The sequence below is a fragment of the Paraburkholderia diazotrophica genome, from assembly GCF_900108945.1.
Classification (GTDB): domain Bacteria; phylum Pseudomonadota; class Gammaproteobacteria; order Burkholderiales; family Burkholderiaceae; genus Paraburkholderia; species Paraburkholderia diazotrophica.
Genome location: NZ_FNYE01000013.1, coordinates 1 through 57,671 on the forward strand (window position 1 = coordinate 1; position 57,671 = coordinate 57,671).

A 57,671-nucleotide genomic window follows, 5' to 3' on the forward strand; every position below is an offset into this window, starting at 1 on the left:
CACCCTCGCCACGCGATGCGGCGCCAAGTGCGGGCGGCGTCCTGTACCGTATAGCAACCTCATTCACTACCGACATACTGCGCTAGAACACTCGATGCCCTTGGCCGTGCCACGGGTGTATGAAGCGGGTGAGGCATTAACCAGTGCGTTGGCAACGCGCATTGGCCAGCATGCCGTCGCTCGAAACACGGGGACGTTGAGAGCCCGTGGATAATCGTCAAGCACTGGCGGTGTGAGCGGCTTTCTTCTGCCTACTCTTCTTTGCCGCGGCAAAGAAGAGTAGGTGCCGCCCCGCACAGGGGCAACACCCGCGCCGCGAGGCGCATCGCGGATGCCAGCGCAAAGGCAAAAAACAAAGCGCGTCGCAGACACAAACCGCATTCGCGGATGCCCGCGAAAAAGGCAAAAACCCAACAGCGTCGCAGACAAAAACTACCCCTTCCGTTGCAAAGCAAACAACGTCCCCGCGATCAGAATGAACGCGCCGATGATCACCTTCTGCCACGTGCTCGGCACGCCGACGAGAATCAGCACGCTATTGATCAGTGTCACCAGCACGACGCCGAGCAGCGTGCCCGCCACCGTGCCCGTGCCGCCCGTGATGCGCGCGCCGCCGAGTATTACGGCCGCGATCACATCGAGCTCCGTGCCGACGAGATCGAACGGATTCGCGAGCCGGTTGTTCGACACATGCAGAATGCCTGCAATACCCGCGAGCATCCCCGTATAGCCGAACACGAACAGATGGATCGCGCGCAGGTTGTAGCCGAGACGCTCCGCAATCGCGAGACTGCCGCCCATCGCATAGACGCCGCGTCCCATCATCGTGCGGTTCAGCAGCCACCACGTGACGACGGCCGCGAGCACGAGCGCAAGCACCGACGCGGGCAGCACCGCGCGCAAGCCGTCCGTCGTGTGATAGAAGAAGAGCGGAATGCGGCCGAAGTGGTCCATGCTGTGCGGAATGTTCATGAAGAACGTCGTGCCGATGAACGTCAGCAGGATGCCGCGATACAGGTACTGCGTGCCGATCGTCACGATCAGCGAAGGCGCCTTCAGCCGATGCACGAGCACGCCGTTGATCACGCCGAGCACGATGCCGCCCACTGCGCCCGCCACCAGGATCAGCGCGAACGGCGCATCCGGCCACCACGCGAAGACGGCCTTTGTGATCGCGTACATCGTCAGCGCGCCGATCGCCGTGAACGACACGTCGATCCCGCCCGACGCAAGCACGACCAGCGTGCCGAGCCCGAACAGCGACATCGTCGTCGCCGAATGCAGCAGATCGAACAGCGTCGCGAACTGGAAGAAGCGCGGATTGATCGCGCCGACGATCACGCACATCGCGGCGATCAGCGCCACGGTGAACCACTCCGGGTTGCGCGAGAGCTTCGCGCGCCATGTCGGCGGCTTGATCTCGGGCGCGATTTCGACGACGTTGGGGGTAGTCATGGTCCGGTTCATGATAGACGACATCTCATGCAGCCTCTGACAACAGAGCGTGATACAGCTCGGCTTCGTTTAACTGGTCCGCGCGATACTGGCTCGCCACGCGGCCTTTCTTCATCATCAGGATGCGATCGCAATTCTGCAGCAACTCGGGCAGATCATCGCTGATCAGAATGATGCCAATGCCGCGCTGCGACAGCTTCTGCATGATCCGGTAGATGATGTCCTTCGAGCCAACGTCCACACCGACAGTCGGCCCATGCAGGATCAGCACGCGCGGATCGATGGCGAGCCACCGGCCGATCAGCACGCGCTGCTGATTGCCGCCCGACAGCGACTGCACCGGCTTGTCGACGCCAGGCGTCGCGATCTGCAACTCCCTCACCGTGTGTTCCGCAAGCTGTTGCGCGCGCATACGGTCGATCTGGCCGAAGCGGTCGCGCAGGCTCGCGATCATCGCGGTGATCACGTTGTCGCGAATCGGCTTGTCGAGAAAGAGCCCTTCGTTCAGGCGGTCTTCGGGCACATAGCCGATCCGATGGTTCTTCGCATCCGACGGCGTGCGCAACACGACGGGCTTGCCATCAAGCGCGACCTTGCCGCTCTCAGCGGGCGCGACGCCCGCGAGCGCGCGCGCAAGTTCGTTGCGGCCCGAATCGAGCAGACCCGTCACGCCAAGAATCTCGCCGCGATGCAGCTTGAACGACACATCGCGGAACTGCGTGCCGCGCGTGAAGCTCTGCACGTCGAGCACGACTTCGTTGCCGACCGCGCCATCGCGATAGCGCTCGCTCGACAGCTGCCGCCCCGTCATCAGCTCGCTGATCTGCGCTTTCGTGTAATCGCCGATGGGGCCTTGCGCCATCTTCTGACCGTCGCGCAGCACGATCACTTCGCCGCCGATCGCATAGCATTCGTCGAGCTTGTGGCTCACGAACAGCACCGTCACGCCCTGCGCGCGCAGATTGCCGAGCACGGCGATCAGGTTATCGACTTCTTTCTGCGTGAGCGACGTGGTCGGCTCGTCCATGATGACGAACTTCGCTTCGCTCGCAATCGCGCGCGCAATCGCCACGAGTTGACGCGTCGCGAGCGGCAACAGCTCGATCAGTGTCGACTGGAATTCCGCATCGCCGGGCAGGCCGACGGCTTCGAGCGCTTTCGCCGCCGTGCGCGCGAGCGCCTTGCGGTCGAACGTGCGCGTGAGACGGCCGTTGTGCTCGGCAAGCTCGGACGTCAGCGCGACGTTCTCCGCGACGCTCATGTTCGGCAGCAGCGACAGGTCCTGATAGACGGTCTCGATCCCCGCCGCCAGCGATTCGAGCGCCGACAGCCGCGCATGATGCACGCCTTCGATGATCAGTTCGCCTTCATCGGGCGGCTGCGCGCCGGAGATGATCTTGATGAGCGTGCTCTTGCCGCAGCCGTTTTCACCAAGCAGGTGATAGATCTGTCCGCGCTCGAACGAAAGGCTCACGCCGCGCAGAGCATGCACGCCCGTGAACCGCTTGTGAACGCCGACCACCTGCAAAAACGGCGTGGAGGAAACGTTTTGATTCATGCCGAAAGCCGTGCTCCAGATGAATATCGCCGCGTGCGGGCCTTAGCCTCGTAAAGCCCGCACGCCGTCATGCGACGATCAGAAGTTGTACTGCTTGTAGTTCGACTTGTCGACGTTCACCCAACCCTGGCCGCGCACGATGATGCCCTTGCCCGGCCCCTTCTCGACCGTCACCTTCGTATAGCCGGGAATGCCGAGATCGGCGCCGTTCGCCACCGTCTTGCCGTCGACCAGCATCTGCGCAACCTTGTTCATCGCGATGCCCGCGAGCTTCGGGTCCCAGAACGCGATGCCGTTCACAGCGCCGCTTTCGAGGAACTTGCCCGCTTCCGTCGGCAGGCCCGTGCCGTACACGCAGATCTTGCCCTGCATGCCCGCTTCTTCGACGGCGCGCCCAATGCCGATCACATCCAGCGACGACGAGCCCTGGAAGCCCTTCAGATCAGGATGCTTCCGCAGCACTTCCTTCGCGACTTCATAGGCCTTCTCGCCGTCGTTGTTCGTTTCGAGCTTCGGCTCGACGAGGTTCATCTTCGGGTATTTGGCCTTCGCGTTGTTGATGCCGCCGTCGGCCCACTGCACCTGCGAGCGGCTGCCGAGCGAGCCGACCAGTACGGCCCACTTGCCGTCGTCGTGCATGCACGATGCAAGGCGCTCGTTCAGGCCCGCGCCATACGCGCTGTTGTCGAACGCCTCGATGTCGACCATCGTGTTCTTCGCGTTGTCCGCTTCATGCGTGACGACCTTGATGCCGCGATCCATCGCTTTCTTCAGCGCCGGTTCGAGCGTCGGCGGATCGTACGGCACGACCGCGATCGCCGTCACTTTCTTCGCGATCAGGTCTTCGATGATCTTCAGTTGCTGCGCGGCGTCGGCGCGGCCAGGGCCCGTCTGATACGCCTGCACGCCGGGGTTGTCCTTCGCAAACTGCTTGACGCCCTCGTCCATCCGGTTGAACCAGTTGATGCCCGTCACCTTGACGACGGTGACGATCGTTTCGTTGGTCGCGGCCTGCGCGGCAGCGATGACGCCCACCGCGAGTGCGCCGGCAGCGAGGGCAGTGCTCAGTCGAGTCAGTTTCATGCGATTGTCTCCTTTGTCTTTGGTCGTTCGATGTCCGTGTCGCCCCTTCATGTGCGTGTGCACGCCGGCGGATATCCAGGGCTCCGATGTCCGCGTGAACCGGTGATGCCGCGCTAACGCCTCTGATTCGGCTGCGCGAAGCCGAAGATCGCGCGTACCCGCTCGCCGCCCGCGAACGCGAGCGACAGCAGCAGCAGAAAACCCCACGCGCAATCGCCGAAAAACTGCGAAACGCCGAGCAGATTGAAGAGGCTCGACAGGAACTGCAAAACCGTGGCCGCGAAGAACACGCAGATGATGCGGCCATAGCCGCCCGCGGGATTCACGCCGCCCATCACGGCAATCAGGATTGCGATCAGCAGATACGAATTGCCGTAGTCCCACTTCGCGCTCGACGTATGCGTGACGCTGATCAGCCCCGCGAGCGACGCGAGCACGCCGCACATCGTGTACGTGAGAATGAGCATCCGCGCGCGCGGAATGCCCGTGTAGAACGCGGCCTTCGGGTTCGTGCCCATCAGATAGAGACGCAAGCCGAAAGGGCTGCGCCGCAGCAGCCAGCCGAGCACGACGACGGCGGCGATGAAGATCACGAACGACACGGGTACCTGAAACCACGTGCCGTTGCCGATATCCGACAGCGGCTCGACATAATCGACGTGCACCGACGCGCCGTTGCTCAGCACGACGGCACAGCCCGTGAACAGCAGTTGCGTGCCGAGCGTGCAGAGAATGGGCGTCAGGCGCAGCCGCGCGATCACGACGCCGTTCAGAAAGCCGCCGATCAGCCCCATGCACACGACGATCGCGCAGAACGCGCCCGTGTAGAGCATCGGCGAGTCGTCGCCGCTGATGAACTTCGGCACGATCAGTGCCGCGACCATGCCCGACAGGTTCGCGAGCCCGACACCCGACAGGTCGATGCCGCCGTTGCCGGACACCATCGACAGCATGATGCCGAGCGCGAGCAGGCCGAGTTCGGGCAGCTGCCCGCCCATCGACTGAAGGTTGTCGAGCGAGACGAACTGGCCTTGCGATACCCACGTCGCGACGAGCACGACGAGCACGTTGACGGCGAGCAGAAAGTTCAGTTGCCGGTCGCGAAAGAGGCCAGCGAAAAGCGAGGACTTCATGTCGAAACGAACTCCTTCAGACTGCGCACCGCGCAAAGCGGCGCGCTCGCTCAATGCGTTGAAAGCGGATCGCGCGACTGCGCGAGCACGGCGTTGACTTCCGCGAGCATCGGCATCGACGGCGCGGTGCCGGCGCGCGTCACCGAAATGCCCGCGAGTGCGCAGCCGAAGCGCGTCGCCTCGACGGCATCCGCGCCGCGCGCGAGCGCCGCTGCGAAGCCGCCCGTAAAGCCGTCGCCTGCGCCCGCCGTTTCCACCACGCGTCCGCATTGGAACGCCGGCACGAACACCGACTGTTCAGCCGAATGCAGCAAGGCGCCCGCTTCGCCGAGCGTCACGATCACGTTGCGCACGCCCTTATCCAGCAGCACGTCGGCGGCGCGGCGCGCGTCGTCGACGTTGTTGACCTCGATGCCCGTCAGCGCGGCCGTCTCCGTTTCGTTCGGCGTGATGTAGTCGCACAGCGGAAAAATGTTGTCGTCGAGCGGCCGCGCGGGCGCGGGATTGAACACGGTCGTCACACCGTGCCTGCGCGCGAGTTCGAGTCCGCGCCGCGCGGCGGCGACGGGCTGCTCCAGCTGCGTGACGAACACGCGCGCCGACGCAATGTCTTTTTCGATCGCGTCGACGTCGCTCGCGTTCATCGTTCCCGCCGCACCGGACGCGACGATGATCGCGTTCTTGCCGGTGATGTCGTCGACGAAGATATGGGCCGCGCCTGTCGATGCGCCTTCGATCACCGATGCGCGCGCCGTGATGCCTTCAGCGTCCCACGTCGAGCGGGCAATCGCCCCGAACGCGTCGTTGCCGATGCGCGTGCAGAACACGACGTCGGCGCCCGCACGTGCCGCCGCGACGGCCTGATTCGAGCCCTTGCCGCCCGGCCCCATCTTGAACGCGGAGCCCGCAATCGTTTCGCCGATCAGCGGCATGCGGTCCGCGCGGAACGTGAGATCGGTCACGTAGATGCCGAGAATGACGACGCGGCCTTCTTTCTGTTGCGTAGCCATCGACGTTATTCCTTTGGAGCGTCGGGCGCGAGCAGCACGCCCTTCTTGAACACAAAGCAGCCGTAGCCGCGCTGCTCGCCCGTCGCGATTACGCAGTACGCTTTCTTCGCGCGCGCATAGAACGCAAAGCGCTCGATGCCGACGAACGGCACATTGCGTCCTTCCGCGTTGTTCACTTCGGCTTGCGCTTCGCGTTGCACGGCGGGAATCGTGTCGGGCTCGCCGACCACTTCCATGCGCAAGGCCGGATCGTCGACGAACATATCGAGCGGCAGCACGGAAAGAACCGCGCGAATCGCGCGCGGCGCATCGACGCCGTCGAGCCGCAACAGCTTGCCCGTAATGGTTTCGCGCGCAACGGAGTCGCCCGGAAAATTCGCGTCGCAGATCACGACTTCATCGCCGTGGCCCATCGCGCGCAGCGCGTGCAGCACATCGGCGTTCAACAGCGGGTCCAGATTCTTCAGCACGTTGTCTCCTCCGTTTTCGGTTGGCGCGCTGTCGCTTTGCCTGGCGATCAGGAAACGATTGGCAAGCGATCAGTCGCCGTACGGTATCCAGATATTTTTCACTTGTGTTGCCTGCCGCAGGAACGCCGGGCCTTCGCTCGATGCGTCGAACCAGTCGAACGCGCGGCCATGATCGACGAACGTGCGCTTCAGGTTGCCAACCGACTCGCGTTCGGCCAGCGCCGAATCTTTCGCGGAGCCGAAGCACCACAGCGCATCGACGTCGTCGTGTTTCGCAAGCGCCGACAGCAGCGGGCCGCGTTCGCCCGTCACGATGTTGAGCACGCCCGCGGGTACGTCCGACGTCTCGACGACCTGATAGAAGTCGGTCACTGTAAGCGGACTCGACGAACTCGGCAAGACGACGATGCGATTGCCCATCGCGAGCGCGGGCGCCGCCAGCGAGATGAACGACAGCAGCGGCGCCTCGTCCGGGCATGCGATGCCCATCACGCCGAGCGGCTCGTTCATCGCGAGCGCGACGCCGCGCAACGGCGGCGCATGCACTGCGCCGTCGAATTTGTCGGCCCACGCAGCATACGTGAAGAGGCGCGTCACCGAGGCGTCCACTTCGCGGCGCGCCGCCGTTTCGCCGGCGCCTGTGCGAACGGCGAGCTGATGCGCGAATTCATGCGCGCGTACGGCAAGATTTTCGGCGAGATAGTAGAGCACTTGCGCGCGGTTGTGCGCGGTCGCCTGGGACCACTTCTGCGCGCCGCGCGCCGCCGCGACGGCGTTGCGAATGTCCTTGCGATTGCCGTCGCCCACTTCGCCGACGACGGCGCCATCGGGTCCGTAGACGGCCAGCGAGTAGCCGCTGTCGGGCCGCGCCTGCTTGCCGCCGATGAAGTGCTTCGCGGTGCGGTCGATCGCGAACGCGTCCCCTTGATTCGACTCGCGATGCGGCGCTTCATCCGCCGGCGACATATCACGCACGCGCTGCACGGGCCGCCGTTCTTCGAGCGCGAGCCACGCCTTCGGCTTCACATATTCGTAGATCCCTTCGCGGCCGCCTTCGCGCCCATAGCCCGACTCGCGATAGCCGCCGAAGCCGACCGCCGCGTCGAACAGGTTCGTCGCGTTGACCCACACGACGCCGCACGCCAGACGCGGCGCGATATCGAGCGCGCGGCCGATCGTCTCGCTCCATATGCTCGCCGCAAGCCCGTAGCGCGTGTTGTTCGCGAGCGCGACGGCTTCATCGGGCGTGCGGAACGTCATCGCCACGAGCACGGGGCCGAAGACTTCTTCCTGCGCGAGCGTCGATGCGGGCGCGACGCCCGTGACGAGTGTCGGCGGATAGAAGCAGCCGTCGTCGGGCATGCCGCTGCCGTCAGCCGACGACGACTGGTAGATCGTGCAACCTTCTTGGCGGCCCGCTTCCACCAGCGCTTCGATGCGCTGGAGCTGAACCTTGTCGACGATCGCGCCGACATCGATGCACTTGTCGAGCGAGGGCCCGACCCGCAGCGTCGCCATGCGGCGCTTGAGCTTGTCGATGAAACGCGCCTCGATGCCCTCCTGCACCAGCAGACGCGAGCCCGCGCAGCACACCTGCCCCTGGTTGAACCAGATCGCGTCGACGACGCCTTCGACGGCGCCATCGAGGTCCGCGTCGTCGAACACGATGAACGGCGACTTGCCGCCCAGTTCGAGCGTCAGCGACTTGCCCGAGCCCGCCGTGGCCGCGCGGATCAGCCGGCCCACTTCCGTCGAGCCCGTGAACGCGATCTTGTCGATGCCGGGATGATCGACGAGCGCCGCGCCCGTGCGCCCGTCACCCGTCACGACGTTGAGCACGCCCTTCGGCAGGCCCGCGCGATGCGCGAGCTCGGCGAACAGCAGTGCAGTGAGCGGCGTGTATTCGGCGGGCTTCAGCACGACGCAGTTGCCCGTCGCGATCGCCGGCGCGATCTTCCACGCGAGCATCAACAGCGGGAAATTCCATGGCACGATCTGGCCGATCACGCCGAGCGGCGCGAAGTTCGCAAACTCGCTGTCCTGCAGTTGCGCCCAGCCGGCATGATGCAGAAAGTGCCTTGCTACAAGAGGAATGTCGATATCGCGCGTCTCGCGGATCGGCTTGCCGTTGTCGAGCGCTTCGAGCACGGCAAAGAGACGGCTGTGACGCTGCACCATCCGCGACAGTGCATACAGATGACGCGCGCGTCCCGCGCCGCCGAGCGCGGACCACGCGGGCTGCGCGGCGCGCGCGGCGGCGACTGCGGCGTCGATGTCGATCGCGTCGCCTTGCGAGACGTGCGCGAGCAGTTCGCCCGTCGCCGGCTCATGCGTCGGGAAGCGCTCGCTCGCAGCGGGCGCGCGCCATCCGCCGTCGATGAAATGACCGAACGTCGCGTCGTGCTGCGCGAGCCACGCGCGGGCTGGCTGATCGTCCTCGAGTGCGGGACCGTACTCCATCGAAGAAAAATACTCGGCTACGCTCATGGGATCGGTCTGCTCAGGCGACAGGGTGACGGTTGAAGGCGGAGTAACGGCCAGTCGCGTGATGCTCGAGCTGGCGTTCGATATCAGCGAGAAGGCTCGATGCGCCGATGCGGAACAGTTCGGGTTCGAGCCACGGACGGCCCAGTTCTTCTTTCATCAGGATCTGATACGACAGAGCCGTCTTCGCGTTCGATACGCCGCCCGCGGGCTTGAAGCCGATCAGGACGCCCGTGCGCGCGTGGTATTCGCGGATCATGCGCACCATCACGAGCGACACGTCGAGCGTGGCGTTCACGCCTTCCTTGCCCGTCGACGTCTTGATGAAATCGGCGCCCGCCATCATGCAGATCATCGATGCACGCGCAACGTTCGACAGCGTCTGGATATCGCCCGTCGCGAGAATCGCCTTCAGATGCGCTTCGCCGCACGCGGCGCGAAAGTCGCGCACTTCGTCGTAGAGCGCCTGCCAGTTACCCGTCAGCACATGCTCGCGCGTAACGACGATATCGATTTCCTGCGCGCCATCGGCCGCCGATGCCTCGATCTCCTTCAGCTTCAAAGGATGCGGAATGAGGCCGGCGGGAAAGCCCGTCGACACGGCGGCCACAGGAATGCCGCTGCCCGCGAGTGCATCGACGGCGGCGGCGACATAGCGGTGATACACGCACACAGCGCCCGTTGTGATAGTGCGCGGCGGCACGCCGAGCGCCGCGAGAATATCGTCGCGCACCGGCTGCTTCGCTTTCGCGCACAGACGACGCACGCGGCCTTCCGTGTCGTCGCCGCTGAGCGTCGTCAGGTCGATGCAGGTGATGGCCTTCAGCAGCCACGCGGCCTGTGCATCCTTTTTCACGGTGCGGCGCGCGCCGAGCGTCGCCGTGCGGCGTTCGACGGCCGACTGGTTCACGCGCAGCCCGTCGAGCCACGCGAGATCGAAAGGCACGCCGGGATTGCGCACGGGATGAACGTGGGCTGCGCGCCGCAACGCGACCACCGACGAGGGCATGGAAAGTTCAGGCATGAGACGTCCGCAGGTTTGTGCAACGCACAGCAACGGCTGATGATTTATTCGCAGCCATCGTACATCGGTTGATAGGATTCTAACAAGGGTCGTTATGATCGTTTCCATGCGTGACGGAACGGGTGAAATGTCGCGCGAAGCAGCGAAAGCGCCGCCCAGCGGCGCTTCGGTGGTCGTCGAAGGAAAGGAGTTGGTGTTTTCACCAGGGCGAGCGGCTCGCCTGGATAGTGAGAAATTCGCGCCGCGCGCGGGCTGCGTAACAGACGCAGTAACAGCGCAGATGGCAGCGAAGGCAACCGACCAGGCCGCGCTCACGCTGCGACATTTTCGATCGCGGCAATCATGGCGATACAGCGAACAGGCTGCGTACGTGCCGCGCATCACATCCAAACGCGGCGACGAAATGCGGCGACATGGGAATCGTCAGCTCGATGGTGCTCTCGCCCGTGTGCATCCAGATCGCTTTCGGGCTGCTAGCAGCCACGGCGTCGCGATATAAGGCCGCCCGCCGCGCTTTTCAAGGGCCCGATTTTTGCAGAAAATCGCGCTTGAAAATTAGCAGAGGCTTCCTATTTATCGATCACCAGGCAGACGCCGCGTCGACATGACGGGCGCTGCACGTATCCACTTCGTTCGTCGCGGCACGACAGGCACACCAGGCACATTCAGCCCGGAATGTCTTGCCGCTCATAGGAGAGAGCGACCATGAGTGACTATTACTTCGGAACCGACCTGTTCGCCGAACTCGACCGCTTGCAGCGGCACATGTCGAGCCGCTTCGGCGCGTTTCCGTCCAGCATCCGTTCGAGCCGTCTGGGTGCGTTTCCGAGCCTCAACATCGGCGTGACCGATGACGCGATCGAAATCGTTGCGTTCGCACCCGGCATCGATCCGTCGAAGCTGGAACTGTCGATCGACAAGGGCCTGCTGACGATCGCAGGCGAGCGTCCGTCGGCGCGCGCCGCGTCGGACGAAGGCGCCCGCGCGTATGCACAGGAGCGCTTCAACGGCACGTTCCGCCGTGTCGTCGAGTTGCCGCAGCATGCGGACCCCGACAACGTGCAGGCGCGCTACATCGACGGCTGTCTGCTGATCACCGTCGGCAAGCGCGAAGCGTCGAAGCCGCGCGCGATCACGGTTCAATAAGCGAGGTGAAATCATGAGCGACAACACTCAAGTGACCCAACGCGACGATAGCGCAGTGACCCGCAACGGCGCCCGCGAGCATGAACGCCGCGCGACGCTCACGCCGCCCGTCGATATCGTCGAGGACAGCAAGGCCGTGACGCTATGGGCCGATCTGCCCGGCGTGTCGAAGGACAAGCTCGACGTGCGCGTGCATGACGGCAGTCTGACGATCGAAGGTGAATCGGCGGTGCCCGCGCCCGCGAACGTGCGGCTCTCGCATGCTGAAGTGCGCGCGCCGTTCTTTGCGCGGCGCTTCACGATCAGCGACGACTTCGACACGTCGAAGATCGAAGCGAATCTGAAGGACGGCGTGCTCAAGCTCGTCATTCCGCGACGCGAGCAGGCGCAACCCCGGCGCATCGACGTGAAGCTCAGCTAACGCGTTTGCCTGAGCGCATCGACGAATGCAAATGAAAACGGAGCACTCGCGAAGTGCTCCGTTTTCTTATGCGCGCACCGCGCGATGGCGCTTCATTCAAATCCGCGCTTCCAACGCCGCTTGCAGATCGCGCACGACATCGCTCCAGTCGTTGCGCTTCGACTGGCGGAAGAGGCGCATGTGCGGATACCACGGACTGTCGTCGCGATTCAGTTGCCAGCGCCAGTCGGGCGTAAACGGCAACGCGAGCCATACGGGCTTGCCGAGCGCACCGGCAAGATGCGCGACAGCCGTATCGACGGAGATCACGAGATCAAGTTGCGTGACGAGCGCGGCCGTATCGGCGAACGTTATCAGGCGATCGGACACGTCGCGCAGCACGCCGCGCTGCACGAGCGCATCGATGCCCGCGCGATCGATGTCGCGCACGTCCTTCACCAGCGAGACGAACTGCCCGTTCGCATCGAACAGCGGCGACAGTTGTTCGAGCGGAATCGAGCGGTTGCGGTCGTTCAGATGCGTGCGGCTGCCCGACCACACGACACCAACGCGCAGTCGGGTGCCGCCTTGCCTGAACACGTCGTCCCATTGCTCGACCCACTGCTGATCCGCGTGAACGTACGGACTCTCGCCGAAGAAATGGGCCTCGCGAATCTTCAGCGCAAACGCGAGACTCAGCATCGGAATGTGATAGTCGAACGCGGGCAGCGGCGCCGTTTCACCGATCACGTCCGCCGCGCCCGGATAGCCGTGCAGCAGCGGCAACAACGCGTCCTGAACGCGCACGATGACCCGCGCCCCTTTCGCGCTCAAGCGATCCACGAAGCGGATGAACTGCAACGTATCGCCGTAGCCCTGCTCGCAATGCACGAGCACGGTCTTGTGTTCGAGCGGCTGCTTGCCCGTCCACAGCGTCGCGTCGGGCAGGCCGTGGCTCATCGTGCCGTCGAGCCAGCGCCATTCGTACTCGCGCCAGCCGTGCTCGAATTCGCCGAGCAGCAGATTGGTCTGCGCGCGATTGGTGCGCGCGCCGGCATCGTGGGTGTCGATCGACACGGCTTTCTTGAACTGCTGCAACGCTTCGTCGAAGCGATGCAGATCGCGCAACGCGACGCCGAGGTTCACATGGGCGCGCACGAAATTCGGCTTGAGCGCGATCGCCTGACGATACGCCGCGAGTTCTTCTTCGTGGCGCTCCATCTGGCCGAGCAGCGTGCCGCGGTTGTAGTGCGCCTCGGCGGATCGCGGATAGCGTTGCGTGAGCCGCGCGAGATTTTGCAGCGCGCGCTCGTGATCGCCCGTTTGCACGAGCGACATCGCCGCGCCATGCAGCGCTTCGGCGTGATCGGGATAAGCCGCGAGAACGCGGTCGAACAGCGCGACGGCATCCGCGTGACGCCTGGCCATCTGGCAAAGATGCGCAGCGAAATGCAGTTGCTGCGCATTCGTCGATGCGGGCTGCGCGGCGCGCATCGCGTAGTCCGCGGCGCGCGCGTAATCGCCCTGTTTCGCGGCGACGTACCCGAGCGCTTCGAGCGCCTCGTTGTGGTCCGGCTCGATCGACAGGATGTCGTGCAGCAGCGCAGCGGCTCCGTCGAACTGGCCGGCCGTGAACTTCTGCTGCGCGTCTGCGAGCCGTTGGGCGATATCGTGATTCATGATGCAGCGCTTGCGCGCAGCACGTTGCTGCGCGAGGGGACGGAGGGGTCGATTGTACGCGACGCCCTACGCCGGCCGCACGTTGCCGCGCCAGCACCATCTGATCCAGCCGACGAGCGCGAGCAGCATGAGCCCCGCGCCGCCGAGCACGGGCTCGCGCCACGCGACGAGCGCGATGAACGTGAACGCGCGGGTGCCCGCGAGCAGCGCGAATCCGGCGACGACGCCCGATGCCGTATCGATTGCGTCCTGCACGCGTTCATACGCGGCGGGGTTCGACGTGACGGCAGGCTCATGCATGATCTTTCTCCTCATGTATGCGGACAGACGGTAACGCCTCGGGTGTCAACGTCTCAGGCGGCGCCGGGCGCTTCGTCGAGAAAGCCCGTGACGGCCTGCAGCCGCCCGGCCGCATCGACGACGCCGAAGTCCGAGCCCTTGACGATGGAAGCACCCGACGGCGTCAGCAGTTCCCACGAGAAACGCAGACGGTTCGCGAAGCCGTCGACCTGCGTCGTGCGTCGGAACGTGTGATGAGGGAAGCGCTCATGGACGGCGCGAATCATCGCGTCGATGCCGTCGTGTCCGTCGCCCGTCAGCAGGGGATCGGCGTAAGCGGCGTCCTTCGCCCACGTCGCCGCGATCAGTTCGCGGCGGCGGCCGGCGTCGGTTTCGTTCCAGGTGTCGAAGTAACGGTCGATCAGTGCGGTATGCGCGTTCATCAAAGACTCCTTCAGTCGGTAGAGGATCGAGACGTGCGCCGCTTGCATCATGTCGGCGGCGGCCTCGGACTGAAGATTCGTCGATGAACGTACGGGAGTCGATTACCCGGAAGGTAATGATCGTTCGGCACCAGCGTCGTGGAGTAACGCTGGTGCGGTGGAAAAGATGTGAAGCGTCGCGGACGGCGCGCTAGCTTTTCGCGCCGGAAAGTCCGTCAGCAAGCCGTCTGCCCTCGTCATACCCGGCTTCGCGGGCCTCTTCCTCGCTGCGGAACGTCGTGACGAGTTCCTGAAAGCGCTGGCTTTGCCCTTCGAGATGCGCATCCGCGCCATGCCGGCAAACGTAGCCGATGTAGTGCCACACGGTTTCCGGCACGGGCGGCCCATAGGCCGTGACAGGGAGGACCCAGACTTCACGTCCGTTGTGCTCGATCTTGTCCCACATGTTCGCCTCCGCAACGGTAGCAAGGGTCTCCAGTATGACTGCGTTTGCGCGCGTCAGCGACCGGGAGCGCGCCATCTCGATCCACAGGCCGGACCCGAAGGCGCACTCATGCGCGGCGGCTCATTACCTCACGGGTAATGGAATCGGCGCGCGGTTTGGCTATCATCGTCGGCATGGACACGATCACCGCCCCCCTCCGCGCGCCGTCCGGCGCTCTCCCGATGAGCCGCACAGTCGGCGACATGCTGCGCGAATGGCGTCAGCGCCGCCGGATGAGCCAGTTGCTGCTCGCCTCCGAAGCCGACATTTCGACGCGCCATCTGAGCTTCGTCGAATCGGGCCGCGCGCTGCCGAGCCGCGAGATGGTCATGCATCTCGCCGAGCGGCTCGACGTGCCGCTGCGCTCGCGCAATGCGCTGCTCGTCGCGGCCGGTTACGCGCCGCTCTACCGCGAGCGTCAGTTGAGCGATCCGCAACTGGGCGCGGCGCGCGAAGCCGTCGATCTCGTGCTGAAGGGTCACGAGCCCTACCCGGCCGCGGCCGTCGACCGCCACTGGACCATCGTCGCCGCGAACAGTGCGCTCGCGCCGTTGCTCACGAGCGCAAAGCCCGCGCTGCTCGAAGCGCCCGTCAACGCGCTGCGCCTGTCGATGCATCCGGACGGCATCGCGTCGCAGATCGCCAACTGGCATGCATGGCGCGCGCATCTGCTGTCGCGCCTGCAGCGGCAGATCGACGTGAGCGCCGACTCGACGCTCGCCGCGCTCTACGACGAACTCGCCGCCTACCCGACGCCGCCGAACGCCGAGCCCGCCGACGAGACCCACGCCTGCACGCTCGAGCAGATCGCCGTGCCGCTGCGCCTGCGCACGAAGCTCGGCGTGCTGTCGTTTTTCAGCACGACGACCGTGTTCGGCACGCCCGTCGACGTGACGCTGTCGGAACTCGCGATCGAGGCGTTCTTCCCCGCCGATCCGCAAACGGGCGAAGCGCTGCGCAAGTTCGCGGATGCGCGCGCGTCGTCCGCGGCCGCGACTCCCTAGTGTCGCGCATGGCTTCGGAGGTGACGATTCGCCAGCTCGACCCCGCCGATCGCGACGCGTTTTTCGCGCTGCGTCTGCGCGGGCTGAAAGCGCATCCCGCCGCGTTCGGGCAAAGCTACGACGAAGCCGTCGAGCGCGGCCCGTCGCAGCACGACGCGATGCTCGCCGGCACGCATGCGGCGCTCGGCAACTTCCTGCTGGGCGCGTTTTCGTCGACGGATGGCGCGCTCGTCGGCACGGTCGGACTGCTGCGCGAGACGCGGCAGAAGGAACGGCACAAGGGCTTCGTGATCGGCATGTACGTCGCGGACGAAGCAGCGGGACAGGGCATCGGACGCGCGCTGTTGACGGAGCTGCTCGCGCGCGCCGCGCAGATCGACGGGTTGCGGCAGATCGCGCTGCTCGTCACGAGCGCGAACGCGTCTGCCCGCGCGCTGTACATATCGCTCGGCTTTCGCGTGTATGGACGCGAACCTGATTCGCTATGCGTCGACGGCACGTATCACGACGCCGATCTGATGGTGCGTTTCATCGATCCGCCAGCGCTGCCGACAGGCGAATGACGCTGGCAAATAGCGCTGGCGAATAACCTTGGCGAATAACAGAGCAAGACGCGGAGTGTTCGCGGACGCCCGTCTGCGTAAACTGGGCGGCATGGACACGGCAAAAGCCGTCACGGAGCCGCTCATGCAGGAAGCCCCATTCGACACACAAGCCGCGCTGTTCGACCTCGACACGCCACCAGGCAACGACGCGCGCAAGCCCGCACACAAGCACACGCGCAACGACGCACCCGCGATCGCGACGGCACAGTCGATCGGGCCGCGCATCGACGCAGTCGACTGGACGCGCGCCGCAGGCGAGCTCGATGCGCACGGCTGCGCGATGCTGCAAGGCTTGCTGCACGCCGACGAGTGCGACGCGCTCAGCGCGCTCTACACACGCGACGACCTGTACCGCAGCCGCGTCGTGATGGCGCGGCACGGCTTCGGGCGCGGCGAATACAAGTACTACGGCTATCCGTTGCCCGATGTCGTCGGCGCGTTGCGCACGGCGATCTATCCGCGTCTTGCGCCCATCGCGAACGGATGGAACCAGGCGCTAGGCATCGACGTGCGCTATCCGCCGACGCACGCCGCCTACCTGCGCCGATGCCACGAAGCGGGCCAGTTGCGCCCGACGCCGTTGATCCTCCAGTACGCAGCGGGCGACTTCAACTGCCTGCATCAGGACCTGTACGGCGAGCACGTCTTCCCGATCCAGCTCGCGATCCTGCTGTCCGAGCCGGGCAAGGACTTCACGGGTGGTGAGTTCGTGCTGACGGAGCAGCGTCCGCGGATGCAGTCGCGCGTCGAAGTCGTGCCGCTGCGCAAGGGCGATGCTGTGCTGTTCGCCGTGCATCACCGGCCCGTGCAGGGCGCGCGCGGCGCGTATCGCGTGAACATGCGGCATGGCGTCAGCCGGCTGCACGCTGGCCATCGGCACACGCTGGGCGTCATTTTTCACGACGCAACTTAAGGGCGCCGGCGTGCATCCGCGCCGCTGCGAGTGCTCGCGTTCGTGCATCAGAGCCGTTATCGGACGGGCGAGGCGCGCTCAGCATCATCTGGCATAACGTGATATGTTTTTCCACTGGCCTTCCGTTGCGATTCCGTTGCGATTCCGTTGCGCTTCGCTTCATTTGCATTTCGGTTGCAAGCACGCAGACAAGGCCGCACTTCCACCAACATAGGTCGCGGCGCCATGCCGCCCCACACGGCGCCCGTGCACTTCGGCGCACCGTACGACTCACACGCTCGTCCAACGTTTGTCATGTCCGATCTCGCTACATCCCTTCCGCGCCGCTTCGACATCAATCCGAAGCCGCTCGCCTTCTCCCTGGTCCTGATCGCGCTCGGCGCGGTCTATCTCGCGCATACCGTCAGCGGCCGACAGGCGGCCCTCTATGTGGTCGGCGCGCTGCTCGGCATGTCGCTATATCACGCGGCGTTCGGCTTCACGTCGGCGTGGCGCGTGTTCATCGCCGACGGCCGCGGCGCGGGCCTGCGCGCGCAGATGCTGATGCTCGCCATCGGCGTGCTGCTGTTCTTCCCGACGCTGTCGGCGGGGTCGCTGTTCGGCCATCCCGTTGCGGGCCTGGTGTCGCCTGCGGGCACATCCGTCGTGGTCGGCGCGTTCATGTTCGGCGTCGGCATGCAGCTCGGCGGCGGCTGCGCGTCGGGCACGCTATACACGGTCGGCGGCGGCAGCACGCGCATGCTCGTGACGCTGGCCGCGTTCGTCGTCGGCTCCGTCGTTGCGACCGCGCATATGCCGTTCTGGACCGCGCTGCCGTCGCTCAAGCCGACGTCCCTCGTGACGGCGCTCGGCGCGGGCTGGGCCATCGCGATCAACCTGGCGATCTTCGCTGCGATCGCCGCGGTGACCGTCGCGATCGAGCTGCGCCGCCACGGGCGACTCGTCGACGAGCCGCTGCGTGCCGCCAGCGCATCGCCATGGCTGCACGGACCGTGGCCGTTGTTCGCGGGCGCGATCGCGCTCGCGCTGCTCAACTTCGCGACGCTCGCGCTGTCGGGCCGTCCGTGGGGCGTGACGTCGGCATTCGCGCTGTGGGGCGCGAAGCTGTTTTCGGTGGCGGGTATCGATGTCGCCAACTGGCCTTACTGGAACGCCCATGCGAATGCGGCGGCGCTCGCGGCGCCCGTTACACGCGACGTGACGAGCGTGATGGACGCGGGAATCATCCTCGGCGCGATGGCCGCGGCGGCTCTGGCGGGCCGCTACGCGCCCGTCTGGCGGCTGCCCGCACGTTCGCTCGTCGCGGCTGTGGTTGGCGGCTTGTTGCTCGGCTACGGGGCCCGGCTCGCCTATGGTTGTAACATCGGCGCCTACTTCAGCGGCATTGTGTCAGGCAGCTTGCACGGCTGGCTGTGGCTCGCCGCCGCGTTCGCGGGCAACGTGATCGGCACGCGCCTGCGCCCTGCTTTCGGACTCGAAGTCGAGCGCGTCCGCCCGACCGGCTGCTGACCTGCCGCAAACTCTTATCGAATTCTGTAACAGGGTTCGTCCAAACCAGTTACAAACTCCTCCGGATTTGTAACTACCTTCTGCCCGTTTTTGTTACATCTCGGGTTATCCCTGAACCGCCAACCGGCAGCGTATTTCTTACCTGCCGCTTTGCAGTTTTCTTTCTCTTTCCTTTCCGAAATTCATATCGGTTTCGCATAATCGCGGATAACGGGCGGCACGCAGTCAAATCGGAAGAAATTGCGCTATCCCTTGCCTCATAAGGGTTTGCGAGCGGTCCACGACAAACGTTTTCGCGCTATCAGCCGATTATGACGGCGACATGAAAGAGTTACCGAAATCACCGTTGTTTTGTCGTATCTTTTTTTTGAGACAGGGATTGATTTTTGTAAAACCTGTTCATACAATTCCGCCCAAGCTGTTACGAAATGTAACGGCTTGTATCAAAGGTTGGCTGCTGTATCTGCACTCAACTGACGCCGGAGATCTTCAGTGTCCGGCGGGGGCATAAGACCAAAACGGCTAAAAGCCGGCATAAGTAATTCGGGGCTTCGGAAACAGAGAAAATGGACCGTAGCAGCGAGACGCTGGAATCTATCCGCGAGATCAATTTGTCTTACATCATGCTCGCACAACGCATGTTGCGCGAGGACAAGGCAGTCGGGATGTTCCGTCTGGGCTTGTCGTCGGAGCTGGCCGATATTCTTGCCGGGCTGTCGCTCGCGCAGATCGTCAAGCTGGCCAGTTCCGATCAGCTTTTGTGCTTCTTCCGCTTCAACGACCACACGATGCTGTCGGCGTTGACGCACACGTCCCGCAACGCAGAAGTGGCATCGACGCATGCCGCGATCCTGCTGGCGGGGCAGCCCGCAGAGCAGTTCGCTTAACCCGCAGAGGACTGCCATGCAGAAAAAGAGCCTCACCGAAGACGCGCAGGAAGTATTCCGCGCGATCGCGCTGATCGAACTGGGCGCGCGCATGCAGGTGCTCGAAAGCGAGCTGACGCTGTCGCGCGACCGGATGATCCGCCTGTACCGCGAAGTCAAGGGCGTATCGCCGCCGAAGGGCATGCTGCCGTTCTCGGCCGACTGGTACATGACGTGGCTCGCGAACATTCATGCTTCGCTCTTCTACAACACGTATTTGTTCCTGAAGAACGAAGCGCGCTGCACGCATCTGGACGCGCTGACCAAGGGTTATCGTCTGTATCTGGAACACTGCCGTCATAGCGAGACGGAGCCCGTCCTCGATCTGACGCGCGCATGGACACTCGTGCGTTTCTTCGACGCCGACATGCTGCAACTCACGCGCTGCTGCCGTTGCACCGGCAAGTTCGTCGCGCACAAGCACGACTTGCAGCACAACGTCGTGTGCGGCGCGTGCCAGCCGCCGTCGCGCGCGGGCAAGACGAAGAAGGCCGCAGCCGCGAAGCGCGAGGCGCTGCGCGAAGCCGCACCCGTGCCGCAGATCGTGGAGATCGCGCCGGCCGAGGAACAGGTCGTCGAGGAAGCCGCATTGGCGGCCTAGCGACGCGCATCGCACAGTCCATCCGAAGCTACGCATCACGTTGAAGCCGGTCTCTCGAGACCGGCTTTTTTTGCGCCTTTGGCTATTGCGTCCTCTGCTATTGCGTCCTCTGCTATTGCGTCCTCTGCTATTGCGTCCTCTGCTATTGCGTCATCGGCTTGTACATCGTCAGCTATCGCATCGTCGGCCTTTGCGTCGTCATCCAGCGAGGCCGAACGTCTGCACCACGAGCCACAGGTTCGCCGCGCTGATCACGACAAAGAGCGCCCATGCGACGATGCGCGTCGGCAGCCGGTTCGCGAATTCGCCCATCAGCGCGCGATCGTCGGTCATGCGGATCAGCGGATACAGCGCGAACGGCAACTGCAGGCTCAACACGACCTGGCTTGCAACGAGCAGCTGACCGACCGCACCGTTGCCGAGCATCTGCACGCCGACGAGCGCGGGAATCAGTGCCAGCGCGCGCGTGATGAAGCGCCGCTGATAGCAGGGAATCTTTAGTTGCAGAAAGCCTTCCATGATCACCTGCCCCGCGACCGTGCCCGTGAACGTCGAGCTTTGCCCCGACGCAAGCAGCGTGATCGCGAACAGCACGGCCGCGAAACCCGTGCCGACGATGGGCGCGAGGAGCCGGTACGCATCCTCGATTTCGGTGACGGCCGTATGCCCCGTCGAATGAAACGCAGCGCCCGCGAGGATCAGAATCGCCGCGTTGATCAGCAGCGCGAGAAAGAGCGCGACGATCGTATCGAGCCGCGACAGCGAGATCGCCCCGGCAAGCCCTTCGCGATCGCGTTTGACGGCGCGCGTCTGCACGACGGACGAATGCAGATACAGGTTATGCGGCATCACCGTCGCGCCGAGAATGCCGATCGCGAGATAAAGCGGCTCGCGCTCGCTGAGCGCCTGCCACGATGGTGCAAGCCCCGCTACCACAGACGGCCAGTGCGGCTGTACGAGCGCCAGCTGGATGACATAGCCGATGCCGATGGTCGCGATCAGCGCAAGCATGATCGCTTCGAGATCGCGGAAATTCTTGCCCTTGAGACCGAGCACGATCAGCGTATCGAATGCCGTGAGGATCACGCCGACCGTCAGCGAGCATTTGAACAGCAGATGAAACGCGAGCGCGCCGCCGAGCACTTCGGCGAGATCGCAGGCAACGATCGACAGCTCGGCAAGCAGCCATTGAATGCGCGCGACGCCGGGCGAGTAACGCGTGCGCGACAGCTCCGCGAGATTGCGGCCCGTCACGATACCGAGGCGCATGCTCAGGCATTGCAGCACCATCGCCGAGAGGCTCGACAGAACGACCACGAACAGCAGGCTGTAGCCGTAGCGCGAACCGGCTTCGATATCGGTGGCCCAGTTGCCCGGGTCCATGTAGCCGATCGACACCAGCAGGCCCGGGCCGGCGAACTGGAAGAGCTTTTTCCACAGCGGCGCGGACTGCGAGACGGCGACGGTGCCCTGCACTTCGGACGGGCAGAACGGTGCGGTAGCTGTAGTAGGAAGTTTGAACTGCAAAGCCGATAACCTCGCGGTGAATGATCTGCGGCATGAAGCGCGAGCTGTCAGCTGGCCATGCCGCGAAACGGCTCCAAGTGTACAAAGAAACGTACGGCGGTGTCCCATCAGGGCGGGCGCGCCGCTCATCCGCGAGCAGACGAAAAAAAGCGGACCGCAAAAGGGTCCGCTTCTGGGTCGCTTTCAGGTCCGCTGCTTCGAACGATACATCGGCACCGCTTACTGCTTCGCGACTTGCTCCTTCGCATCCGCGCTGCCGACATCCGTCTTCACGTCGCCCCACCCGCCGCCGAGCGCGCGTATGAGGTTCACCGTCGCGGCCGCTTGCGTGCCCGACAGATGGCTCAATTGCAACTGCGATTGCAGCACTTGCCGCTGCGCGTCGATCACGTCGAGATAGCTGACCTGCCCTTCCTGGTACTGCGTCTGCGAAAGATGCTCGGCGCGCTGCGACGCGTTGACGGCATCCGTCTGCTCGCGCGTCTGATCGCCGAGCAGACGCAGATCCGACAGATTGTCCTCGACCTCGCGGAACGCAACGAGCACTTGCTGACGATACGACGCGACGTCCTCGTCATACTTCGCGCGCGCGTTCGCGAGATTCGCCTTGCGTCGCCCACCGTCGAAGATCGGCACGGTCAGCGCCGTGCCCGCGAACGGCCCGAGCAGGAATGCGCGGCTCGACCACTGGAACAGATCGCCGAGCGTCGCCGACTCGAAGCCGAACGCGCCCGTGATATCCAGCTTCGGGAAGAACGCCGATTTCGCGAGACCGACACGCGCATTCGCCGCAGCCATCGCGCGCTCGGCCGCCGCGATGTCGGGACGGCGCTCCAGCAGCGCGGACGGTAAGCCCGCCGGCACGCGCGCCAATACGGGCGCAAGCGGCGTCTCGGGGAACGAGAAGTCCGCAGGCGGCCTGCCGAGCAGGATCGCGAGGCTATGCTCGGACGCCGCGCGCTGACGCGCGACACCGACGGCATCGGCGCGCGCCGTCGCCAGTTCATTGCGTGCACGCGAGACGTCCAGCTCGTTGATGTCGCCTTCCTTGAAGCGGCGCTCGACGAGCTTCAGCGCGTTCTCGCGCAGCGTCACTGTCTGACGATACAGGCTCAGCTGCGTATCGAACTCGCGCAGCTGGAAGTAGTTCTGCGCGACATCCGCCTGCAACGCGAGCTGCACCGAGCGGAACAGCGCTTCGCTTTGCGCCTGGTCGGCGCGCGCCGCGTTCACGTTCGAGCTGACGCGGCCGAACAGATCGACCTCATACGATGCCGTCGCCTGCGCGCGCCAGAGCGTTTGCGTCGGCACGTGCGCGTCGTTCGGCAGATTCTGCGAAGCGGGCGACAGACGTTCGCGCGTCGGCCCGAAGCCCGCATCGATCGACGGGAACCAGTCGGCGCGCGCCGCCTGCGTCAGCGCTCTCGATTGCTGGACGCGCGCGGCGGCCGCCTTCAGGTCCTGGTTCGCATCGGCCGCCTGCTTCTCCAGATCGTTCAGCGTCGTATCGCCGAAGATAGCCCACCATTCGCCGCGCTGCGCTTCTTCATTCGGCTCCGCGGGCTTCCACGTGCCGGCTTCGCTGGCGGGCAACGCCGCTGCGGGAGCCGATGCACCATCCGTCGTCGCTGCCGATACGGGCGCTTCCTTGAATGCAGCGGGAGTCGGCGCGTCGGGCCGGTGATACGTCGGCTCGACCGAGCACGCCGCCAACAGCAGCATCAGCAACGCGCTCGCCGCCGCGCGGCCCGCGCCGCGCATCTGTTCAAACCTTATCATTGTCATTTTCTCCATCATGCATCCGTCGTATGCGCGACGAGATGCGGCGAGTCCTTTTGCGCGACGTGAATCTTGCCGCCCGCCAACGTCCGCAGCACCACGTAGAACACGGGCGTCAGCATCAGGCCGAAGAGTGTCACGCCGAGCATCCCGAAGAACACGGCCACGCCCATCGCGTGACGCATTTCGGAACCGGCCCCGCTCGACAAGACCAGCGGCACCACGCCCATGATGAACGCGATCGACGTCATCAGAATCGGACGCAGACGCATGCGGCTCGCTTCGATGGCGGCCGCCGTCGGCGTGCGCCCGTCGTGCTCCAGTTCACGCGCAAACTCGACGATCAGAATCGCGTTCTTCGACGCAAGTCCCACCAGCACCATCAAGCCGATCTGCGTGAAGATGTTGTTGTCGCCCTGCGTGAGCCACACGCCGGCGAGCGCCGACAGCACACTCATCGGCACGATCAGGATCACCGCGAGCGGCAGCGTCAGGCTCTCGTACAGCGCGGCGAGCACGAGGAACACGAGCAGCACGCTGATCGGGAACACCCACAGCCCCGCATTGCCCGCGAGAATCTGCTGATACGTGAGGTCGGTCCATTCGAACTTCACGCCCTTCGGCAGCACTTGCGCCGCGATGCGCTCGGCGGCCGCCTGTGCTTCGCCCGACGAGAAGCCCGGCGCCGGACCGCCGTTGATATCGGCGGCCGTATAGCCGTTGTAGCGCACGACCATTTCGGGCCCATACGTCGGCGTCACCGTCACGAGCGACGACAACGGCACCATCTCGCCATTCACGTTGCGCGTCTTCAGTTGCAGGATGTCGTCGGCGCGTTGACGGAACGGCGCATCCGCCTGCACGCGCACCTGGTACACGCGGCCGAAGCGGTTGAAGTCGTTCACATACAGCGAGCCGAGATACACCTGCATCGTGTTGAACACATCCGTCACGGGCACGCCCAGCTGCTTCGCCTTCACGCGGTCGAGATCGACGTTCAGCTGCGGCACGTTGATCTGATAGCTGGAAAACGTCGGGCCGAGTTCAGGCGTCGCCGATGCTTTCTTGATGAACGCTTCCGTCGCCTTGTTGAGCTCCGCATAGCCGAGCGCGCCGTGGTCCTCCAGCTGCATCTTGAAGCCGCCCAGCGTACCGAGACCGAGCACGGGCGGCGGCGGGAACACGGCAACGAACGAGTCCTTGATCGCCCCATATTGCTGGTTCAATGCGCCCGCAATCGCGCCCGCCGACAGCGCCTTGCCCTTGCGATGATCGAACGGCTTGAGCGTGACGAACACGATGCCCGCGCTCGAACTGTTCGTAAAGCCGTTCACCGAAAGACCCGGGAACGCGACGGCGCTTTCCACGCCAGGCTGCTTAAGCGCGATCGCGCTCATGTCGCGGATCACCTTTTCCGTACGGTCGAGCGATGCGCCGTTGGGCAACTGCGCGAACGCGATCAGATATTCCTTGTCCTGCGCCGGAACGAAGCCGCCCGGCACGATGCGAGAGACGAGCACAGTCAGGCCGAGCAGCACGGCATACACGACCAGCATCGCGCCCTTGCGCTTGAGCACGCCGTTCACGCCGCGGCCATAGCTGTCCGAGCCGCGATGGAATACCTTGTTGAACGCCTTGAAAAAGCGGCCCAGCACGCGGTTCATCAGGCGCGTCAGCCAGTCTTCCTTCGCGCCGTGACCGCGCAGCAGCATCGCCGACAACGCCGGCGACAGCGTCAGCGAGTTGAACGCCGAGATCACCGTCGAAATGGCGATCGTCATCGCAAACTGCTTGTAGAACTGACCCGTCAGGCCGCTCATGAACGCGAGCGGCACGAACACGGCAACCAGCGTGAGCGCGATTGCGATGATCGGCCCGCTCACTTCCTGCATCGCCTTATAGGTTGCATCGCGCGCACTGAGCCCGCGCTCGATGTTCCGCTCGACGTTCTCCACGACCACGATCGCATCGTCGACGACGATACCGATCGCAAGCACCATCCCGAACAGCGACAGCGCATTGATCGAGAAGCCGAACGCGAGCAGCAGCGAGAACGTACCGACAATCGACACGGGCACCGCGATCAACGGAATGATCGACGCGCGCCACGTTTGCAGGAACACGATCACCACGATCACGACGAGCGCGATTGCTTCGAGCAGCGTGTGCACGACGGCCTCGATACTCGAACGCACGAACTGCGTGGGGTCATAGACGATCTTGTACTCGACGCCCGCCGGGAAATCCGCGCTGAGTTCCTTCATCGTCGCGCGGACTTCGTCGGAAATCTGCAGCGAGTTCGCGCCCGGCGACTGGTTGATCGCCATTGCAACGGCCGGCTTGTTGTCGAGCAGCGAGCGCAAGCCATATTCCGAAGCAGCAAGTTCGATGCGCGCGATATCGCGCAGATACGTGACGGCACCATCGGAGGCCGTCTTCACGACGATGTCGCCGAACTCGCCCTCCGTCCTCAGACGGCCGCGCGCATTGACGGACAGTTGCAGCGGCGTGCCCGGCACCGAAGGCGACGCGCCGATCACGCCCGCCGCGACCTGAATGTTCTGCTCGCGAATCGCGTTGACGACTTCCATTGCCGTCAGATTGCGTTGCGCGACCTTCTGAGGATCGAGCCACACGCGCATCGAGTAGTCGCCCGCGCCCCAAAGCTGCACCTGCCCGACGCCCTTGATCCGTTCGAGACGATCCTTCACGTTGAGCAGCGCGTAGTTGCGCAGATACGTCATGTCGTAGCGGTCGTTCGGCGAGATCAGGTGCACGACCATCGTCAGCGTCGGCGAGCTCTTGATCGTCGTCACGCCGAGACGCTGCACGTCTTCCGGCAGACGCGGCAACGCCTGGTTCACGCGGTTCTGCACGAGCTGCGTCGCGAGGTCCGGGTTCGTGCCGAGCTTGAACGTGACCGTCAGCGTGAGATTGCCGTCGCTATTCGCCTGCGACTGCATGTACAGCATGTTTTCGACGCCGTTGATCTGCTCTTCGAGCGGCGACGCAACGGCTTCGGCGATCACCTTCGGGTTCGCGCCCGGATACTGCGCATGCACCACCACGGAAGGCGGCACCACTTCCGGGTACTCGGAGATCGGCAGCTGGAACAGCGCGATCAGACCCGCGAGCAGGATCACGACCGATAGAACACCAGCAAAGATGGGCCGGTCGATGAAGAATTTGGATATGTTCATGTGAAGCTCTTGATGTTGTAGCGCCTACGGCTTTCTACGCATGCATCGAAGGATTGCGTCGGCTGGCCTGCGCTCACGACGCCTTGTGCGCCTTCGCGCGCGGCTGCGATTGCGCCTGCGTTTGCGTCGTCGATTGCGTAGTCGCTTGCGCTTGCGGTTCGGTGTGCTTCTGCTTCGTTGCGTCGAGCTGCGCGTCTTTTTCCGCCTTTGCGTCGTCGGCAATGGATGCGCTGTCCGCGTCGCCGTTGCCCATCGCCACCATGTGCGCGCGAACCTGCGCACCGGGACGCACGCGCTGCGTGCCGTTCACGACGATGCGGTCGCCCGGCTGCAAGCCGCTCTTCACGACGCGCAGATTGCCTTGCAGATCGCCGAGCTGCACTTCGCGATATGCAACGTGCTCGTCCTTGTCGACGACGAACACGAACTTCTTGTCCTGGTCCGTGCCGACGGCGGCATCGTCGATCAGCAGCGCCGAATGCGGCTCGCTGCCGCCCACTTTCACGCGTGCATACAGACCCGGCACCAGCGAGCCGTCGCCGTTGTCGAAACGCGCGCGCACGCGGATCGTGCCCGACGACGTATCCAGCCGGTTATCGACGGATTCGATCGTGCCCTTGCGCGAGTAGCCCGTTTCGTTCGCAAGACCCAGTTCGACGGGCACCTTGCTGTCGCTCTTCACCTGGCTGATGTAGCGCAGATACGTCTGCTCGTCGGCGTCGAACTCCGCGTAGATCGGCGACACGGAGACGAGCGTCGTCAGCGGCGCGGCGTTCGCGCCCGCGTTCACGACGTTGCCGACCGTGATTTCCGCGCGCGATACGCGGCCCGCGACGGGCGCGACGATCTTCGTGTAGCCGAGATTGATCTGCGCGGCTTCGAGCGCAGCTTGCGCCGCCTTGACGTTCGCGTTCGCTTCGCGCGCGCCGTTCTGCTTCTCGTCGTAATCGCGCTTCGCAATCGCGCTATCGCCGATCAATCGCTGCGCGCGCTCCCAGTCGCTTTGCGCGTAGCCCGCGCGCGATTGCGCGGCCGCAAGCTGCGCCGCCGCGCGATCGACTTCCGCCTGGTACGGGCGCGGATCGATCACGAACAGCACATCGCCCTTCTTCACGAGCGCGCCGTCCTGGAAGTTCACGGACACGATCGTGCCCGACACGAGCGGACGCACGTCGACTCGTTCGACGGCCTGAAGACGGCCCGAATAGGTTTGCCAGTCGGTGATGGTCTTCTGCACGACAGTGGCGACATCGACTTCGGGGACGATCGTCGGCGCGGATTGCGCAGGCGCGCGCGCGTCGACGCGAATCGCGCCGAACGTGCCGAGCCCCGCGATCACGATGACGGCCAGCGCGGCGAGCGCCAGCTTCGAACGCGAGAGAGGAAAAACAGACATGTCAGACTCCGGAATTTAGTTGAGAAGTTTGTTTATCGGAGTGAGCGCTCGTCGAAGCGCCACTGGAAGAATCGAACGGCCTCGAGCAGCGCCGCAGAATGATTGGCGAGCGCCGCGTGCGATACGCTCGGATAGCGCACCACCTGCGTCTGCACGCCCGCCTCGATCAGATTGCTCGCGTACTTCTCCGCTTCGACGTGCAGCACGTCGTTTTGCGCGGTCGCGATCAGCGTCGCGGGCAAGCCCTTGAGCCGCACCGATTCGAGCGGCGCCGCATACGGATGCATGCGCTGCGCCGCTTGCGGCAGATACGCGCGATAACACGCCGCGCATTCGCTCGCGGTGATGTCCGAGCTCAAGCGCTTCTCGTCGCCAAGACGCGTGAGACTCGGATCGAGCATCGGACCGAACAGCGCCTGTGCATCGATGCGCACATCGCCGCGATCGCGGCCGATGAACGCGAGGCAATTCGCAAGCGAGCCGCCCGCATCGTGACCCGCGACGCCGATCTTTTTCGTGTTGCCGCCGAATGCGCGTGCGCGTGTCTGCACCCACAGCGCCGCGCGATGCGCATCTTCGGGCGCGGCGGGAAACGGAAACTGCGGCGCGAGCGAATAGCCGACCGACACGACGAGCGCGGGCGTGTGCTGCGCGAAATAACGCGCGGCGAAATCGGCTTCTGCAAGCGAGCCGCGCACGAAACCTCCGCCGTGGAAATAAAGCAGTATCGGCAAGCCGCTTTTCGCGGCGGCCCGCCGGTAAAGGCGCAATGTGATGTCCTGCGCGTAGCCTTCTATCTGCACGTCGGTGACATCGAGCGACGCAGCGTTTTCCGCCAGGCTCGTGGCCGGCGGGACAAAGGTGTGGCGCGGGTTGAATGCATCCATGTCGAACAGCGCAATGCGCGAAGCTATCGAATGGTGCGAATTGTGGGTCCAGCAGACTTCCAAATAAATGCCTATAATCCGGCAACACAATTCGGTGCACCTGAACAATCGAAAGGCTTTATTCGGCGCGACCAGCCAACTAAAGCGGATGCTTCACCAGTGCTCCGGCTCTTTCGGAGGTTTGCAATGGACCGGCTCCAGGCCATGCAAGTGTTCACCCGGGTCGTCGACACGAACAGCTTCACCCGGGCTGCGGAAACGCTCGATCTGCCACGCGCTTCCGTCACGACGATCATCCAGAATCTCGAAGCTTTTCTCGGCACGCGCCTGTTGCACCGTACGACGCGCCGTCTGTCGCTGACGCCCGATGGCGCTGCGTATTACGAGCGCTGCGTGCGCATTCTTGCCGATGTCGAAGAGACGGAAGCGAGTTTTCAGAGCGGCAATAAAAAGCCGAGTGGCAAGCTACGCATCGATATGCCGGGATCGATCGGACGTTTGCTCGTCATTCCCGCATTGTGCGAATTCCACACGAAGTACCCGGATATCGATCTGCAACTCGGCCTGTCCGATCGCCCTGTCGATCTCTTGCAGGAAGGCGTCGATTGCGTGGTGCGCGTCGGCGCGCTGCAGGATTCGTCTTTGGTCGCACGGCGAATAGGGTTATTCGAAGGCGTGTCGTGCGCGGCGCCGGCGTATGTCGAGCGCGCGGGCACTCCGCAGACGCTCGAAGATCTCGAACACCACAAGGCCGTCAATTATTTTTCGAGCCGCACGGGCCGCATTATGGACTGGTCGTTTCTCGTCGACGGCAAGGAAATCGAAGTGAAAATGAAGGGCATGGTGTCCGTGAATGATGCGGATGCTTATGTGACGTGCGGCCTCGAAGGCTTCGGTCTGATCCAGCCGCCGCTCTTCATGGTGCTGCCGCATCTGCGCTCGGGGCAGCTGGTCGAAGTGCTGCCCGATCTGAAACCGCTGCCGATGCCGATTTCCGTCGTGTATCCGCATAGCCGGCATCTGTCGTCGAAGGTGCGTGTATTCGTCGACTGGATTGCGGAGCTGTTCGACCGCTGTCCGCTGTTGAGCGGCCGTGCGAGCCTCGACAAGACCTGTTCGCAGCGCACGTTCGAGCAGAAAGAGTCCGCACCGGATATCAAAACACCCGTCATGTCGGAGTGGGTCGCGTAGTGCGCGCGGCCTTTGTCTAAAAGGACGATCGCGGCTTTGCGCCGCGATTGTTCCGGAATCACGACAATTCATTTCACGAAAGTCGGGTTTATCGCTCGGACGTCAAAGCCTACATTCCACCCTGTCGCGGCGCCGATCGAGGCGCGGCAATTGAACCGATAGGAGTGGATCATGAAGCGCAATCTACTGGCAGGTCTTGTTCTCTCGCTGCTCGTCAGCGCACCGGCATTCGCTCAAGGCGGTGGCGGCATCGGCCGCGCGGGTTCGTACAACGATCAGTGGTGGCAGCATTCGGAAAGCGCATCGGCGCAGAAGTCGCGCGCTGAAGTGCGTGCCGAAGTCGCCGACGCGTATCGCGACGGCACGCTGCCTTCACTGAACAAGACCTCGTATCCGGAACAAGGCCTCGTTGGCCGCACGCAAGCGGAGCGTCTCGCCGTGCAGAGCGACGAGCGCAGCGTGCGCGTCGCTCGCGGTCAATAAGCCCGATCTTCGTTTCAATCGCAGGAGCCGATCATGAGCCCGTCAGAACTCGATGACTGGAGCACGGACATTCCCGTGTGGACGCCTTATCGCACGCATTGAGTTGCACCGTGTGTGCGCAATGAGTGCACGCCAGGCGTGCACAAAAGCACTGCGCAATAGCAAAGCGCTCAATCGCTTTTATACGATTGAGCGCTTTGCACTTCCAGATACGGATTTGATGTCTCGCGTTTTAGCGCTAGCGTTGCGGCACGCCATCGCGCCATTCGCTCCAATGCGAAACGATATCCTGCACAAGCGGATTGCCCGCGCGATAGAGGTTCTCGAGTGCAATGTTGAAGCCGCCTTGCGCAGCGTAGTTGAGCAGATTGTCCGCGCTCGTCTGGCCATCGTACGGACGATCGAAATCCGAGCCCGCGCGCAACACGGCCACGCGATTCAGATCGACACGATGCGCGCTCGCCGCGCGTTTCAGTGCTTCATACGTTGCGTTGTCTTCCTGCTGCGTCGTGCAGTAGACACCTTTGCCGTCCGTGAGAATCTTCGTCCATTCGCGCGCGCGTTCGCCTAGTTTCGTGCCGGACCACCACGTATCGCCCGCAAGCGTATCGCACTGAATGACAGTGGGCGGACGATTGGCGGGCGCGTAATTGTATTTGGCGCGCGCCGCCTGTGCTTGCGGATTGTCCGAAAGCACCACGCTACGCGACAGCGCAAAAGCCGTATCGGCGAGTCTGGTATTCAGCTGGAACACTTCCGTTCTGTAGTCGAGCGGCGGCTTGTCTGTCGGGCTTTTCGTGTTGATGCCGAGATAACCCGTATTCCAGCCGGAAGGAATTTCGCGGCCGTCTATTTCCCATTGAATGCCGAAATCGACAAGGTATTTGGCCCATGCCGCCGAGCCGACCGTGCCTTGAACCGGATCGATACCCGCAATGCCCGCGACCATGAAATACGTGTGCCGCAAATCGAAACGCGATGAGAACGCGAGCGCCATCGTCGAAGCAGCAGCATTCGCGTGACCCATGCCCGTCGTCATCACGCAGATGTCCTGCCTGTTGCAATGAATGGCGGGATAGTCGGGCGAGAGACCCGCAACGGAAATGTCTTGCCACGGGCCCAGCTTGTCGAGCCACACTTGCCCTTCCGGCCCGAACATCGAAATGATCATCACCTTGACGTGACGGCCTTTCGACTCGCCATTGCCTTGAGCGAAGCCGTCGTCATCCTGCGCGTTCGCGAGCGGCGAAATGGCCGAGCATGCGGCCAATGCCAATACGGTTAAAGCTCCAGCCGTGCGAGTCACCATGACAAGTCCTTCTTTTGTGCGTATTCGTCGATTGGGAATGGAATGCATGCCCTCGCGGAGAAGGGCGGAGCTAAGTATAGAAGGCATTCAATTGTTTTCCATTAACCAATTTCCGAATTAGCGAATTGAATAGCTATTACGCATAAAAGAAAGGCAAATATAAAGAACCAAAGAGTTCTAATCGAGCGAAGCCTCGGTGCGCACTCTCGGCACGTCCGGTTCGAAAAAGACCCACCGCACCTGCGGAAACTTCTCTTGAAGATCTGCTTCGACGATATTGATCGCATCGACCATCGCACGGCCGCTTTCGTAATCGATCATCTCCGCCTGCACCGCGACCACCACGTGTTTGCCCCATTGCAGCGTGATCAGATTGATGATGCTGCGAATCTCGTTGCGTGTACGCAGATGCGCTTCGATCGCGCGCCGCACTTCCGGGCTCGCGGATTCGCCGATGATCATCGACTTCACCTCGCGCGCAACGAGAAACGCGATCACCATCAGCAGCACGCCGACGCCGATCGAGCCCCACGCGTCATACGCGGGATTGCCCGTTACCATCGTGGCAAGCACGGCGGCGAAAGCGATCGCGAGACCGAGCAGCGCAGCCACGTCCTCGCCCGTGACGACGAGCAGTTCCGATTCACGCGTCTCGCGAAACCATCGCCACATCGACTTGTCGGGATTCGTCTTGCGGATTTCCTTGAGCGCGCCCATCAGCGAAAACGCTTCGAGCACGACCGACACGCCCAGCACGCCGAGCGCGATATACGCATGCGACAGCGGCTCGCGCGCAACGAGCCGATGCGCGCCTTCATAGACGGAAAACACACCGCCGACGAAGAACAGCAGCAACGCGACAATCAACGAATAGAAGTAGATCGCGCGTCCCGCGCCGAGCGGATGCAACATGCTGGCCGGCCGGCGCGCCTGCTTCAGGCCGAACAGCAGCAGCACCTGATTGCCGCAATCGGCCGTCGAGTGAATCGCTTCGGCGAACATCGAGCCCGAGCCCGTGAATGCCGCCGCGGCGAACTTGCACAGCGCAATGCCGAGGTTCGCCGCGAGCGCGTAAAAAATGGCCTTCGGTGATTCTTCTGTCATGGGCTCTTCGTGTTGTCGTAATGCGAGGGAAGTGACGCGGGATCAGACGACCGGGATCAGACGACTTCAATGCGCGACGCGCCATCGTGCAGTTCGCCTATCACGGCCGCATGGTCAAAACCGTCGGCGCGGAAGATCGCGAGCACCTCATCGACGACGGACGGCGAACACGACACGAGCAGCCCGCCCGACGTCTGCGGATCGGTGAGCAACGTGCGTGCCGTAGCGGGCAGGCTGTCGGCGAGACGCACGTCGTCGCCATACGAAGCCCAGTTGCGGCCCGATGCACCCGTGAACGTGCCCGCCGCCGCGAGCGCATCGACGCCCGCGATCCACGGCAGATCGGCGTAGCGCACGCGCGCCGTCAGCTTCGCGCCGCGCGCGAGTTCGAGCGCATGGCCGAGCAGGCCGAAGCCCGTCACGTCCGTCATCGCGTGCACGCCGTCTAGCGCGGCCAGTTCGGCGCCGGGGCGATTGAGCTTCGTCGTCGCCGCGATCATCGCGGCATAGCCGGCTTCGTCGAGCTGATTCTTCTTGAGCGCCGCCGACAGCACGCCCACCCCGAGCGGCTTGCCGAGCACGAGCACGTCGCCGGACTGCGCCGACGCATTGCGCTTCACGCGCTTCGGATGCACGACGCCGAGCGCGGCAAGACCGTAGATCGGTTCGACGGAATCGATCGAATGGCCGCCCGCGACGGGAATGCCCGCCTGCGCGCAGACATCTTCGCCGCCGCGCAGCACGGCCGCGATCACGTCGTGCGGCAACACGTTGATCGGCATGCCGACCAGCGCGAGCGCGAGGATCGGCTTGCCGCCCATCGCGTAGACATCGGAGAGCGCGTTGGTGGCGGCGATGCGACCGAAGTCGTAGGGATCGTCGACGATCGGCATGAAGAAATCGGTGGTCGCGATGATCGCCTGCTCGTCGTTCAGGCGGTAGACGGCTGCGTCGTCCGCCGTTTCCGTGCCCACCAGCAGGTCGGGAAACGACGGCATCGGCATGTTGCGCTTCAGCAGATCGGACAGCACGCCGGGCGCGATCTTGCATCCGCAGCCGCCGCCATGCGACAGGCTCGTCAGACGCGGCACATCGGACGCAACGTTGGAAGTAACAGCGGACTCGGTCATGATCGTGAAGTGAAGGATTGTCGACAACGACTATTATCGGGCAATCCGCTGCATCACTGTCGACGAGCTCGCGCGGGCACAGGCCGCCGCTGCATGCGCGGCAGCGCGCGCCGTCGTCGGGCGTGCCGTCCTTGCCTTTTTCAGTGACGTTCGAGCGTCGCCATTGCGCCGACCACGACGAGCAGCATCGACAGACTCGCGCCGCCTGCCGCGCGCAGTTCCGTCAGCAGCTGCGCGTAGCGTCCGAGCACGGCTTCGCGCTTGCTGCGCCATGCATCGACGACGGCTTGCGCGTCGTTCGCATCGGGCGTTTCGGCGAGCGCGCCCGTCGTCAGCGCGCGCTTCAGGCGCCCGAGTTCGGCCAGTGCGCCCGCGCGCGCGATCACGTCCCAGTTCGCTGGCGTCGGCAGTTCCGCTGCGCGTTCGCCGATCCAGCCGTAGTTCAGTTGCGTGCCCAACGCGAAATACACGCCTGCCACGAGCTCGATACTGCGTTGCGTCGCCGATGCGACTTCAGCGATATCGAGCAACGCGGCGGGGATATCGCCGCTCGCCACGCGCACGGCAAGCTCGCTGTCGACGCCCGCATCGACGAGCACCCGCTGGCGCTCGGACAACGCTTCGATATCCGCTGCGGGCAGCAGCATCGGCAGTTGCGGCGCGAGACGTTGCGCGGCATCGCGGGAACGCGTGATCAGGTCGGCCACGCTCGCGTCCTTCACGTCGCCCGACTTCAGATGACGCAGAATCCACAGCGCCGCGCGCTCCAGCAGCTTCGTGATCTCGACGAACATGCGTGCCTGCACGTCGTCGGCAACGCGGTTGTCCAGCGCGTCGATGTTGCGCCACACGTCGTTCAGATCGAAGATGTCGCGCGCGACGATGCACGCGCGCACGACGTCGCCGGGACTCACGTCGGCTTCTTCCATCATCCGCAGCACGAACGCGGGGCCGACACGGTTGATCAGCGCGTTCGTCAGATGCGTCGCGAGAATTTCGCGGCGCAACGGATGGCGCCGCATCGGCTCGCCAAAGCGCTGACGCAGCGGCTTCGGAAAATAATCGACGAGCATGTCCGCGACGAGGGGATCTTCGGGCACATCGGATTCGAGCAGCGCATCGTAGAGCCACATCTTGCTGTATGCGAGCAGCACCGCGCGCTCGGGCGACGTCAAACCCTGTTTGGCCGCATGACGTTCGTTGATTTCGTCGTCGGTGGGCAGGAACTCGATCACGCGATTCAGGCGGCCCATGCGTTCGAGATAACGCAACATCCGCGTTTCGGCGTCGAGCATCTCGGCGGCGTAGCGCCCCGCAATCGACAGCGCCTGGGTCTGATAGTAGTTGTCCTGCAACACGAGCAGGCCGACTTCCTCCGTCATTTCCGCGAGCAGTCCATTGCGCTGCTTCTCCGTCATCTCGCCGTCCGCGACCACGAGCCCGAGCAAAATCTTGATGTTCACTTCGTGGTCGGAGCAATCGACGCCCGCCGAATTGTCGATCGCATCCGTATTCACGCGGCCGCCGTGCTGCGCGAATTCGATGCGCCCCAGTTGCGTGAGGCCGAGATTGCCGCCTTCCGCGATCACCTTGCAGCGCAGATCGGAACCGTTCACGCGCACGGCGTCGTTGGTCTTGTCGCCGACCTGCGCATGTGTTTCGCGGCTCGCCTTCACGTACGTGCCGATGCCGCCGTTGTACAGCAGATCGACAGGCGCATGAAGAATCGCGCGTATCAGTTCCGTCGGCGCAAGCGCGGCGACGGTGATGCCGAGCATCGATTGCACGGCCGCCGAAAGCGGAATCGTCTTCGCGCTGCGTGCGAACACGCCGCCGCCCGCCGAGATCAGCGACGGGTCATAGTCGGCCCAGCTCGAGCGTTCCAGTGCGAACAGGCGCTCGCGTTCGGCAAGGCTCGCGGCGGGATCGGGATTCGGATCGAGAAAGATGTGCCGGTGATCGAACGCGGCAATGAGGCGGATATGCGGCGACAACAGCATGCCGTTGCCGAACACATCGCCCGACATGTCGCCGACGCCGACCACGGTGAAATCGGTCGATTGCGTATCGACGCCCATTTCGCGGAAGTGGCGCTTCACCGATTCCCACGCGCCGCGCGCGGTGATGCCCATCTTCTTGTGGTCGTAGCCGACCGAGCCGCCCGACGCAAACGCATCGTCGAGCCAGAAACCGTACTCCTGCGAAATCGCGTTCGCGTAATCGGAGAAGGTAGCCGTGCCCTTGTCGGCGGCAACGACGAGATACGGATCGTCGGGATCGTGCCGCACGATATCGGGCGGCGGCACGATCGCGCCGGCCGACAGATTGTCGGTGAGATCGAGCAGGCCGCGCAGGAAAGTCTGATAGCACGCGACGCCTTCGCGCATCCACGCTTCACGATCGGTTGGCGGCGGCGGGTTCTTCACGACGAAGCCGCCCTTCGATCCGACGGGCACGATCACGACGTTCTTCACCATCTGCGCCTTCATCAGGCCGAGCACTTCGGTACGGAAATCTTCGCGACGATCGGACCAGCGCAAGCCGCCGCGCGCGACGCGTCCGCCGCGCAGATGCACGCCTTCGACGCGCGGCGAATATACCCATATTTCGAACATCGGCTTGGGCTCGGGCAGGCCCGGCACTTTCGCCGGATCGAACTTGAACGACAGATATGGACGCGGCTTTCCGCCCGCATCGCACCGATAGTAGTTCGTGCGCTGCGTCGCGTTGATCACGCCGAGGAACTGGCGCAGGATGCGGTCCTCGTCGAGATTCGGCACCTGGTCCAGCGCGGCTTCGATCGTTTGCAGCATCTTGTCGATGCGCGCGTCGCGCGTCGCGCCCGTCGGCGGTTCCGAGCGCGCGACGAACAGCTCGACCAGCATCCGCGCGATGGCCGGATTGCCCGTCAATGCGCGCTCGATATACGCATCGCTGAACGTCGAGCCGACCTGCCGCAAGTACTTCGCATACGCGCGCAAGATCGTCACTTCGCGCGCGCTCAGCTGCGCGCGCAGCACGAGTCGATTGAAGTTGTCGTTCTCGATGTCGCCTGTCCATACACGCGCGAACGCATCTTCGAACAGATCCTTTGCGCGCTCGATGTCGAACTCGGTATCGTCGGCGAGCTCCAGGCCGAAGTCGTGAATCCATGCGGGCGCGGCGCCCTGAACCTGGATCAGATAAGGCCGCTCTTCATCGACGCGCACACCGAGATGTTCGAGCATCGGCAGGCTGCGCGACAACGCGATCGGCTCGCCCACGCGATACACCTTGAAGCGGAACGCGCGCGGCCCCGATTCGATGGGACGGTACAGGTTCATCGCGAGATGCTCGGTGCCCTGCACGCGCTCGATCAGCTCGATGTCGCGCACGGCCGTGCGCGCCGGATAGTCGTCGCGATAGCCGGCGGGGAACGAATCGCCGTACTGCTGCAACAGCCGATTGCCCTGCTCTTCGCCGAACGCGTCGAGCAATGCGTCGGCAAGATCGTCCTGCCAACGGCGCGCCACCTGAATGAGCCGCGCTTCGAGTTCGCGCGTGTCGACGTCGGGCATCGCGCCCGGCTCCGCATGCACGACGAAGTGAATGCGCGCGAGCGTCGACTCGGACAGCAGCGGCGTGAACTCGGCGTTGGTGCCGTTGAACGCCGCCATCAGCAGCCTCGCGATGCGCCGGCGCAGATCGGTGTTGTACTTGTCGCGCGGCACGAAGACGAGGCACGACACGAAACGGTCGAAGCGGTCGCGCCGCACGAACATCCGCGTGCGCTGATGCTCCTGCAAACGCAGCACGCCCATTGCCGTGTCGTAGAGCTGGTTCTCGTCGGCCTGGAAAAGCTCGTCGCGCGGGTACGTCTCCAGCACGGTCACGAGCGATTTGCCGAGGTGCCCTTTTGGCAGAAAGCCCGCGCTCCGCACGATGTTCGCGCATTTGCGGCGCACGATCGGAATCTCCGACGCCGACGCGGTATAAGCCGTCGATGTATAGAGCCCGATAAACCGGCGTTCACCCGAAATCTTGCCGTCCGGCCCGACGAGCTTCACGCCGACATAGTCGAGATAGCCGGGACGATGCACCGTTGCGCGCGAATTGGCTTTGGTCAGAAAGATCGGCAAGGCGCCCGAGATGATGTCGGCGGCGGCAGGCGGCAACGGCGTCACGTCGGAGCCGCCCTGCGGCCGCATCGACTCGCGCAGAATGCCCAAGCCCGAGCCCGCCACGCCACGCAAGCCGTACTGGCCGTCGTCCGTGACGAGTTCGTAGTCACGCTGGCCGAGAAACGTGAAGTGGTCCGCGACCATCCATTCGAGAAACGCGCGCGCTTCGACGCCTTCCGGACTCGTTTCGCGCACGGCCATGTCCTTGATCGTCGCGCGTGCGATCTCGACGATCTTCGGCCAGTCTTCGACGGCGGCGCGCACATCGCCGAGCACCTTCGCGATGTCGTTGCGCAATGCGTCGAGCTTCGCGGCATCGCCGCAGCGATCGACTTCGAAATGAATGAACGACGCGAGTTGCGAGCGGCCGTCGTCGGAAGAACTGGCGCCCCCTGGCGCCACGCGTTCGATGCCGCCGTCGCTGCCGCGCCAGATGCGAAACACGGGATGCAGCACCGAATGCAGCGAGAGGCCGAGGCGGTTGACAGCCATCGCTACGGAATCGACGAGGAACGGCATGTCGTCGTTGACGATCTCGATCACCGTGTGATCGGAGTGCCAGCCGTGCTGTTCGAGTATCGGGTTGTAGACGCGCAGCCGTTCGCTGCCCGGCACGAAGCGTTGCGCGGTTTGCCAGTGCGCCATCGCAGCGCCGTACAGATCCGCTATGCCGCGGCTTTGCAGATCGTCTGCATCCGCGAAGTCGTAATAGCGGCGCAGAAGTGGCTCGACGGCTATGAACGCCGGTTCGGGCAATCGCCCTCTTGCAAATTCGACGACATCGTTGAGCAGATGTACAACGGCTTCTTCGTTCTTCGCTTGCATGACGTCCTCCGCGATGGGCGACAATCGACTGCATCGATAGAAGCGCATTATGCACCCGTCGGATCGAAACCAATTGTGCGCGCGCACATCGAACGACATCGAACATGCTTGCCTGCGGCTATGACAGAAGCGTGTCGAATCCAGCGCATAAAAGCCTTTGGCAATCGATAAAACCGCTTCGTTCTGTTACCTGACGAACATGGCCCAGGGTTCTTCTTATTGGCGTCATCAGCACCGATGCATTAGGCTTTTAGATTCGCTTTAAAGCGGGCATCGAGTACGTGTCATCGAATACGTATAAAAGCCGCATTGCGGATTTCATGGCCGCATTGACGGGCTAATCGAATTCTCCTCATGTTCACGCCCCGCTGTCTGTGCGAGCCAGGCGCAAATGCGCTCGACGGTCCACGCGGGGTCGTCGTGAGGCAGGTCGTGACCGGCCCACGGATGCATCCAGTGATCCGCGCGCCACGCCGCAGCCAGCGCTGCCGAGCACGCCGGATCGACGAGCCCGTCCTCGCGCGACGACAGCACGAGCGTCGCGCATTCCGGCCGCTGCTTTCCCGCGCTGAAGCGCGCCGCCGCCAGCAGCTGACGCAGCGCGTTCGCGCGGCTCACGGGCACGCTCGTGCGGATGTCTGTCCACGTTTTCAGGTCGGCGGCGCGCGTCCTGCCGTTGTTGCACGTCAGACGATGAATCACGGCCTCGGCGACGGACGGCGCATCCCAATGCCGCGCGGCGCGCAACAGCCCCGGCCACGCCCGGGGACGCAACCGCTCGTCGAAGCGGCTGAACGGGCGCATGCTGGTGTTGATGAGCACGAGCCGCGCGATTTCGTCGCGATGCCGCTGCGCCCAGCAGGTCGCGACCATGCCGCCCAATGACATCGCCAGCACGCGGTACGGCCCTGGCGCGCCGCGTTCGCGCGCGGCGGCACGCACGAAATCGACCATCTCCGCCACGCGCAGCGGCGCACGCAGATGCGCGTATTCGCCGTTGCCGGGCAGGTCGATCGTGAGCACGCGCTCGCGCGGGCTTTCCGCCGCTCGCGCATCGCCCGCGATGCCATCGAGCGCGTCGCGCAACGCATCGGGCAACGCGCCCCAGTGCCTCGCTTCGCGTGTGAGGCCACGCAGCAGAATCCACGTGTTCATTTGCGCTCAGACTTGTACCAGTGATCGATTGCGTGATCGAGCAGTTCGTCGCGGCGGTGGCCTTGCGGCAACCAGCGCTGCGGCGCATACGCAGCGCGCGTGAGGAAATCGAGCAGATTCGCGTGACGCCGCAACACACGCGCGGTGCGATGCGCTTTCACGGGATTGAACATCCCCTGCCGCGAAAAGATCTGCCGCGGATTCTTCTTGATCCACAGCCACGAGCCGAGCTCGAGCGTCATCGGCAGAAAGATGTTGGGCGGCGGCGTGCGGTCGTAAGCCCAGTCCCACAGGTCGCCGTGCAGCAGGTATTGATGGCTCTGCGGCTCGAATATGTAGCCGTGGTGCGGATGCGCGCGCTCGAACATCGTCTTGAGCGCGTACATCTCCGGCAGATGCGGCATCGCGCGGCGCGTCTTCGCGTACGGAAACCAGATGCTGTCGGTCCAGCCGTAGCCCGAATGGCAATCGAGCGCGAACGACAGCGGCCGCAGCGCCAGGTCCTCTTCGACGACGCGCAGCAGCGCCGCCGCCTCCACTTCCATCGGCGCGCCGCGCCGCCCGCGATACCACGGCAGCCACGAACCGACCCGCTGTCCGCCCGCGAGCCACGGCACGCGCTCCTCGGCGTCCTGCGGCGCGTTGCGCATCAGGTCGACGCCGTTCGGATTCGCGCGCGTCGCGGCCCACATGCCGCCCGGATTGACGATCGGCATGAAGATGAGGCGGATCGATTGAAGCTGGCGCACCAGCAGCTCGTCCCATTCGAGCCGCCCGAGCAGCGCGCGCATGTAGTCGAGGACCAGTTGCGTGCCGATCCGTTCGAGCCCGTGGATGCCGCCGAAAAAGCCGATTGCGGGCGCCCGCGGATCGCGCGAGCCGATGCTCGCAGTGAGCACGGCAAAGGTCCTGCCGTGAACGTGCGTTTCGCACACGGTATGAATCTCGAAGCTGCCGCTGCCGACGTCGAGTATCGCCTTCAGATCTTCGTACTCCGTGAACGTATCGGGCAGAAAGCTGAGAGCGTGTGGCATGGGCGGCGCCCGTTGTGGAGGTTATTGGAGACGGCTCACGCGCTGATGCCCCAACTATAGCGGTTTGAGCCTGTCAATGGATGACAGATGATCGACCGCGCCGCACCTGTCATATGAGCGACACATTGCAGCGCGTTTCGCGTCATGCCTGGGGTTTTCTCGAAAAGATATAGTCGTCTAGATGTTGCGACGCCTTCACTCAACCGTCATACACGCTTTCTAGAATGTCCCACACGTTCCGGCAAAGCACCGGAGTCATCGACAGGACACACATGGACGCAATCCGCATCGAACGTCTGAGCAAGACTTTCAGCAATGGTCGCAAGGCGCTCGACGAAATCGACCTGCGGGTCGAACAAGGCGAAATGGTGGCGCTGATCGGCGCGTCCGGCTCGGGCAAATCGACATTGCTGCGTCACATCGCAGGCTTCACGGCATCGGATGCGCAGCCTTCGCAGATCTCGATACTCGGACGCCCGATCCAGCAGAACGGCCGCATCGTGCGCGAAGTGCGCAGTATCCGCCGCGACATCGGCTTCGTGTTCCAGCAGTTCAATCTCGTGAACCGGCTGAGCGTCGAAGCCAACGTGCTGATCGGCGCGCTCGCGCGGCTGCCGCTGTGGCGCCGGCTCATGGGCGCGTTTCCGCGCGGCGAACGCGAACTGTCGATGTCGGCGCTCAATGAGGTCGGCATCGGCGAGCATGCGCGCGAGCGCGCGTCGAATCTGTCGGGCGGCCAGCAGCAGCGCGCGGCGCTGGCGCGCACGCTCGTACAGCAGGCGCGCATCATTCTCGCCGACGAGCCGATCGCATCGCTCGACCCCGAATCCTCGCGCCGCGTGATGGACATGCTGCGCACGCTCAACATCGAGCATCAGTTGACGGTGCTGGTGTCGCTGCATCAGGTCGATATCGCGATGCAGTACTGCAAGCGCACGATCGCGATGCGGCGCGGCAAGGTCGTCTATGACGGAGCTTCATCGGCGCTCACGCCAGCGCTTTTGCAAAAGCTCTATGGCGACGACGCGCGCGAGCTGCTCGAAGACAGCCCCGCCGCCGACAGCACGCCGGGCACGACGTCCCGCGCGCGTGTCATCCCGTTCGATGCGGCGCGTTCCGCCTGATCGCTTCCTTTTCAACCGCTACGCAGTATCCGACTCACTCACCTGGATCAGAACTCATGAAATTTTTGCGCTTTCTGTTCGTCGGCGTCGCGGCCGTGTCGGCTTTCGCCAGCTTCGCCGCTCAGGCCGAAGACCTGAACCTCGGCATCATCTCGACCGATTCGTCGGCGGTGCTCAAGCAACGCTGGCAGCCGCTCGTCGACGACATGAACAAGCAGACGGGGCTGAACGTCAAGGCGTTTTTCGCAACCGACTACGCAGGCATCATCGAAGGCATGCGTTTCAACAAGGTGCAGGTCGCGTATCTCGGCAATGCATCGGCGATGGAAGCCGTCGACCGCTCGAATGGCGAAGTGTTCGCGAAGACGACCTACGCAAACGGCGACGCCGGCTACTACTCGCTGCTGATCACGAACGTGAACAGCCGCTTCAAGACGCTCGACGACGTGTTCAGGAACACGAAGGACGTGACCCTCGGCTTCGGCGATCCGAACTCGACATCGGGCACGCTGATCCCCGGCTACTACCTGTTCGCGAAGAACAACGTGAACGTGCGCACGGGATTCAAGACGGTGATGCCCGCGAGCCACGAAGCGAACCTGCTCGCCGTCGTGAACAACAAGGTCGACATCGCGACGAACAACACCGAGATGCTCGACACGCTGAAGAAAAAGAACCCCGAGAAGTTCGCGCAGGTCCGCGTGCTGTGGAAATCGCCGCTGATTCCGTCGGACCCGCTCGTGTATCGCAAGGATCTGCCGGACGCGACGAAGGAAAAGGTGCGCAAGTTCTTCTACGGCTACGGCAAGACCGACGCACACGAAAAAGAAGTGCTGGCGAACATCTTCGGCTATAGCGGCTTTGCACCGTCGACGGATGCGCAGCTCGCGCCCGTTCGCCAGGTCGCGCTGTTCCAGCAGAAGCAGAAGATCGAAGCCGACACGTCGCTGTCCGACGCGGACCGCAAGACGCAGACGGCCGCGATCGACGCGAAGCTGTCCACACTCAGCGCAGCGCAAAAGCAATGAACGCAGCCGACCTGAGCGCCGACCGCTCGACCACTTCGTCCGCGCAGCCATCGAAGGCGACGGCTGCGGCGGCGGGCAAGCGCAGCTGGACATCGCTCGTCGGCTGGATCGCCGTGATCGCCGTGCTGGGCCTGTCGTGGCATCCCGCCGACATGCGCCCGCTCGACCTGCTGTCCGACTCGGGCAACATGGGCCAGTTCGCGCGGGACTTCTTTCCGCCTGACTTCAGCGACTGGCGCACGTACGTGCACGAAATGATGGTGACGCTCGCCGTCGCGGTGTGGGGCACCGCGCTGTCGCTCGTGTGCGCGGTGCCGTTCGGCCTTCTGTCCGCGCACAACATGGCGCCCGCGTGGGTCGTGCAGCCCGTGCGCCGCATCATGGATGCGTGCCGCGCGATCAACGAAATGGTGTTCGCGATGCTGTTCATCGTCGCGGTCGGGCTCGGGCCGTTTGCGGGTGTGCTGGCGTTGTGGGTGCACACGACGGGCGTGCTCGCGAAGCTCTTCGCCGAAGCCGTCGAAGCGATCGACCCGCGTCCCGCCGAGGGCGTGCGCGCGACGGGCGCGACGAGCCTCGACGAGATCATCTATGGCGTGCTGCCGCAGGTGCTGCCGCTGTGGATTTCCTATGCGCTGTATCGCTTCGAATCGAACGTGCGCTCGGCGATGGTCGTCGGCATGGTCGGCGCGGGCGGCGTCGGCGTCGTGCTGTATGAGTCGATCCGCTCGTTCAACTACGCGCAGACGGCGGCCGTGATGCTGATGGTGATCGTCGTCGTGACGGTGATCGATCTGCTGTCGGCAAAGCTGCGCGAGCGCGTGATCTGAGCGTACGCGGCGCGTCGGCCGGACGCGGCGCTTGCAAGGGCCTCGATCAGGGAGGAGCCCTGGCAAGCGCCGCGTTTTGTTTGGTTCTCTCGTGTAGGCGTGGGCCTGAACGCGCTAGCACGGCGCCCGCGCCATTTCCACAAATCCCCTCCTGTTCGCACAAAAAGCCGCAATAATCCGCCCGGCTGCGGAATAATCACTCTTTTGCCGTCCCCTCTTTCCCTTCGATGGATACCCTCATCGTTCTGCTCGTCCTGTTGTCCGCGATGCTCCACGCGAGCTGGAACGCGTTCCTGCGCCTCGCCGAAGACCGCATCTGGCTGCTCGGCATGATGTCGATTCCGTATGTCGTCGTCAGCGCGATCGGCGTGGCCGTATTGCCGCTGCCCGCGCCGGGCGCGTGGCCGTATATCGCGGCCTCCGTCGTGCTCGAATTCGGCTATTGCCTCGCGCTGATTCGTGCGTATCGCAGCGGCGACTTCGGGCAGATCTATCCGATTGCGCGCGGGCTCTCGCCGCTGCTCGTGTTCGCCGGCGCGCTCGTGTTCGCGCACGAGTCGCTGAAGCCGCTCGCGGCGACGGGCGTCGCGCTGGTGTCGCTCGGCATCGTGTCGCTCGCATTTCGCCGCGACATGCGCTTTTCCGGCGAGAGCGTGCCCTACGCGCTGCTGACGGGCCTTTTCATCGCGTCGTACTCGGTCGTCGACGGGATCGGCGCGCGCGTCGCGGGCAACGGCATGAGCTACATCATGTGGGTCTATCTGCTGTGGAATGTGCCGCAGTTCCTGCTCGTCTGGTATTGGCGCGGCGGCGCGAAGGGACTCTTCACGTCGCGCGAGACGATGGTCAAAGGGATGCTCTCGGGCGTGATCGCGCTGGGCGCGTATTGCCTGATCATCGAGGCATACCGCTATCTGCCCATCGCGATGGTGTCGGCGTTGCGCGAGCTCAGTTCGATTTTCGCGGTGCTGATCGGCTTTTCGTTCATGCACGAGAAGCTGACGGCGCGCCGTATCGTCGCGTGCACGCTCGTCACGCTCGGCGCGGTGCTGATCCGGCTATAGCGGCTGTACTCGCGCGACTTTCACGCGCAGCGACTTTCACGCGCAATCGCGCGCATCCACACGCATCCACACGCATCCACACGCACTCACACGCACTCACACGCACTCACACGCACTCACACGCACTCACACGCACTCACACGCATTCATGCGCATTCACGCGAAGAGCGGCAACGTCGCGTCGATTGCTTGCGCAAGCGTGTCGAACGCGGGCGCGATCTCCTCATCGGGCACGCACGCATAGCCAATCAACAGCCCGGACTGCGCGCGCGACGCCTGCGCGTAATACCCCGACAGCGGACGCACGACGATATTGCGTTCGAGCGCGGCCGCGGCGACAGCGCGGTCGTCGGTGCCTTCGGGCAACTGCATCACCAGATGCAGACCCGCATCGCCGCCGACTGCGGGCAACGCGTCGCCATAGCGCTGCGCGGCGGCATCGAGCAACGCGGAACGCCGCTGGCCGTAGAGCGTGCGCATCTTGCGGATGTGCGACGTGAAATGCCCTTCGCTGATGAACTCCGCGAGCATCGCCTGTTGCAGCAACTGCCCTTCGCGATACAGCTCGGCGCTCGCCGTCGCGAAGCTCTCGGCCAGCGCTTCCGGCGCGACGAGATAGCCGATCCGCAGCCCCGGAAACAGCGTCTTGCCGAAGCTGCCGACATAGATGACCTGCCCCGCCGTGTCGAGCCCCTGCAACGACGCGAGCGGCCGGTTGCCGTAGCGGAATTCGCTGTCGTAGTCGTCCTCGATGATCCAGCAGTGGTGCTGCCGCGCGTATTCGAGCAGCATCCGCCGCCGCGCGAGACTCATCACCATGCCGAGCGGATACTGGTGCGACGGCGTCACGAGCATCAGCTTCGGCGGATGCGCGAGATCGTCGGGCGACGGCGCGATGCCTTCGTCGTCGACGGCAATCGGCCGCGACTTCAGCCCCGACACGTGCATCACGCTGCGCACGCCCCAGTAGCATGGGTCTTCCGTCCAGATCACGTCGCCGGGATCGGTCAGCAGACGCACGGCCAGATCGACGGACTGGTGAATGCCCGTCGTGATGACGATCTGCTCGGGCGTACAGCGCACGGAGCGCGATGTGCGCAGATAGTCCGCGAGCGCGTGGCGCAGCAATGACAGGCCGCCGCCCGGCGCATACGTCAGCAGATCGGGCCGCAGACGCCGCCAGTATTTGTTATGCAGACGGCTCCACACGCGCGCGGGAAAGCGCGTCACATCGGGCACGCCGGGCATGAACGCGCCCCATTGACGCTTCGACACACCCGCGCCTGCGATCAGCCGCGAACCGCGCTGCGACAGCGCCCGCGCGACGGGCTGGGCCGGCAGCAGCGCTTTGGACCGGACAGGCGGCAGCGCCTGCTGCAACTGCTCCAGCGCGGTCGAGCGCATCGGCGTGGCCTGCACATCGGGCGATCCGACGATTTCATCCGGCGACGTATCGGCGACGAAGGTGCCGCGCCCCGTCGCCGACGTCACGTAGCCTTCCAGCGCCAGCTGCTCGTAGACCTGCGTGACGGTGTTGCGCGCGATGCCCAGCTCGTTCGCGAGCAGCCGCGACGACGGCACCTTGCTGCCCGCCGGCAACTCGCGCGTGAGGATCGCCTGCTGCAGCAGCCGATGCAACTGCCGATACACGGGCTGACCGTTGCCGCGATCCAGACGCTGGGCCAGCCAGTCGGATAACACGCTCGCGCGCATGAATTGGCTCCTGGTTTTTTATTGAAATGGCTCTGAAACCTAGAGCCAAATATAAGTATAGTCGCTGCATGTGCCGCAATGAACGCGAGCGCGCGAACGAACCCAACCAGGAGATCTCCGTGAAGAATGCCGAACTGAAGAGCCGCAAGGACGCCGCCACGCCGCGCGGCGTGGGCGTGATGTGCGATTTCTACGCTGCGCGCGCGGAGAACGCGGAGCTATGGGACATCGAGGGCCGCCGCGTGATCGACTTCGCGGCGGGCATCGCCGTGTGCAACACGGGCCATCGCCATCCGAAGATCGTCGAGGCCGTGCGCGCGCAGCTGGACCAGTTCACGCACACGGCGTATCAGATCGTGCCGTACGCGTCGTATGTCGAGCTGGCCGAGAAGATCAACCAGCGCGCGCCGGGCGACTATCCGAAGAAGACGGCGTTCTTCACGACGGGCGCCGAGGCCGTCGAAAACGCGATCAAGATCGCGCGCGCGGCGACGGGCCGTCCGGGCGTGATCGCGTTTACGGGCGCCTTTCATGGCCGCACGATGATGGGCATGGCGCTGACGGGCAAGGTCGCGCCATACAAGCTGAACTTCGGCCCGTTCCCGGCCGACGTTTTCCACGCGCCTTTCCCGAATCCGCTGCATGGCGTGACGACGGCCGACTCGCTGAAGGCGATCGAGCATCTGTTCAAGGCCGACATCGATCCGAAGCGCGTCGCGGCGATCATCTTCGAGCCGGTGCAGGGCGAAGGCGGCTTCTATCCGGCACCCGCGGAGTTCGTGCGCGCGCTGCGCAAGCTGTGCAACGAGCACGGCATTCTGCTGATCGCCGATGAAGTGCAAACGGCATTTGCGCGCACGGGCAAGCTGTTCGCGATGCATCACTACGACGTCGTGCCCGATCTGATGACGATGGCCAAGAGTCTCGCGGGCGGCCTGCCGTTGTCGGGCGTGGTCGGCCGCGCGGATGTGATGGATGCCGCCGCGCCAGGCGGACTGGGCGGCACATATGCGGGCAATCCTTTGGCCGTGGCTGCGGCGCACGCCGTGCTGTCGATCATCGATGACGAAAAGCTCTGCGAGCGCGCCGTCGAACTGGGCGACCGGCTCAAGGGCCGCCTCACTGCACTGCAAGCGGAAGTGCCGCAGATGGCCGACGTGCGCGGGCCGGGCGGCATGGTCGCGGTCGAGTTCTGCAAGCCGGGCACGTCGGAGCCGGATGCCGATTTCACGAAGCGCGTGCAGACGCGCGCGCTCGAACGCGGGCTTCTGCTGCTGGTGTGCGGCGTCTATTCGAACGTCATCCGGTTCCTGTTCCCGCTGACGATTCAGGATGGCGTCTTCGACGAGGCGCTTGCCATTCTCGAAGATGCGTTGAAAGAGACCGTGGGCATCGCTGCCTGAAGTCACGGACAAGCAAAGGACGAACCGAAATGACCGATCTGCGTAGCAAACTGAAAGACCCGGCGCTGTTGCAAGGCAACGCGTATATCGACGGCGAATGGCAAGGCGCCGACAACAATGAGACGTTCGAAGTGCTGAACCCGGCAACGGGCGAACTGGTCGCGCACGTCCCGCGCATGGGCGCGCAGGAGACGCGCCGCGCGATCGAAGCCGCGAACAAGGCATGGCCCGCATGGAAGGCGAAGACGGGCAAGCAGCGCGCGGAAATCCTGCGCAAGTGGAACGACCTGATGCTTGCGAACGCCGACGATCTCGCGTTGATCCTGACGACGGAGCAAGGCAAGCCGCTCGCCGAAGCCAAGGGAGAAATCGGCTATGCGGCCTCGTTCCTCGAATGGTTCGGCGAAGAAGCGAAGCGCGTCTACGGCGACACCATCCCGACCGTGGCCGGTGACAAGCGCATCGTCGTGACGAAAGAACCCGTCGGCGTGTGTGCAGCCATCACGCCGTGGAATTTCCCGGCGGCGATGATCACGCGCAAGGTCGGCCCGGCGCTCGCGGCCGGCTGCCCGATCATCGTCAAGCCTGCCGAGGCCACGCCGCTATCGGCGCTCGCGCTTGCCGTGCTCGCCGAGCGCGCAGGCGTGCCCGCCGGCATCTTCAACGTCGTCACTGGCGATCCGAAACCGATCGGCGGCGAGATGACGAGCAACGCAACCGTGCGCAAGCTGTCGTTCACGGGTTCGACGGGCGTCGGCCGTCTGCTGATGGCGCAGTGCGCGCCGACCGTCAAGAAGGTATCGCTCGAACTCGGCGGCAATGCGCCGTTCATCGTGTTCGACGATGCCGATCTCGATGCCGCCGTCGAGGGCGCCATCGCATCGAAGTACCGCAACAGCGGCCAGACCTGCGTGTGCACGAACCGCTTCTATGTGCACGACAGCGTCTACGATGCGTTCGCTGAAAAGCTGAGCGCAGCCGTGGCGAGACTCAAGGTCGGATACGGCACCGAACAAGGCGTGCAGCAAGGGCCGCTCATCAACGAGGCCGCGGTGCTCAAGGTCGAATCGCATATCGAAGATGCGCTCGGCAAAGGCGCGCGCGTCGTGACGGGCGGCAAGCGTCATGCGCTCGGTCACGGCTTCTTCGAGCCGACCGTGCTCGCCGACGTCACGCCCGACATGAAAGTGGCCCGCGACGAAACGTTCGGCCCGCTCGCGCCGCTGTTCCGCTTCACATCGGATGCCGAAGTGATCGAGATGGCGAACAGCACCGAATTCGGGCTTGCGTCGTACTTCTATAGCCGCGATATCGGCCGCATCTGGCGCGTCGCGGAAGCGCTGGAGTTCGGGATGGTCGGGATCAATACGGGCGCGATCTCGAACGAAGTCGCGCCGTTTGGCGGCGTCAAGCAGTCGGGCCTGGGCCGCGAAGGCTCGCACTACGGGATCGACGAGTATGTCGTGATCAAATATATGTGTATGGGGGGCGTTTAAGCCCGGTTCGGCGCGCTTCTCTATCTTGAAGCTGCGCCGAACTATGAGGATGCCCGCCGATCTCGCGGCGAGTTTCTACCTGGTTCCAATCACCATTGAATCGGCGCCCGTAAGCGGCTCGACGCGTACTTGTGTGAAGCCGACTTCCTGCATCCACTCGCGACACTGCGCACCGGTATAGTCGAAACCGCCGGGTGTCTCGATGAGCATGTTGAGGCTCATCAGCAGGCCAAAGGCATTGCGCCTGCGGTCATCGTCGATTATCGCGTCGTAGACGATCAGGCAACCTCCGGGAGGTAGCGCCGCGTAGCACTTCGCAAGGAGTTCGAGCTTCTGCGCGAGGTCCCAGTCGTGGAGGATGTGTCCCATCACGAGCACATCAGCCGCCGGACAGGGGTCCTTGAAGAAGTCGCCCGGATAGAAATGCAGCCGTTCCTGCAGGCCGTGCGACGTTACGTATTCTTCAAACACAGGGCGCACTACCGGCAGATCGAAGCCGCCGCCTCGCAAGTGCGGATGGGCGAGCGCGACCTGCACAGGCAAGGCGCCTTGGGCCGCGCCGATGTCAATGAAGGTACGGTAGTTTCGCCAGGGGAATTGTTGCGCAATCGCCTTGGCCGCGCCCAGGCTGACCCCGCTCATCGCCCGCAGGAAACCGCGTAGTTTGTGTTCGTCGCGGTACATCGCGTCGAAGGGGTTGCCACCCCCTTTTGCCTCGTTCTGTGGGAGCCCCGTCCGAAGGGCTTCTGTGAGAGAGCCCCAGAAGGGATAGAGGCGCGCGTTGGCCATTTCCAGTAATCCACCTACATAGCTGGGCTTGGCCACGTCAAGAAAGAACCCGGCGTCTGGCGTATTGCGGTACTTCCCGTCTTCGCGTTCCAGCAGATTCAATGCGACGAGCGCGTCAAGAAAATCAAGGGCCGATCGCGGATGCAGTTCAAGCGCCTCAGCGAGCTGCGCAGCATCTTGAGGACCGCTCGCGAGGCGCGAAAACACACCGAGTTCGACTGCCGACAATAGGGTCTTGGATGCCCAGAACCCCATGCCCAGCTGGAGCAGCCGTTCAGGGGAGGGTTCGTGCTGGCGCGTGTTGTCAGCGCCAGGCTCGTGTTGAGCGATGCTCGGTGTGCTTTCCATCATTGCTCCCGGGGGACGTGTGAAGAAGCGTCAGGCAGGATGGTAGGCGAAACGAAAGTTTTCGAGCGTTCGCTAGCGTACAGACGGACTACAGCGCCTCGGCATGTCCGCCGTAACGGGATCGTGTCGCTCCCGATGGTCGTCGCGTGTCACCATCAATCGCCATGCCGACGAGTCGACCGACCGCACAAAGCTCATCGAAGCCCTTGGAAGCTACCGTTCGACCTGCGAAACTCCGCGCGTCTGGAACGGGTCGAAAAGGTACTTTCAAGGATCGGGACACGCTGATGCGGACTCGCGTGATCTATTCGCGGCGCGCTTCGCTGATCTACCGCTGCATAGCCGCGTCGGAACGATGTTTGCTGTTCGCAAGGCTTCCTGCCGGTTGATACTTACCTGACGCCGCTGCCAGGGACAACCGGCTCGATCACGAGACGCGGGCCGCGGCGGCATGCGACTGGCCGCGCTTGCGCGATAGCAGGGAAGGACATGTACTATGAAACAGCCTGGAACACGATCGATACTTTCCACTCTGGTGATCTTGCTCGCCGGCTGTGCCGCCGGCGGCATGCCCTATACAGGGGCGCACCTCACTCCAACAGAGTGCCGCGACCTGGCGGCGCTGAGGACCAATGCGCCCCCTACGATGGCGCAGCACCACAGCGAACTCGCTGCCCTGAGGAAAGCAGGCTACGACCCGTCACCATGGTATGACGATCCGTACTACCCGGACGATCTGCAAGCGGCACAGCACCTGGTCGACTATTGGTTCCGAACGGAGTGCCAGCACTCTCAACCCGGCTGACAAGCGAAGGTCAATACCAACAGCTATCGGCTCAGCACATACCAGCCGCGCGTCTTGCCCGACGCATGACAGATTCAAAGCCTTTATCAGAAAGGCATCCGAATTAAAAACAAAGCAAAATCGGCCGCAAAAATGCGGCCAATTTTGGCTACCTCGTTGATTACCTCGCTGACCTGATGCGATCCCGCTCAGGCAACCTGCATCAAGCTCCGCTCATCCCCTCCCCTGTCGCTCGACCCGCACGATCTTCACGGGGGATGCGCGCGAGCTTCTCGCGCGAACGCTGTCGTGCTGCCCAAGCGGTGACGCTCTCGTGCGCGGACCTTTGCGGCGCGCCATCCATCGTCACGCCCCGAAGAAGTCGTTGAGCAAGCGGTTCACTTCGGATGCCGACTCCATCTGCACCATATGCCCCTTGCCTTGCAGCACATGCACGCGGATATCGCCGGACAATCCCTGCGCGTGGCTCGCCGGAATGATCTGGTCCAGCTCACCCCATATCACGAGCGTGCGCGGCGCGAGACTGTCGATACGATCGCGATAGTTGCGCTGCTGCACGCCCTCGTTGAACGACGACGACGCGATCTTCTGCAACGTCTCGCTCACGCCTTCGAGCCGCTTGTACTTCACGATGTCCTCGACGAGTTGCCGCGTGACGAGCGAGCCATCGGCGAAAAGCTTCGTCAAATGCGGCTTCAGCGTGTTGCGGCTGTTGCCCGCGACGAATCCGTCGATGTACTCGCGATTGATCTCGTCGCCCAGACCCGCGCCCGAGATCAACGCCAGCGACGCCACGCGCTGCGGCGCCCTGTCGGCCACCGTCATCGCGACGAGACTGCCCATCGAGTGCCCGACGAGATGCGCCCGCTCGATGCCGCGATCGTCGAGAAACGCGATCACGCTGTCGGCGAGTTCGTCCGCGCTGCCCGACTCGACGGCTTTCGTCGATTCGCCATGCCCCGGCAAATCGAGCGCATACACCGTGCGATGCGCGGCAAGGTCGGCGTGATTGAAGAGCCAGTTGTTCAGATCGCCGCCGAAGCCGTGGATCAGCACGGCGGGCGTGCCGCCGTCGCCGATCTTCAGGTAACGCACCGTGCGTCCGCCGATCTGCGCTTTCTCGGGCTGCGGGCCGGCATCCGCCGAATCGGCGGCGAGCGGCACAAAGTCGCGCTGAAATGCTTCGACGGCTGCATCGATGTCGGCGTCTGAATCATCGGCATCGGACACCACGCCCAGCAGCGCACCGACGGGCAGCGTGTCGCCTTCCTGCGCGATCTGCCGGCGCAACGTGCCGTCGAATGCGCATTCGACACCCGACGCGATCTTGTCGCTCTCCACGTCGAGTACTTCGTCGCCCTTCGCCACCGTGTCGCCTTGCGATTTCCGCCAGCCGTTGACCTGCCCCTGTTCCATCGACAGGCCCCACTTGGGCATCGTGATCATGTGAATCGACATTGCTCAGTTCCTCGCTTGGTGCATGTTGATGCCGCGTCAATGCTGCGTCTCTTTGACGGCGGCGGCGATCTTGTCCGCCGACGGGATGTAGAGATCCTCGAGCACGCCCGAGAAAGGCGTGGGCGTATGTGGCGCCGTCACGAGCTCGATGGGCGCCTTCAGCGAGCGGAACGCCTTCTGCGCGACGAGCGCGGCGATGTCAGTCGCAACCGAGCAACGCGGATTCGCTTCGTCCACCACAACGACGCGGCCCGTGCGCTCCGCGCTTTCAAGAATCGTGTCCTCGTCGAGCGGCGACGTCGTCCGCAGATCGATCACCTCAGCCTTGATGCCGTCTTTCGCGAGCCTGTCGGCGGCGTCCGTTGCGTAGTGCACCATGCGGCCATACGTGACGATGGTCGCGTCGTCGCCTTCTCGCACGACGTTCGCTTCGCCGAACGGAATCGAATACAGCTCTTCGGGCACGTCGCCTTCGCGGCTATACAGCAGCTTGTGCTCGCAGAAGATGACGGGATCGTTGTCGCGGATCGCCTGGATCATCAGGCCCTTCGCGTCATAAGGCGTCGACGGACACACGACCTTGAGCCCCGGCACATGCGTGAACAGCGACGTCAGCATCTGCGAGTGCTGCGCGGCCGCGCGCAGGCCCGCGCCCTGCATCGTGCGGATCACGACGGGCGTCACGGCATTGCCGCCGAACATGTAGCGGAATTTCGCGGCCTGATTGAAGATCTGATCGAAGCACACGCCCATGAAGTCGATGAACATCAGTTCGGCGACGGGACGCATGCCCGCTGCCGCCGCGCCCACAGCCGCGCCGATGAAGCCGCCTTCCGAGATCGGCGTGTCGAGCACGCGGCCCGGATATTTGTGGAAAAGCCCTTTCGTGACGCCGAGCACGCCGCCCCATGCGTCCTGCTCGCCGGGCGCGCCCGCGCCGCCCGCATTGTCTTCGCCCATCACGATGACGCTTTCGTCGCGCGCCATCTCCTGACTCAGTGCTTCGTTGATCGCCTGAGAAAACGTGATCTTGCGTGCCATGTCTGTCTCCAGATTCGTTTGAAGAGGGTGATCGCGATGAGTTACGGATACGACACGTACACGTCGGTCAGCAGATCGGCTTCCGTCGGCAACGGTGCAGCTTTTGCTTTCAGCACGGAATCGTCGATCAGCGCTTTGACGTCTGCGTCGATCTTGCGCAGATCGTCGGACGTCAACATTTCCGCGCGAACGACGCGCTCTTCGAAACGCTTCAGGCAATCCTTTTCGTCACGCAGCTTCTGCACTTCGCCCGGCGCGCGATAGGTCTGCGCATCGCCTTCGAAGTGACCGAAGTAGCGCGACAACTTCACTTCGATGAGCGTCGGCCCGCCGCCGCCGCGCGCGCGTTCGATCGCTTCGCCCAGCGCTTCATGCACCGCAAAGAAATCGAAGCCGTCGACGATCACGCCCGGCATGCCGAAGCCGCTCGCGCGGTCCGCGATGTTGTCCGACGACACCGACCATGTCGACGACGTGGCCTCTGCATAGCCGTTGTTCTCCGCGACGAAAATCGCGGGCAGGCGCCACACGCTCGCGAGGTTCATCGATTCGAAGATCACGCCCTGGTTCGACGCGCCATCGCCGAAGAAGCACACGCCCACGCCGCCCGTCTTCTTCAGCTTCGCCGCGAGCGCCGCGCCGCACACGAGCGGCCCGCCCGCGCCGACGATGCCGTTCGCGCCCAGCATCCCCTTCGACAGATCGGCGATATGCATCGAGCCGCCCTTGCCTTTGCACACGCCCGTCTGCCGGCCGTAGATCTCCGCCATCATGCCGTGCACGTCGACGCCCTTCGCGATGCAGTGACCGTGTCCGCGATGCGTCGTCGCCACATAGTCGCGGTCGTTCAGATGCAGCATCGTGCCCACGGCCGACGCCTCTTCGCCGGCGTACAGGTGCACGAAGCCGGGTATGTCGCCCGTCGCGAACTCGACGTGCAGGCGCTCTTCGAACTCGCGAATGGTGCGCATCGACCGATACGCTTCCAGCAGTTTCTCCCTGCTCAACTGACTCGAAACAGACATGGTGTGTCTCCTTGATGATGTCGATCGTGACTGCAACGCCCGCGGAGTGGGCTCCGCTTGATTGAATGAACTCCCTTTATTTCGCGTGCGCTTATGGCTGCGCTTATGGCTGCGCTTGTGACTGCGCTTGCGACTGCATGTGTACATGCGCTCGTGCGATTGCCTGCATCGATGCGCCCGCCATCTCGCGCATCAGCTGGCGCGATGCTGCGAACCGCAGCGTGCGGCTCACGTCGACCGTCAACGGACCGCTCCAGTCGAGCGAGATTTCATAGCGATCGTCGCGTTCGATTTCGATTTCGCGCTCGCCGTCGAATGCAAGCGTGCCGCGGCACGCATCGACGGGCAGCCAGTCGCCGACCTCGAAGCGCTCGCAGCTGCGCATCGTCACCTGATCGATGCGGCCGGGCGCGATCGGCGCGAAGATCGGTACGCCGTCGCCGTTCATTGCGCCGTGCTCGTCGGGCTGCGCGAACGTCAGATGCAAGCCGTGCGGCGCGGTGCGTTCGACGGGCGCCCATGCGCCGCCGATCGACGACAGGCCGATGCCGTCGGGTGAAGCGAACGTGAGAAAGAGCGACTCGATATCCGACGGCTCGGACACGGCCCGCGCGCCGACGAAACGCTGACGGCTCACGCACACGTCGACGAGTGCGACCTCTTCGCGGCCCCGGTTCGGACCCGCGACGCAACGCACGACGAGCCGCTTGTTGCGCGTCAGCGCGACATCGGGCGGCACGGCGCCCGACGCGACGAGCGCGCCCGCAAGACCCGCGACCGTCGCTTCGCGCATGTCGGGAAACGCGTTGTTGGTGCCCGTCGAAAGCGTCAGCAGCGGCACGCCGCCGCTATGCGCGGCCACCGCGCGATGCGTGCCGTCGCCGCCGAGCACGGCGATCAGCTCGACGCCTTCGCGCACCATGTGAGCCGTGCCCGCATGTGTATCGGCGACGGACTCGGTGATGGGCAGATCGACGAATTCGACTTCGGGCCAGCGCTCGGCTGAACCTGTCGCCGCATGCGTATCGAGCGCACGCAGCAGCAGCGAAGCGACACCCGTTCGATCGCGCAACGTGAGCACGCGATCGACGCCCAGCGCGCCGAGTCCCGCGAGCAGACGCACGACCATGTTGGCCTTCTCGGCTGTCGGGAACACGGACGCATGGGTCGTGAGGCGGCGAATGTCGCGACCCGACGCAGGGTTCGCAATCACGCCGACGGTGATGGGCGATGCCACTGGCTTGTCTCCTGTTGTGCCTGTCGATAGCGGTTCGCGTGTCGTGCGCGAAGGCCGCTTCGTGACGGGCATTACTGCAACACATATGCCAACGTCTCGATGCTTTCGCGCGAAGCGCTGAAAGCCTTGTGCGGCGAGGGTTTCAGGCAGTCGACACCATGCCGGCGCAGGCGCGACAGCCGTCGCATGACGCAGCGCACATGACGCACATCGCATCGCGCGCGATGTGCGCGTCATTGCGATGGACCGCGCGTGCGTTGCGCCATCGAGCCATGCGCGTCTCACGACTGTCTCACGCACAATTGAGACGTTCGTCTCAGGCGTCTCGTGTGTTGCGACGCAATGTGATCGCGCGTGCAGGATGTGCTACAAGAAGGTCCGATCAGCATGATCGATCGACCGTCATCAACGGGACCATCCAGAGCGCGTGCCGCTCGCCGGGAGCCGACCATGCCTTACGTCTCTCAAACGCAGCACATCGACCGCGTGCGCGGCGCGATCGAAGGGCGCCTGCCCGCGCCCGCCAATTCGTCGCGCCTCGTCTCGTCGTGGCAGCGTTCGTATGAGCAATACCGGCTCGATCCGGGCTCGGTGATCGGCCCGCGCGTGCTGACATCCGCCGAGCTGCGCGAAGTCCAGGGCAAGGAAGAAGCGTTCTTGCGCGCATCGGGCCAGTGCCTCACGCGCCTGCACGACATGATCCGCGTGGCCGACTACTGCGTGATGCTGACCGACGCGCACGGCGTCACGATCGACTATCGGATCGACCGCGACCGGCGCGGCGATTTCAAGCATGCGGGCCTCTATATCGGCTCGTGCTGGTCGGAGCGCGAAGAAGGCACGTGCGGTGTCGCCAACGTGCTGACGGATCTCGCGCCCATCACCGTGCACAAGACCGATCACTTCCGCGCAGCCTTCACGAC

The 57,671-nt window shown here is 64.0% G+C and carries 48 protein-coding genes (1 of these 48 running past the window's edge); 19 read left to right on the forward strand and 29 right to left on the reverse strand.

Translation table 11 applies throughout. The annotated features are described in order from the left end of the window. Positions 1-432: 432 nt before the first annotated feature. From BMW76_RS17745 to deoC, 8 genes are all read right to left on the reverse strand, one after another. Positions 433-1,479, reverse strand: a complete 1,047-nt coding sequence (locus BMW76_RS17745; protein WP_090867323.1) for an ABC transporter permease — start codon at positions 1,477-1,479, stop codon at positions 433-435. 1 nt (position 1,480) lies between these two features. Next, on the reverse strand, positions 1,481-3,013 hold the full coding sequence (locus BMW76_RS17750) for a sugar ABC transporter ATP-binding protein (protein ID WP_090867325.1): 1,533 nt from the start codon (positions 3,011-3,013) through the stop codon (positions 1,481-1,483). A gap of 78 nt (positions 3,014-3,091) precedes the next feature. After that, positions 3,092-4,096 carry an autoinducer 2 ABC transporter substrate-binding protein gene (locus BMW76_RS17755; protein WP_090867327.1) on the reverse strand — a complete coding sequence of 335 codons (1,005 nt, stop codon included), beginning with the start codon at positions 4,094-4,096 and terminating at the stop codon, positions 3,092-3,094. 113 nt (positions 4,097-4,209) lie between these two features. Continuing rightward, positions 4,210-5,229: an ABC transporter permease gene (locus BMW76_RS17760; RefSeq protein ID WP_090867329.1), complete on the reverse strand. Its 1,020-nt coding sequence runs from the start codon at positions 5,227-5,229 to the stop codon at positions 4,210-4,212. A 50-nt stretch (positions 5,230-5,279) separates the two neighbouring features. Then, positions 5,280-6,239: a ribokinase gene (gene rbsK / locus BMW76_RS17765; protein WP_090867331.1), complete on the reverse strand. Its 960-nt coding sequence runs from the start codon at positions 6,237-6,239 to the stop codon at positions 5,280-5,282. Positions 6,240-6,244: 5 nt separating this feature from the next. After that, positions 6,245-6,709, reverse strand: a complete 465-nt coding sequence (locus tag BMW76_RS17770) for an RbsD/FucU family protein (RefSeq protein ID WP_090867333.1) — start codon at positions 6,707-6,709, stop codon at positions 6,245-6,247. Between the two features lie 69 nt (positions 6,710-6,778). Next, positions 6,779-9,196 carry an aldehyde dehydrogenase family protein gene (locus BMW76_RS17775; protein WP_090867335.1) on the reverse strand — a complete coding sequence of 806 codons (2,418 nt, stop codon included), beginning with the start codon at positions 9,194-9,196 and terminating at the stop codon, positions 6,779-6,781. A 13-nt stretch (positions 9,197-9,209) separates the two neighbouring features. Next, entirely contained in the window at positions 9,210-10,217 is a 1,008-nt protein-coding gene (gene deoC, locus BMW76_RS17780) for a deoxyribose-phosphate aldolase (RefSeq protein ID WP_090867337.1), read from the reverse strand. A gap of 94 nt (positions 10,218-10,311) precedes the next feature. On the opposite strand from deoC, the gene BMW76_RS40375 reads away from it, so the two are divergent. The 3 genes from BMW76_RS40375 (at position 10,312) to BMW76_RS17790 (ending at position 11,784) form a co-directional block, all read left to right on the forward strand. Next, entirely contained in the window at positions 10,312-10,716 is a 405-nt protein-coding gene (locus BMW76_RS40375) for a hypothetical protein (protein WP_143062278.1), read from the forward strand. Between the two features lie 206 nt (positions 10,717-10,922). Further along, a complete protein-coding gene (locus tag BMW76_RS17785; protein ID WP_090867339.1) occupies positions 10,923-11,363 on the forward strand; it encodes an Hsp20/alpha crystallin family protein in 441 nt (146 codons plus the stop codon). A 13-nt stretch (positions 11,364-11,376) separates the two neighbouring features. Continuing rightward, a complete protein-coding gene (locus BMW76_RS17790; RefSeq protein ID WP_090867340.1) occupies positions 11,377-11,784 on the forward strand; it encodes an Hsp20/alpha crystallin family protein in 408 nt (135 codons plus the stop codon). 96 nt (positions 11,785-11,880) lie between these two features. Here the strand turns inward: BMW76_RS17790 and BMW76_RS17795 are convergent, their stop codons facing one another. From BMW76_RS17795 to BMW76_RS17810, 4 genes are all read right to left on the reverse strand, one after another. Continuing rightward, a complete protein-coding gene (locus BMW76_RS17795; RefSeq protein ID WP_090867342.1) occupies positions 11,881-13,443 on the reverse strand; it encodes a tetratricopeptide repeat protein in 1,563 nt (520 codons plus the stop codon). 66 nt (positions 13,444-13,509) lie between these two features. Beyond that, complete coding sequence (locus BMW76_RS17800) at positions 13,510-13,743, reverse strand: hypothetical protein (RefSeq protein ID WP_090867344.1); 234 nt, start codon at positions 13,741-13,743, stop codon at positions 13,510-13,512. Positions 13,744-13,796: 53 nt separating this feature from the next. After that, positions 13,797-14,165, reverse strand: a complete 369-nt coding sequence (locus BMW76_RS17805) for a nuclear transport factor 2 family protein (protein ID WP_090867636.1) — start codon at positions 14,163-14,165, stop codon at positions 13,797-13,799. 190 nt (positions 14,166-14,355) lie between these two features. Beyond that, positions 14,356-14,610 carry a hypothetical protein gene (locus tag BMW76_RS17810; protein WP_090867346.1) on the reverse strand — a complete coding sequence of 85 codons (255 nt, stop codon included), beginning with the start codon at positions 14,608-14,610 and terminating at the stop codon, positions 14,356-14,358. A gap of 221 nt (positions 14,611-14,831) precedes the next feature. On the opposite strand from BMW76_RS17810, the gene BMW76_RS17815 reads away from it, so the two are divergent. From BMW76_RS17815 to flhC, 6 genes are all read left to right on the forward strand, one after another. Continuing rightward, complete coding sequence (locus BMW76_RS17815) at positions 14,832-15,653, forward strand: helix-turn-helix domain-containing protein (protein ID WP_456090129.1); 822 nt, start codon at positions 14,832-14,834, stop codon at positions 15,651-15,653. Positions 15,654-15,661: 8 nt separating this feature from the next. Continuing rightward, the gene (locus BMW76_RS17820; protein WP_090867638.1) at positions 15,662-16,216 is read left to right on the forward strand and encodes a GNAT family N-acetyltransferase; all 555 of its coding nucleotides are present in this window, start codon (positions 15,662-15,664) and stop codon (positions 16,214-16,216) included. Between the two features lie 124 nt (positions 16,217-16,340). Further along, on the forward strand, positions 16,341-17,171 hold the full coding sequence (locus tag BMW76_RS17825; protein WP_090867640.1) for a 2OG-Fe(II) oxygenase: 831 nt from the start codon (positions 16,341-16,343) through the stop codon (positions 17,169-17,171). A 294-nt stretch (positions 17,172-17,465) separates the two neighbouring features. Further along, complete coding sequence (locus tag BMW76_RS17830) at positions 17,466-18,680, forward strand: YeeE/YedE family protein (protein ID WP_090867642.1); 1,215 nt, start codon at positions 17,466-17,468, stop codon at positions 18,678-18,680. Between the two features lie 566 nt (positions 18,681-19,246). Next, the gene (flhD, locus tag BMW76_RS17835; RefSeq protein ID WP_090867350.1) at positions 19,247-19,567 is read left to right on the forward strand and encodes a flagellar transcriptional regulator FlhD; all 321 of its coding nucleotides are present in this window, start codon (positions 19,247-19,249) and stop codon (positions 19,565-19,567) included. A gap of 16 nt (positions 19,568-19,583) precedes the next feature. After that, positions 19,584-20,207: a flagellar transcriptional regulator FlhC gene (flhC, locus tag BMW76_RS17840; RefSeq protein ID WP_090867352.1), complete on the forward strand. Its 624-nt coding sequence runs from the start codon at positions 19,584-19,586 to the stop codon at positions 20,205-20,207. 198 nt (positions 20,208-20,405) lie between these two features. Here the strand turns inward: flhC and BMW76_RS17845 are convergent, their stop codons facing one another. The 5 genes from BMW76_RS17845 to BMW76_RS17865 form a co-directional block, all read right to left on the reverse strand. Then, positions 20,406-21,734: an Nramp family divalent metal transporter gene (locus BMW76_RS17845; protein WP_090867355.1), complete on the reverse strand. Its 1,329-nt coding sequence runs from the start codon at positions 21,732-21,734 to the stop codon at positions 20,406-20,408. Positions 21,735-21,953: 219 nt separating this feature from the next. Next, a complete protein-coding gene (locus BMW76_RS17850; RefSeq protein WP_090867357.1) occupies positions 21,954-23,513 on the reverse strand; it encodes an efflux transporter outer membrane subunit in 1,560 nt (519 codons plus the stop codon). A 14-nt stretch (positions 23,514-23,527) separates the two neighbouring features. Continuing rightward, positions 23,528-26,713, reverse strand: a complete 3,186-nt coding sequence (locus tag BMW76_RS17855) for an efflux RND transporter permease subunit (RefSeq protein WP_090867359.1) — start codon at positions 26,711-26,713, stop codon at positions 23,528-23,530. 73 nt (positions 26,714-26,786) lie between these two features. Then, complete coding sequence (locus BMW76_RS17860) at positions 26,787-28,109, reverse strand: efflux RND transporter periplasmic adaptor subunit (RefSeq protein ID WP_090867361.1); 1,323 nt, start codon at positions 28,107-28,109, stop codon at positions 26,787-26,789. Between the two features lie 32 nt (positions 28,110-28,141). After that, positions 28,142-28,996, reverse strand: a complete 855-nt coding sequence (locus BMW76_RS17865; protein WP_090867644.1) for an alpha/beta hydrolase — start codon at positions 28,994-28,996, stop codon at positions 28,142-28,144. 186 nt (positions 28,997-29,182) lie between these two features. On the opposite strand from BMW76_RS17865, the gene BMW76_RS17870 reads away from it, so the two are divergent. Both BMW76_RS17870 and BMW76_RS17875 read left to right on the forward strand, forming a co-directional pair. Then, entirely contained in the window at positions 29,183-30,187 is a 1,005-nt protein-coding gene (locus BMW76_RS17870) for a LysR family transcriptional regulator (protein ID WP_090867363.1), read from the forward strand. Between the two features lie 171 nt (positions 30,188-30,358). After that, positions 30,359-30,670, forward strand: coding sequence for a DUF4148 domain-containing protein (locus tag BMW76_RS17875; protein WP_090867365.1), 312 nt, complete (start codon positions 30,359-30,361; stop codon positions 30,668-30,670). 238 nt (positions 30,671-30,908) lie between these two features. On the opposite strand, the gene BMW76_RS17880 is transcribed toward BMW76_RS17875, so the two are convergent. From BMW76_RS17880 to BMW76_RS17905, 6 genes are all read right to left on the reverse strand, one after another. After that, on the reverse strand, positions 30,909-31,979 hold the full coding sequence (locus tag BMW76_RS17880; protein WP_090867367.1) for a purine-nucleoside phosphorylase: 1,071 nt from the start codon (positions 31,977-31,979) through the stop codon (positions 30,909-30,911). Positions 31,980-32,156: 177 nt separating this feature from the next. Beyond that, positions 32,157-33,083, reverse strand: coding sequence for a cation diffusion facilitator family transporter (locus tag BMW76_RS17885; RefSeq protein ID WP_090867369.1), 927 nt, complete (start codon positions 33,081-33,083; stop codon positions 32,157-32,159). Positions 33,084-33,139: 56 nt separating this feature from the next. Beyond that, positions 33,140-34,213 (reverse strand): selenide, water dikinase SelD, encoded by a 1,074-nt coding sequence (gene selD / locus BMW76_RS17890; protein ID WP_090867645.1) that lies wholly within the window; start codon positions 34,211-34,213, stop codon positions 33,140-33,142. Between the two features lie 140 nt (positions 34,214-34,353). Next, complete coding sequence (locus tag BMW76_RS17895; RefSeq protein ID WP_090867648.1) at positions 34,354-39,198, reverse strand: NAD-glutamate dehydrogenase; 4,845 nt, start codon at positions 39,196-39,198, stop codon at positions 34,354-34,356. A 318-nt stretch (positions 39,199-39,516) separates the two neighbouring features. After that, positions 39,517-40,353, reverse strand: coding sequence for an alpha/beta fold hydrolase (locus BMW76_RS17900; protein ID WP_090867371.1), 837 nt, complete (start codon positions 40,351-40,353; stop codon positions 39,517-39,519). Further along, complete coding sequence (locus BMW76_RS17905; protein WP_090867373.1) at positions 40,350-41,387, reverse strand: M14 family zinc carboxypeptidase; 1,038 nt, start codon at positions 41,385-41,387, stop codon at positions 40,350-40,352. The genes BMW76_RS17900 and BMW76_RS17905 overlap by 4 nt, the downstream gene beginning before the upstream one ends. Positions 41,388-41,659: 272 nt before the next feature. On the opposite strand from BMW76_RS17905, the gene phnC reads away from it, so the two are divergent. From phnC to BMW76_RS17925, 4 genes are all read left to right on the forward strand, one after another. After that, positions 41,660-42,511: a phosphonate ABC transporter ATP-binding protein gene (gene phnC, locus BMW76_RS17910; protein WP_090867375.1), complete on the forward strand. Its 852-nt coding sequence runs from the start codon at positions 41,660-41,662 to the stop codon at positions 42,509-42,511. Positions 42,512-42,567: 56 nt separating this feature from the next. Further along, positions 42,568-43,539, forward strand: coding sequence for a phosphonate ABC transporter substrate-binding protein (gene phnD / locus BMW76_RS17915; protein WP_090867377.1), 972 nt, complete (start codon positions 42,568-42,570; stop codon positions 43,537-43,539). After that, entirely contained in the window at positions 43,536-44,369 is an 834-nt protein-coding gene (gene phnE / locus BMW76_RS17920) for a phosphonate ABC transporter, permease protein PhnE (protein ID WP_090867379.1), read from the forward strand. The genes phnD and phnE overlap by 4 nt, the downstream gene beginning before the upstream one ends. A gap of 227 nt (positions 44,370-44,596) precedes the next feature. After that, on the forward strand, positions 44,597-45,433 hold the full coding sequence (locus BMW76_RS17925; protein ID WP_090867381.1) for a DMT family transporter: 837 nt from the start codon (positions 44,597-44,599) through the stop codon (positions 45,431-45,433). A 156-nt stretch (positions 45,434-45,589) separates the two neighbouring features. Here the strand turns inward: BMW76_RS17925 and pdxR are convergent, their stop codons facing one another. Then, complete coding sequence (pdxR, locus tag BMW76_RS17930; protein WP_090867383.1) at positions 45,590-47,146, reverse strand: MocR-like pyridoxine biosynthesis transcription factor PdxR; 1,557 nt, start codon at positions 47,144-47,146, stop codon at positions 45,590-45,592. Positions 47,147-47,265: 119 nt separating this feature from the next. On the opposite strand from pdxR, the gene BMW76_RS17935 reads away from it, so the two are divergent. Together BMW76_RS17935 and BMW76_RS17940 are read left to right on the forward strand one after the other, a co-directional pair. Then, entirely contained in the window at positions 47,266-48,549 is a 1,284-nt protein-coding gene (locus BMW76_RS17935) for a 4-aminobutyrate--2-oxoglutarate transaminase (RefSeq protein ID WP_090867649.1), read from the forward strand. 29 nt (positions 48,550-48,578) lie between these two features. Continuing rightward, the gene (locus BMW76_RS17940) at positions 48,579-50,045 is read left to right on the forward strand and encodes an NAD-dependent succinate-semialdehyde dehydrogenase (protein WP_090867385.1); all 1,467 of its coding nucleotides are present in this window, start codon (positions 48,579-48,581) and stop codon (positions 50,043-50,045) included. 75 nt (positions 50,046-50,120) lie between these two features. Here the strand turns inward: BMW76_RS17940 and BMW76_RS17945 are convergent, their stop codons facing one another. Next, complete coding sequence (locus tag BMW76_RS17945; protein WP_090867651.1) at positions 50,121-51,182, reverse strand: methyltransferase; 1,062 nt, start codon at positions 51,180-51,182, stop codon at positions 50,121-50,123. A 496-nt stretch (positions 51,183-51,678) separates the two neighbouring features. Between BMW76_RS17945 and BMW76_RS17950 the strand changes: the two genes are divergently transcribed. Next, positions 51,679-51,987, forward strand: a complete 309-nt coding sequence (locus BMW76_RS17950; RefSeq protein WP_090867386.1) for a DUF4148 domain-containing protein — start codon at positions 51,679-51,681, stop codon at positions 51,985-51,987. Positions 51,988-52,332: 345 nt separating this feature from the next. On the opposite strand, the gene BMW76_RS17955 is transcribed toward BMW76_RS17950, so the two are convergent. The 4 genes from BMW76_RS17955 to BMW76_RS17970 form a co-directional block, all read right to left on the reverse strand. Continuing rightward, entirely contained in the window at positions 52,333-53,445 is a 1,113-nt protein-coding gene (locus tag BMW76_RS17955) for an acetoin dehydrogenase dihydrolipoyllysine-residue acetyltransferase subunit (RefSeq protein ID WP_090867388.1), read from the reverse strand. A 36-nt stretch (positions 53,446-53,481) separates the two neighbouring features. Further along, positions 53,482-54,486 (reverse strand): alpha-ketoacid dehydrogenase subunit beta, encoded by a 1,005-nt coding sequence (locus tag BMW76_RS17960; RefSeq protein ID WP_090867390.1) that lies wholly within the window; start codon positions 54,484-54,486, stop codon positions 53,482-53,484. A 41-nt stretch (positions 54,487-54,527) separates the two neighbouring features. Next, positions 54,528-55,511 (reverse strand): thiamine pyrophosphate-dependent dehydrogenase E1 component subunit alpha, encoded by a 984-nt coding sequence (locus tag BMW76_RS17965; RefSeq protein ID WP_090867392.1) that lies wholly within the window; start codon positions 55,509-55,511, stop codon positions 54,528-54,530. A 103-nt stretch (positions 55,512-55,614) separates the two neighbouring features. Beyond that, positions 55,615-56,748: an ATP-NAD kinase family protein gene (locus BMW76_RS17970; RefSeq protein WP_090867654.1), complete on the reverse strand. Its 1,134-nt coding sequence runs from the start codon at positions 56,746-56,748 to the stop codon at positions 55,615-55,617. A 450-nt stretch (positions 56,749-57,198) separates the two neighbouring features. Between BMW76_RS17970 and BMW76_RS17975 the strand changes: the two genes are divergently transcribed. Then, positions 57,199-57,671, forward strand: partial view of a sigma-54-dependent Fis family transcriptional regulator gene (locus BMW76_RS17975; protein WP_090867395.1) — the 5' end (the start) only. It continues 1,480 nt past the right edge of the window; 473 of the gene's 1,953 nt are visible here — the first part of the coding sequence; its start codon is at positions 57,199-57,201; its stop codon lies beyond the right edge, outside the window.

Coding starts and splice junctions, on each gene's coding strand:
- BMW76_RS17745 (WP_090867323.1), bottom strand. CDS start 1,479: ATGTCGTCTATCATGAACCGGACCATGACTACCCCCAACGTCGTCGAA.
- BMW76_RS17750 (WP_090867325.1), bottom strand. CDS start 3,013: ATGAATCAAAACGTTTCCTCCACGCCGTTTTTGCAGGTGGTCGGCGTT.
- BMW76_RS17755 (WP_090867327.1), bottom strand. CDS start 4,096: ATGAAACTGACTCGACTGAGCACTGCCCTCGCTGCCGGCGCACTCGCG.
- BMW76_RS17760 (WP_090867329.1), bottom strand. CDS start 5,229: ATGAAGTCCTCGCTTTTCGCTGGCCTCTTTCGCGACCGGCAACTGAAC.
- rbsK (WP_090867331.1), bottom strand. CDS start 6,239: ATGGCTACGCAACAGAAAGAAGGCCGCGTCGTCATTCTCGGCATCTAC.
- BMW76_RS17775 (WP_090867335.1), bottom strand. CDS start 9,196: ATGAGCGTAGCCGAGTATTTTTCTTCGATGGAGTACGGTCCCGCACTC.
- deoC (WP_090867337.1), bottom strand. CDS start 10,217: ATGCCTGAACTTTCCATGCCCTCGTCGGTGGTCGCGTTGCGGCGCGCA.
- BMW76_RS40375 (WP_143062278.1), top strand. CDS start 10,312: ATGATCGTTTCCATGCGTGACGGAACGGGTGAAATGTCGCGCGAAGCA.
- BMW76_RS17785 (WP_090867339.1), top strand. CDS start 10,923: ATGAGTGACTATTACTTCGGAACCGACCTGTTCGCCGAACTCGACCGC.
- BMW76_RS17790 (WP_090867340.1), top strand. CDS start 11,377: ATGAGCGACAACACTCAAGTGACCCAACGCGACGATAGCGCAGTGACC.
- BMW76_RS17795 (WP_090867342.1), bottom strand. CDS start 13,443: ATGAATCACGATATCGCCCAACGGCTCGCAGACGCGCAGCAGAAGTTC.
- BMW76_RS17800 (WP_090867344.1), bottom strand. CDS start 13,743: ATGCATGAGCCTGCCGTCACGTCGAACCCCGCCGCGTATGAACGCGTG.
- BMW76_RS17805 (WP_090867636.1), bottom strand. CDS start 14,165: ATGAACGCGCATACCGCACTGATCGACCGTTACTTCGACACCTGGAAC.
- BMW76_RS17810 (WP_090867346.1), bottom strand. CDS start 14,610: ATGTGGGACAAGATCGAGCACAACGGACGTGAAGTCTGGGTCCTCCCT.
- BMW76_RS17815 (WP_456090129.1), top strand. CDS start 14,832: ATGAGCCGCACAGTCGGCGACATGCTGCGCGAATGGCGTCAGCGCCGC.
- BMW76_RS17820 (WP_090867638.1), top strand. CDS start 15,662: ATGGCTTCGGAGGTGACGATTCGCCAGCTCGACCCCGCCGATCGCGAC.
- BMW76_RS17825 (WP_090867640.1), top strand. CDS start 16,341: ATGCAGGAAGCCCCATTCGACACACAAGCCGCGCTGTTCGACCTCGAC.
- BMW76_RS17830 (WP_090867642.1), top strand. CDS start 17,466: ATGTCCGATCTCGCTACATCCCTTCCGCGCCGCTTCGACATCAATCCG.
- flhD (WP_090867350.1), top strand. CDS start 19,247: ATGGACCGTAGCAGCGAGACGCTGGAATCTATCCGCGAGATCAATTTG.
- flhC (WP_090867352.1), top strand. CDS start 19,584: ATGCAGAAAAAGAGCCTCACCGAAGACGCGCAGGAAGTATTCCGCGCG.
- BMW76_RS17850 (WP_090867357.1), bottom strand. CDS start 23,513: ATGATAAGGTTTGAACAGATGCGCGGCGCGGGCCGCGCGGCGGCGAGC.
- BMW76_RS17855 (WP_090867359.1), bottom strand. CDS start 26,713: ATGAACATATCCAAATTCTTCATCGACCGGCCCATCTTTGCTGGTGTT.
- BMW76_RS17860 (WP_090867361.1), bottom strand. CDS start 28,109: ATGTCTGTTTTTCCTCTCTCGCGTTCGAAGCTGGCGCTCGCCGCGCTG.
- BMW76_RS17865 (WP_090867644.1), bottom strand. CDS start 28,996: ATGGATGCATTCAACCCGCGCCACACCTTTGTCCCGCCGGCCACGAGC.
- BMW76_RS17870 (WP_090867363.1), top strand. CDS start 29,183: ATGGACCGGCTCCAGGCCATGCAAGTGTTCACCCGGGTCGTCGACACG.
- BMW76_RS17875 (WP_090867365.1), top strand. CDS start 30,359: ATGAAGCGCAATCTACTGGCAGGTCTTGTTCTCTCGCTGCTCGTCAGC.
- BMW76_RS17880 (WP_090867367.1), bottom strand. CDS start 31,979: ATGGTGACTCGCACGGCTGGAGCTTTAACCGTATTGGCATTGGCCGCA.
- BMW76_RS17885 (WP_090867369.1), bottom strand. CDS start 33,083: ATGACAGAAGAATCACCGAAGGCCATTTTTTACGCGCTCGCGGCGAAC.
- selD (WP_090867645.1), bottom strand. CDS start 34,213: ATGACCGAGTCCGCTGTTACTTCCAACGTTGCGTCCGATGTGCCGCGT.
- BMW76_RS17895 (WP_090867648.1), bottom strand. CDS start 39,198: ATGCAAGCGAAGAACGAAGAAGCCGTTGTACATCTGCTCAACGATGTC.
- BMW76_RS17900 (WP_090867371.1), bottom strand. CDS start 40,353: ATGAACACGTGGATTCTGCTGCGTGGCCTCACACGCGAAGCGAGGCAC.
- BMW76_RS17905 (WP_090867373.1), bottom strand. CDS start 41,387: ATGCCACACGCTCTCAGCTTTCTGCCCGATACGTTCACGGAGTACGAA.
- phnC (WP_090867375.1), top strand. CDS start 41,660: ATGGACGCAATCCGCATCGAACGTCTGAGCAAGACTTTCAGCAATGGT.
- phnD (WP_090867377.1), top strand. CDS start 42,568: ATGAAATTTTTGCGCTTTCTGTTCGTCGGCGTCGCGGCCGTGTCGGCT.
- phnE (WP_090867379.1), top strand. CDS start 43,536: ATGAACGCAGCCGACCTGAGCGCCGACCGCTCGACCACTTCGTCCGCG.
- BMW76_RS17925 (WP_090867381.1), top strand. CDS start 44,597: ATGGATACCCTCATCGTTCTGCTCGTCCTGTTGTCCGCGATGCTCCAC.
- pdxR (WP_090867383.1), bottom strand. CDS start 47,146: ATGCGCGCGAGCGTGTTATCCGACTGGCTGGCCCAGCGTCTGGATCGC.
- BMW76_RS17940 (WP_090867385.1), top strand. CDS start 48,579: ATGACCGATCTGCGTAGCAAACTGAAAGACCCGGCGCTGTTGCAAGGC.
- BMW76_RS17945 (WP_090867651.1), bottom strand. CDS start 51,182: ATGGAAAGCACACCGAGCATCGCTCAACACGAGCCTGGCGCTGACAAC.
- BMW76_RS17950 (WP_090867386.1), top strand. CDS start 51,679: ATGAAACAGCCTGGAACACGATCGATACTTTCCACTCTGGTGATCTTG.
- BMW76_RS17955 (WP_090867388.1), bottom strand. CDS start 53,445: ATGTCGATTCACATGATCACGATGCCCAAGTGGGGCCTGTCGATGGAA.
- BMW76_RS17960 (WP_090867390.1), bottom strand. CDS start 54,486: ATGGCACGCAAGATCACGTTTTCTCAGGCGATCAACGAAGCACTGAGT.
- BMW76_RS17965 (WP_090867392.1), bottom strand. CDS start 55,511: ATGTCTGTTTCGAGTCAGTTGAGCAGGGAGAAACTGCTGGAAGCGTAT.